The sequence below is a fragment of the Pseudomonas sp. NPDC089406 genome (assembly GCF_044900265.1).
Classification (GTDB): Bacteria; Pseudomonadota; Gammaproteobacteria; order Pseudomonadales; family Pseudomonadaceae; genus Aquipseudomonas; species Aquipseudomonas fakonensis.
This window is the reverse complement of sequence record NZ_JBJDNC010000019.1, coordinates 18021-66242: the sequence shown is the minus strand read 5'-3', so window position 1 is coordinate 66242 and position 48222 is coordinate 18021. Positions and strand designations below refer to the sequence as shown.

Sequence of the window (48222 nt, the reverse complement as noted above, 5' to 3'; positions counted from 1 at the left end):
TGCGGCGCCCCTGACCGCTCACACATATTAAAAACTTATTTTTCCTTGTCTTCTTTCCCGGGGGGGGGGGGGGGGGGGTGGGGGGGGGGGGGGGGGGGGCCCCCCCCCCCCCGGGGGCCCCCCCCCCCGCTCCCACGTTTATCCCTCTTCCAGGCATTCGGCGAACAAGAAAATGATAACCCCCAGCCACTTCTCCCCCGACCACCCGGTCCCCATTCATCACCGCCAGTTCGGCGCCCGTGACCTGTTCTCGTTGTGGTTCTCCCTCGGCATCGGCCTGATGGTGTTGCAGGTCGGCGGCTTGCTGGCACCGGGGCTGGGCCTGGCCGGGTCGCTCCTGGCGATCGTGCTGGGCACTGCGGTGGGCGTGTTGCTGCTGGCCTCGGCCGGGGTGATCGGCAGCGACACCGGGCTGTCGGCCATGGCTACCTTGCGCCTGACCCTGGGCAGCCACGGCGCGCGCCTGCCGGCGTTGCTCAACCTGCTGCAGCTGGTGGGCTGGGGCTCGTTCGAGATCATCGTCATGCGTGATGCCGCAAGCCTGTTGGGCGCGCGGGCCTTCGGCGAGGGCAGCGGCTGGAGCAGCCCGCTGCTGTGGACGCTGTGCTTCGGCGCGCTGGCCACCTTGCTGGCGGTCAGCGGGCCGCTGGCGTTCGTGCGCAAGGTGCTGCGCAAATGGGGTATCTGGCTGCTGCTGGGCGCCTGCGCCTGGCTGACCTGGAACCTGTTCGCCAAGGCCGACCTCGCCGACCTGTGGCGCCGCCCCGGGGATGGCTCGCTGTCGCTGGCGCTGGGTTTTGACATCGTCATTGCCATGCCGCTGTCGTGGTTGCCGCTGATCGCCGACTATTCGCGTTTCGGCCAGCGTGCCAGCCGGGTGTTCGGCGGCACGGCGCTGGGCTTCTTCATTGGCAACGCCTGGCTGATGAGCCTGGGCGTGGCCTACACCCTGGCCTTCGCCCCCAGCGGTGAGGTCAATGCGCTGCTGCTGGCGCTGGCCGGCGCCGGGCTGGGCATCCCGCTGCTGCTGATTCTGCTGGATGAATCGGAAAACGCGTTTGCCGACATTCACTCGGCGGCGGTGTCCACCGGGCTGCTGGTCAAGGCCAAGGTCGAGCACCTGGCCCTGGCCATCGGTGTGCTGTGCACTCTGATCGCACTGCTGGCGCCACTGGCCCAGTACCAGAACTTCCTGCTGCTGATCGGTTCGGTGTTCGCGCCGCTGTTCGGCGTGGTGCTGATGGACCACTTCGTGATCCGCCGTCGGCGCCTGCCGGCGCGGGTCGACGGGCTGCACTTGCAGGCGCTGCTGGCCTGGGCGGTGGGGGTGGCCACTTATCACCTGCTGGCGGCCGAGGCGCCGGAGCTTGGGGCGACCCTGCCGGCACTGCTGCTGGCAGGGGTGTTGCACGGGCTGCTATCGCTTAGCCGCGCCCGGGAAACAGCTCGGGCCTGAGCACACCGTTCAGGCGCGGGTAGGGGATTTTCAGCTCGACGTGGCCCATGGAGTAGGGCGCGATGGCATACACCTCGTACTTCACCACCACCGCGCCGTAGGTCAGGGCGATGTGTGGCGAGCGCTTGAACGGCCAGGTCTTGACGAACTCGGGGTCCTTGTCCACGCCGGTGCTGATCTGCCAGGCGCGGTGGGACTCCTCGACGGTCTTCCAGAAGGTTTCCTGCTGCCCGGGCAGCAGCATGTCGTCCAGGCTCAGCACCTTGTCCAGCTTGCGCGAATAGTTGATGAAGCCGCGCCCAGGCATGCCGTGGGCACCGCCGGTGTCGAGGTAGCTCGACAATTCGATGATCACCAGGCCGTCATGCTGTTCGCGTACCTTGGCTTGCAGGTAGCTGCTGTTGCGCTTGTCGGCGTTGGCCAGATACTGCTGTTCATAGGCCTGCAACGAGGCCGGCGGGGTACCGCGCTGGTTGTCTTCGGTCAGTTGCAACAGGCGTTTTTCGACGATGGCGTCGAGCTTGGGCAGGGCCGGGAAGTGCACGGTATCGATGTTCACCAGCGGGCAGTCGCTTTCGCTGCAGCCGGGCTTGATGTGCTCCCAGGCGTCGCGCTTGACCTCCAGCGGGGCCCGGTAGTTAGGGGTGAACAGGCTTTGGCAGGCGCCGAGGGCAAGCGCCAGTACAGCCACGGAAGTCAGTTTGACGAGGGTCATGTCGGCTCTTTGAAAGCGGTGATGATCGGCCTTGGACCGCCTGCGCGGCCTTCAGTTCGCCACTAAGCTATCAGAGAGCGCGGCGCCTGTCCCGGCTGCGCGAACGGTCGGCACAAGGGGGTGAAACCGGGCGGCACGCAGAGTAGGATTGCGCGATGCGGTAAACGAGGTAATGAGGAGTTTGCATGACGGACACGTTGAATTCGGCACCGACCCAGGTCGAGATCGCCAAGCGCGAGCTGCTGTTCAAGGGCTTTTACAAGCTCGACAAGCTGCACCTGCGCCATGAGCTGTTTGCCGGTGGCATGAGCCGCGAGTTCACCCGCGAGCTGTTCGTGCGCCACGACGCCGTGTGCGTGCTGCCCTACGACCCGCAGCGCGACGAGGTGGTGCTGATCGAACAGTTTCGCGTCGGCGCCATGGGCAAGGTGGCCAACCCCTGGCTGATCGAGATGGTCGCCGGGCTGATCGACAAGGACGAGCAACCCGAGGAAGTCGCCCACCGCGAAGCCGAGGAAGAAGCCGGCCTGACCTTCAGCGCGTTGTGGCCGATGACCAAGTACTTCCCGTCACCAGGCGGCAGCGACGAGTACGTGCACCTGTTCCTGGGCCGTTGCGTCAGCGAGGGTGCCGGCGGCCTGCACGGCCTGGAAGAGGAGAGCGAGGACATTCGCGTGCGGGTATGGTCGTTCGAGGACGCCCTGCAGGCGGTACGTGACGGGCGCATCTGCAACGCGGCGGCGATCATCGGCCTGCAATGGCTGGCGCTGAACCGTGACGAAGTCCGAGGTATGTGGAAGTGAACCTGCTGCGCGAGCGCTATCGGGTCGACCTGGTCGGGCTGCAATCAGCCTGCGAGGCCAACTACGCCCGGCTGATGCGCCTGCTGCCAGACATGCGCACCACGCAAAGCTCGCGGCGCATCGGTATGACCCAAGGCGACCAGATGCTTGGCGTGCTGGTGCTGGAAGTGGCGCTTGCCTGCCCGTACACCACGACATTGAAGGTGCGCCAGGAGCACAGCCTGCCGTGGCTGCCGGTGCCGGAACTGGAGGTGCAGGTGTACCACGACGCGCGCATGGCCGAGGTGGTCAGTGCCGAGCACACCCGTCGGCTGCGCAGCATCTACCCGTACCCCAACACCGCCATGCACCAGCCGGACGAAAAGGCCCAGCTCAACCTGTTCCTCGGTGAATGGCTGAGCCACTGCCTGGCCTGCGGCCATGAGCTGGAAGCGGTGCGTTAAAATGTGACGCGGGTCGGGTTGGAGTATTTGCTCCAGAACGATCCGCCGCCATAATCCGTGCTGAATCCGCCCGAGGAGACGGCCGTTGCCGCAACAACATTCCTTCCCGTCACCCGTCCATGTGGTGCAACTGACCGACGCTCACCTGTTCGCCGATCCGGCAGGCAGCCTGCTGGGCCTGAAAACCCGTGACAGCCTGGCCCACGTCATCGGGCAGGTACGCCGCGAGCAGCCGCGCATCGACCTGCTGCTGTGCACCGGCGACCTGTCCCAGGATGCCAGCGTGGCTTCCTATGAAGCCTTTCGCGATTTGACCGCTGTGTTCGATGCGCCGACGCGCTGGCTGCCGGGCAACCATGACGAGGCGCAGGTGATGGCTGCCGTGGCGCCGGAGCTGGTGCAGGCTGTGACCGATATCGGCGCCTGGCGCATCGTCATGCTCGACTCGGCGGTGCTCGGTTCGACCTTTGGCCTGCTGGCCGAGAGTCAGCTGCAAGTGCTGGACGAGGCCCTGGCCACGGCCGGCGAGCGCCACTGCCTGCTGTGCTGCCACCACCAGCCGGTGGATATCGGCTGCGCCTGGATGGCGCCGATCGGCTTGCGCAATGCCGACGCGCTGCTGGCGCGGGTAAACAGTTATCCACAGGTCAAGGCGGTGCTCTGGGGGCATGTGCACCAGCACTGGGACCAGTTGCGCGAGGGTGTGCGCTATCTGGCCACGCCGTCGACCTGCATCCAGTTCGCCCCCGGCAGCGAGGATTTCAAGGTCAGCCAAGAGCAGCCGGGCTACCGCTGGTTGCGCCTGCACGATGACGGGCGGTTGGACACCGGCGTGGAGCGGGCGCTGGATTATGTGGTGAGACTGGACTTCGACAGCCCGGGTTATTGAGCGCTCGCAGTCCCCTGTAGGAGCCGGCTTGCCGGCGATGGCGTCGGCAGCCACGGCGCAAGGCACGCCAGGCCTCATCGCCGGCAAGCCGGCTCCTACAGGATCGCGCGCAGCCTGGGCCCAGCGCGGTCCCTGTGGGAGCGGCTTTAGCCGCGAAGCAGGCGCCACGGTGGATGGCACCGGCTTTGCCGGTGATCGCCGGCAAGCCGGCTCCTACAGGATCGCGCGCAGCCTGGGCCCAGCGCGATCCCTGTGGGAGCTATAGCCGCGAAGCAGGCGCCGCGGTGTATGGCACCGGCTTTGCCGGTGATCGCCGGCAAGCCGGCTCCTACAGGATCGTGCGCAGCCTGGGCCCAGCGCGATCCCTGTGGGAGCGGCTTTAGCCGCGAAGCAGGCGCCACGGTGTATGGCACCGGCTTTGCCGGTGATCGCCGGCAAGCCGGCTCCTACAGGATCGTGCGCAGCCTGGGCCCAGCGCGGTCCCTGTGGGAGCGGCTTTAGCCGCGAAGCAGGCGCCACGGTGGATGGCACCGGCTTTGCCGGTGTTCGCGGCTGAAGCCGCTCCTACAGGGGCGGTGTACAACCAAAGGTGCTTTTTGAAGAATTTGTGTCGAAAATCGCGTCGGTGAACCAATGCCCCTCGAACAAGCTACACTGCGCGTCTTTGCGCGCGGGGGCAGCATGTCGGGTTCCATCCTCTATATCCATGGTTTCAACAGCTCGCCGCTGTCGACCAAGGCGCGCCAGCTCGAGGCGGTGATGGGCCAGCTTGGCCTGGCTGACCGGCTGCGCGTGCCGGCCCTGCACCACCACCCGCGCCAGGCCATGCAACAGCTCGAAGCGGCGATCGCCGAGCTGGGCGCGCCCTTGCTGGTCGGCAGCTCCCTGGGCGGCTACTATGCCACCCACCTGGCCGAGCGCCACGGCCTCAAGGCCCTGCTGGTCAACCCGGCAGTCGCCCCGCACCGGCTGTTCGACGGCTACCTCGGCACCCAGCGCAACCTCTACACCGACGAAGCCTGGGAGCTGACCCACGATCATGTTGATGCCCTGGCCGAGCTTGAGGTGCCGCCGCCGGTGGATGCCGCCCGCTATCAAGTGTGGTTGCAGACCGCCGATGAAACACTGGACTATCGCCAGGCCCAGCATTATTACCAGGCCTGTGCCCTGCGTATCCAGGCCGGTGGCGACCACAGCTACCAGGGCTTTGTCGCGCAACTGCCAGCACTGCTGGCCTTCGCCGGTATTGCCCGCGGGCAGTATGCGGCGCTGGATTTTTCTGTATTTTGAGCTTTTTCGCATTCACCAGACTGACGACGAGACCCCATGGCCAATCCCAGCGCTAGCGCCTATAACGCAGACGCCATCGAAGTCCTCTCGGGCCTTGACCCGGTCCGCAAGCGGCCGGGCATGTACACCGACACCAGCCGGCCCAACCACCTGGCCCAGGAAGTCATCGACAACAGCGTCGACGAAGCCCTGGCCGGCCACGCCCGCTCGGTGCAGGTGATCCTGCACGCCGACCACTCGCTGGAAGTGTGCGACGACGGCCGCGGCATGCCGGTGGACATCCACCCCGAAGAGGGCGTGTCGGGGGTCGAGCTGATCCTCACCAAGCTGCACGCCGGCGGCAAGTTCTCCAACAAGAACTACCAGTTCTCCGGCGGCCTGCACGGCGTGGGCATTTCGGTGGTCAACGCCCTGTCGACCCAGGTGCGCGTGCGCGTCAAGCGTGACGGCAACGAGTACCAGATGACCTTCGCCGACGGCTTCAAGGCCAGCGAGTTGGAGGTGGTGGGCACGGTGGGCAAGCGCAACACCGGTACCAGCGTGTACTTCAGCCCCGACCCCAAGTACTTCGATTCGCCGAAGTTCTCCATCAGCCGCCTCAAGCATGTACTCAAGGCCAAGGCCGTGCTGTGCCCGGGGCTGTCGATCAGCTTCGAAGACAAAGGCACCGGCGAGAAGATCGAGTGGCACTACGAGGACGGCCTGCGTTCGTACCTGGTCGACTCGGTCAGCGAGTTCCAGCGCCTGCCCGACGAGCCGTTCTGCGGCAGCCTTGCCGGTAACAAGGAGGCGGTCGACTGGGCCTTGCTGTGGCTGCCCGAGGGCGGCGACAGCATTCAGGAAAGCTACGTCAACCTGATCCCCACCGCCCAGGGCGGCACCCACGTCAACGGCCTGCGCCAGGGCCTGCTGGATGCCATGCGCGAGTTCTGCGAGTTCCGCAACCTGCTGCCGCGTGGCGTCAAGCTGGCCCCTGAGGATGTGTGGGAGCGCATCTGCTTCGTGCTGTCGATGAAGATGCAGGAGCCGCAGTTCTCGGGCCAGACCAAAGAGCGCCTGTCCTCCCGCGAGGCGGCGGCGTTCGTCTCGGGTGTGGTCAAGGACGCCTTCAGCCTGTGGCTCAACGCCCACCCCGAAGTAGGCATGCAACTGGCGGAGCTGGCCATCAGCAACGCCGGCCGGCGTCTGAAGGCCAGCAAGAAGGTCGAGCGCAAGCGCATTACCCAGGGCCCGGCACTGCCCGGCAAGCTGGCTGACTGCGCAGGCCAGGACCCGATGCGCGCCGAGCTGTTCCTGGTCGAGGGTGACTCGGCCGGTGGCTCGGCCAAGCAGGCGCGGGACAAGGAATTCCAGGCAATCCTGCCGCTGCGCGGCAAGATCCTCAACACCTGGGAAGTCGACGGCGGTGAAGTGCTGGCCAGCCAGGAAGTGCACAACATCGCCGTGGCCATTGGCGTCGACCCGGGCGCCACCGACCTGTCGCAGTTGCGCTATGGCAAGGTGTGCATCCTCGCCGACGCCGACTCCGACGGCCTGCACATCGCCACCTTGCTGTGCGCGCTGTTCGTCCAGCACTTCCGCCCGCTGGTGGAAGCTGGCCACGTGTATGTAGCCATGCCGCCGCTGTACCGCATCGACCTGGGCAAGGAAATCTACTACGCCCTGGACGAAGCCGAGCGTGACGGCATCCTCGACCGCCTGGTGGCCGAGAAGAAACGCGGCAAGCCGCAAGTCACCCGATTCAAGGGCCTGGGCGAAATGAACCCGCCGCAGCTGCGCGAAACCACCATGGACCCGAACACCCGTCGGCTGGTCCAGCTCACCCTGGATGACCTGCAGGGCACCACCGAGATCATGGACATGCTGCTGGCCAAAAAACGTGCGGGCGACCGCAAGAACTGGCTGGAGACCAAGGGCAACCTGGCTGAGGTTCTGGTTTGATTCGCCCGTTGCTGGCGGCCTGCCTGGCGCTGTGCGCTTTGCCGGCGCTGGCCGGCGACTGGCCGGAGCTCAAGCTCACCAGCGAGCATGTGGTGGACGGCATGCGCGGCGGCAACCTGTCGGGGCTGGCGCAGTGCCGTGGTGCGCTGTGGGCGGTGTCCGACCGTGACGACGACCGCATCTACCGGCTGGACCAGGGTGCAAGCGCCTGGCAGGCCGAGCCGCTGGCGTTCAGTGCACCGCCAGCGCCCGACAGCGGCCTGCCCTGGGGGGTGAAGATCCGCACCTGGGCGGCCTCGTTCGTGCGCGGTGGGGCGCTGGACTTCGAGGGCCTGGCCTGTGACCAGGCCGGCAACTTCTACGTGGTCAGCGAGGCGCAGACGGCGGTGCTGCAATTGCCGCTCGAGGGCGAGCCTGACTGGCTGAAAATCGACCAGGCCATGCTGCGCCAGGCCCGTGCCAGCGGCATGCTGCTGAATTTCAACGCCTTGTTCGAAGGCCTGGCGATCAGCCCGGCGGGTGACCGCCTGTGGCTGGCTGCCGAGCGCGAACGCCGCGGCTTGCTGGCGGTGCAACGCCAGCAGTCGGTATGGACCTGTGCTGCCAGCTGCGTGCTGCTCAGCGAGGCGGGCCTTGAAATGCAGCCGGCACAGTTCCCCGGCGCCCGCCCGGTGTCGCGGGATTTCGCCGACCTGGCCTGGTTCGAGCACAAGCTGTTCACCCTTGAACGCAACGCCTATCGCATCTGCCGGCGTGACGCCGACAGCGGCGTGGTGGAGCGCTGCTGGTCGTTCGCCGCCGATGCGCTGGTGGAGACGCGGCGTTACAGCCAGCCCTACGGCCTGGCCGAGGCGCTGGTGATCGACAAGGACGGCGCCTGGGTCGGGGTGGACAACAACGACCAGCCGCGCGCCGATGGCGAGGTACGCCCGGTCGTCTGGCGCTTCGCAGCGCCCGCCGGCGGCTGGAGCGCCAACCCTTGAGCCAGCCACCGGGCAAGCGTGCGGGCCGGGTACTGATGGTCGTCGCCTGGGCGGCGGCGATGTTCCTCGCCACGCGCTTTTTCGGCCAGTGGGAAGACCGCCAGCAGAACCCCAACAGCGTGGTGCAGAGCCAGCAGGGCGACGGCTTCATCGAGGTGCGCCTGCTGAGCAACGGCCAGGGCCACTTCGTCGCCGACGGTGCGATCAACGGCCAGGTGGTGCATTTCATGCTCGACACCGGTGCCACCGACGTGGCCATCCCCGAGTCGCTGGCCCGCGACCTTGACCTGGCGCGCGGTGCGCCGGTGGTGCTCAGTACTGCCAATGGCCGTACCGAGGGCTACCGCACCCGCCTGGACACCCTGCAGCTGGGCGATATCCAGCTGCGCGACGTGCGTGCTCTTGTAGTCCCCGGCCTTGATGGCCAGGCGGTGCTGCTGGGCATGAGCGCCCTGAAACAACTTGAATTCACCCAGCGCGGCGGCACCATGCTGCTGCGCCAGAACCTGAAATGACGAGGCCCGCATGAGCGACTCACTGGAACTCAGCCTTGACGGCGTAGAACGCCGCTCCCTGGCTGACTTCACCGAACAGGCCTACCTCAACTACTCCATGTACGTGATCATGGACCGCGCGCTGCCGCATATCGGTGACGGCCTCAAGCCGGTGCAGCGCCGCATCGTCTATGCCATGAGCGAGTTGGGCCTGGACGCCGACTCCAAGCACAAGAAGTCGGCGCGTACCGTCGGCGACGTGCTCGGCAAGTTCCACCCCCACGGCGACTCGGCCTGCTACGAGGCCATGGTGCTGATGGCCCAGCCATTCAGCTACCGCTACACGCTGGTGGACGGCCAGGGCAACTGGGGGGCGCCGGACGATCCGAAGTCGTTCGCCGCCATGCGTTACACCGAGGCGCGCCTGTCGCGCTACTCCGAGGTGCTGCTCAGCGAGCTGGGCCAGGGCACCGTGGACTGGGTGCCGAACTTTGACGGCACCCTGCAGGAGCCGGCAGTACTGCCGGCGCGCCTGCCGAACATCCTGCTCAACGGCACCACCGGTATTGCCGTGGGCATGGCCACCGACGTGCCGCCGCACAACCTGCGCGAAGTGGCCAGCGCCTGTGTGCGTCTGCTCGACGAGCCCAAGGCCACCCTCGAGCAGCTGTGCGAGCATATTCAGGGCCCGGACTACCCGACCGAGGCCGAGATCGTCACCCCGCGTGCCGATATCCTGAAAATTTACGAAACCGGCAAGGGCTCGATCCGCATGCGTGCGGTGTACCGTGTCGAGGACGGCGACATCGTCGTCACCGCGCTGCCGCACCAGGTGTCGGGGGCCAAGGTGCTGGAGCAGATCGCCGCACAGATGCAGGCCAAGAAGCTGCCGATGGTCGCCGACCTGCGTGACGAGTCGGACCACGAGAACCCGTGCCGCATCGTGATCATTCCGCGCTCCAACCGCGTGGACGCCGCCGAGCTGATGCAGCACCTGTTCGCCACCACCGACCTTGAAAGCACCTACCGGGTCAACGTCAACATCATCGGCCTGGACGGGCGCCCGCAGCTGAAAAACCTGCGCGCGCTGCTGCTGGAGTGGCTGGAGTACCGCATCGGTACCGTCCGTCGCCGCCTGCAGCACCGCCTGGACAAGGTCGAGCGGCGCCTGCACCTGTTGGACGGCTTGCTCACTGCGTTCCTCAACCTGGATGAAGTGATCCACATCATCCGCACCGAGGAACATCCCAAGCAGGCTCTGATCGCCCGTTTCGACCTGACCGAAATCCAGGCCGACTACATCCTCGAGACCCGCCTGCGCCAGTTGGCCCGCCTGGAAGAGATGAAAATCCGTGGCGAGCAGGACGAGCTGTTGAAAGAGCAGAAGCGCCTGACCACCCTGCTGGGCAGCGACGCCAAGCTGCGCAAGCTGGTGCGCAGCGAGCTGATCGAGGACGCCGAGACCTACGGCGACGACCGTCGCTCGCCGATCGTCGAGCGTGCCGAGGCCAAGGCCCTGTCGGAAAACGAGCTGATGCCGACCGAGCCGGTCACCGTGGTCCTGTCGGAGAAGGGCTGGGTGCGTTGCGCCAAGGGCCACGATATCGACGCCACAGGGCTTTCGTACAAGGCCGGTGACGGCTTCAAGGCCGCCGCAGCCGGGCGCTCCAACCAGTTTGCCGTGCTCATCGACTCCACCGGGCGCAGCTACTCGCTGGCCGCCCACAGCCTGCCGTCGGCCCGTGGCCAGGGCGAGCCGTTGACCGGCCGCCTGACCCCGCCGCCGGGCGCTACTTTCGAGTGCGTGCTGTTGCCTGAAGATGACGCGCTGTACGTGGTGGCTTCCGATGCCGGTTACGGCTTCGTGGTCAAGGGCGAGGACCTGCAGGCCAAGAACAAGGCCGGCAAGGGCCTGCTCAGTCTGCCCAACGGTGCCAAGGTGATGACCCCGCGCCCGGTGGCCAGCCGCGAGCAGGACTGGCTGGCGGCTGTTACCACCGAAGGGCGCCTGCTGGTGTTCAAGGTGGCCGACCTGCCGCAACTGGGCAAGGGCAAGGGCAACAAGATCATCGGCGTGCCGGGCGACCGTGTGGCCAGCCGTGAAGAATTCGTCACCGATCTTGCCGTGATCAGTGAGGGATCCACCCTTGTATTGCAGGCTGGCAAGCGTACCCTGTCTCTCAAGCCGGATGATCTTGAACACTACAAGGGTGAACGGGGTCGTCGTGGTAGCAAATTGCCGCGTGGTTTCCAGCGCGTGGACGCCCTGATGGTCGAGAACCCGGCTTAAGCGGGCGATTAGTCTGGATCGGCGCTTTCAGCGCCGTTTCGGGCGGAAATACTGGAGTCGGGCCGTCATTTCGCGGATGATAGGCCCCCTGCGGCGCCGGCGTGGCCGAGCGCCCGAATGAATCTACACGAGTATCACTGCGGTCAGTCTTGTGACGGCCGCCTGGATGGGATGAATGAAATTTCTGCGCCTTCCATTTGCGCTGCTGATGACCGGCCTGCTGGGCCTGAGCGGCTGCAGCATGCACCAGCCGGTCGCGCTGTATCAGCTCGACAGCGGTGATCCCGGCCAGCCTTCGCAGGCGTCGGGTATGGCGGTGGTGCTCGGCCCGGTATCGGTGGCCGACTACCTGCAACGCGAGACGTTTTTGCAGCGTCAAGCCGATGGCAGCCTGACTGCGGCGACCGACGGTCGCTGGGCTGGCAGCCTTTCGTCGGATATTGACCAGTTGCTGGTGCGCCAACTGGCTTGGCGCCTGGACAGCCAGCGCGTGGTATTGGCGCCGGCCAGTGCCGGTTTCAGCCCGGACGTTCAGGTGCTGTTGACCATCACCCGCCTGGATTCGGGCAAGAACCAACCGGCCATTCTGGATGCGCAGTGGCGCGTACTGGACCGCCGTGGCCAGGTGCGTGACAACCGCATCGTCCACCTTGAGCAGCCTCATGCAGGCAGCGAGTCGGCGCAGGTACAGGCCCAGGGGCAGTTGCTGCAAAAACTCGCCGAGCAGCTCAGCACCACGGTCAAGCCGCTGGCCAACCAGCCAGCCATTGCCGAAACCGCGCCACGCAAGCAGGCCGCGCCGGTGCAGGTGAAGAAAGAGCCCGAGAAGCCGAAGATCCCGATGGCTTCGCCGATCCGTACCGATATGGAAGTCTATCGGTTCTGATCTTGCAGACATGAAAAAGCCCGCAGCGATGCGGGCTTTTTTGTGGGGATTGCTTTTACCTTCAGTGCGCTCCCCCTGTAGGAGCCGGCTTGCCGGCGATGAGGCCGGAGCAGGCGACACATCGGCATGGCCTGGCACCCGCTGCGCGGGTGATCGCGGGCAAGCCCGCTCCCACAGGGACCGCGCTGAGCCAGTATGACGCCCTGTAGGAGCCGGCTTGCCGGCGATGAGGGCATTGAGCTGAATGGTTGGCCAGGCCATACCGGTTTGTAACCCTGCCGGTAGCTTTCAGGCATGAAAAAGCCCGCTGTGATGCGGGCTTATCGGGTCGCTGTGCGGGCCTCATCGCCGGCAAGCCGCTCCTACAGGAGGTGGGGCTGGTATCAGACCCTGCGTTCGTGCATCCGTGCCAGTTGGCGTTCGAGCATCGACGGGTAGGGCTCCATCAGCCGTTCCACACAGCAAGCGCCCTCGGGGCTGGCGATCGGGCGGATGCGTGCGCGCTGGCGGATCAGGGCATCGTCGCTGATGCGCCGCTCCACCAGCAGCAGGTTGCGGCTGTGCTGCGACAGCGCCAGGGCGTCCTGGGCCTGCTCGGTCATCAGCAGGTCGACCTGCTCCAACCCCTGCAGGTCGTCGGCCAGCACCAGGCCCAGCTGCAGTTGCAGGGTAATGCCGCTGTCCGCCACCTCGATCTGCAGGGCATGGCCCAGGGCGCGCAACAGCTCGCCGCAGCAGATGGCGTTGGTCAGGTAGTCCTCGCCACAGTCGCGGCTGTGGAACAGCAACAGTGTGCTGCCATCGTTCAGCGTGTGCACTTCGCCTTCGTACAGCGAGGCGGCTTGGTCGAGGCAGTCGCGGTAGCGTTCCAGCAACTCGGTCAGGCGGGTGCGTGGCAGGCGCCGCAGCTGTTCCTGTGAACCCAACTGCACGGCCAGTACGGCGCTGCTCTGCGGTTCGTCCGACTCGACAAGGGCCGGTTTCACCGGGGCGGTTTCGTCGTCCATCAGGCCGGCGAAGGCGTCGTCATCGTCGTCGTGCTCCTGGGCGACTACCTGGCTGCGCGGCGCAGGCTTGGCCGGTGCTGGCGCGTCGTCGTAGTCGTCCTCTTCGTACTCTTCTTCAGGTTCCGGCGGTGGCGGCGGGGCAAGGCGGGCGTGCAGCTGGCGGGCCAGGTCGCCGATCTCGTCCTGGCGGTCGATGGCCGGGGTGTAGGGGTGCGGGTCGCGCAGCCATACCCGCAGTTGCAGCAGCGGGGTGGAGATGAAACGCCCCAGGCGCAGGCTGAGGGTCAAGGCCAGGGCCAGCAGGATGGCGGCAAGGATGCCCATGCTCTGCAGGCTGATCAGCATCGGCTGCTGGAACTGGTTCATGTCCAGGCTGATGCGCAGTTGGCCGGCGGTCACGTCCTGGAAGGTGATCTTGGTCTGGTACAGGCCTTCGGCCTCGCCCAGCAGGCTATTGCGCGGGCGCTGGCCGGCCTCGGCGAGGATGCGGTTGTCGACGCTGTAGATGGCGGCATGGGCCACCAGCGGGTTCTTCACCAGGTTGCCGAGCAGCACGTTGAGGCTGAGGATGTCGTTGGACACCAGCAGTTCGGTGGCTGAGGTGGCAGTCTGCGTGGTCAGGCTCTGGCCCACGGCGTCGGCCTGCTCGTGCATGGCCTGCTTGAACTGCAAACCCATCACGCAGGCATAGATCACCAGGGCCAGGGCCACCAGGAAGATGTTATGGCTGGCAATGCGCAACGCCAGGGGGATACGGCGCTGGCTCAGGGCTCGATAGATCATCAGGAAGAAATTATCGGTTTTGACGGGCGTGGGCCGGTTCACAGAGCGCGGCTCTTTATGGCGAGTTAGGTGCTGCGCAGTATAGCGAGCGGAGTTTTGTCGGCAAAGTATCGTTGGTGCCCGATGGTCACGGAAAGTCGGTAGAATGCGCATTTTTCATCGAAGTCGGAGCCAGGTTGTGCGCGAAATCGTTCTGATCAACATCACCGGTGAGGACCGTCCAGGTCTTACCGCGGCCATCACCGGCGTCCTGCTCCAGGGCGGTGTGAACATTCTCGACATCGGCCTGGCAGTCATGCACGGCACCTTGTCGTTCGGCATCCTGGTCGACATCCCCGACAACGAAGTGGCCACCGCGCTGCTGCAAAGCGTGCAGTCCAAGGCCCACGAACTGAACCTGCAGGCCCGTTACACGCCGATTTCCGAGGCTGACTACCAGCATTGGGCCGACAGCCAGGGCGAGCCGCGCCAGATCATCACCTTGCTCAGCCGCAAGATCACCCCCGAGCAACTGCAGCGCGTCAGTGCGGTAATCAGCCAATACGGCCTGACCATCGAGCGCATCGAGCGCCTGTCGGCCCGCGTGGTGCTGGATGCCCAGCAGGACAAGGGCAAGGCGGCGCTGGAAATTTCCGTGCGCGGCGAGCCAAACGACGGCCAGGCGCTGCGCGCGGCGTTCTTTGCGCTGTCTGACGAGCTGAGCATCGACATCGCCTTCCAGAAAGACGACCTGTTCCGCCGCAACCGCCGCCTGGCAGTGTTCGACATGGACTCGACGCTGATCGAGGCCGAAGTCATCGATGAGCTGGCCAAGGCCGCCGGCGTGGGCGAGCAGGTGGCGGCAATCACCGAGCGGGCGATGCGTGGCGAGCTGGATTTCCGTGCCAGCTTCAAGGAGCGCATGGCGCTGCTCAAGGGCCTGGATGTGGGTGTGCTCGACCAGATCGGCGCTTCGCTGCGCCTGACCGAGGGCGCCGAGCACCTGTTCGCCGAGCTCAAGCGCCTGGGTTACAAGACAGCCATTCTGTCCGGCGGCTTCACCTACTTCGCCAAGCAGGTGCAGGCGCGCCTGGGCATCGACTATGTGTTCGCCAACGAACTGCAAGTGGTCGACGGCAAGGTCACCGGCGTTGCCGTGGAGCCGATTGTCGACGCCCAGCGCAAGGCTGACCTGCTGCAGCAACTGGCCAGCGAAGAAGGCCTGCAACTGGAGCAGACCATCGCCGTGGGCGATGGCGCCAACGACCTGCCGATGCTGTCGCTGGCCGGCCTGGGCGTGGCCTTCCGCGCCAAGCCGCTGGTGCGCCAGTCGGCCCGCCAGGCCATCTCGACCCTGGGGCTGGATGGCGTGCTGTACCTGCTGGGCGTACGCGACCGCGACGCGCGGGGCTGACAGGCAGGCCGCTTACCTGTAGGAGCCGGCTTGCCGGCGATGAGGCCCGATTGGGCGGCACAAGTGTGCGTTGGGTGGCACCGGCTTTGCCGGTGATCGCCGGCAAGCCGGCTCCTACAGGGGGCGGCGGTAAGGCAAAAAAAGGCCCTGCATGTGCAGGGCCTTTTTTGTTCGCGCGCCAATCAGGCCTGCGCTGGCACCGCCAGCAGCTCGCCCATACGCACCGCGGAACCGGCGCCCAGGCTTTGCGCCCACTTCACCTGCTCAGGGCCAAACAGCACGATGGCGGTGGAGCCCAGCTTGAAGCGCCCCAGTTCGGCGCCTTTTTCCAGGTGGATCGGCGCTCGGCTGGCTTCGTCGTAGCGGAAGGTCTTCAGTTCACGCTTGGGTGGGGTGACCAGGCCGGCCCAGACGGTCTCGATCGAGGCGACGATCATCGCACCCACCAGCACCACGGCCATCGGCCCGCGCTCGGTGTCGAACAGGCACACCACGCGCTCGTTGCGGGCGAACAGCTCCGGGACGTTCTCGGCGGTGGTCTGGTTGACCGAGAACAGCCGGCCAGGCACGTAAACCATCTCGCGCAGGGTACCGGCCAGCGGCATGTGCACGCGGTGGTAGTCCTTGGGCGACAGGTAGATGGTGGCGAACTCGCCGCCCATGAACGGCGCAGCCAGTGCCGGGTCGCCGCCCAGCAGCTCGAGGGCGCTGAAGCTGTGGCCCTTGGCCTGGAAGATGCGGCCGTGCTCGATCGGGCCGAGCTGGCTGACGGCGCCGTCGGCCGGGCACAGGATGGCCCCCGGGGTTTCGTCCAGCGGGCGTGCGCCAGGCTTGAGGGCGCGGGTGAAGAAGGCGTTGAAGTGCTCGTAGGCGCTGAGGTCTTCGACCAGTGCCTCGGCCATGTTCACCTGGTAGCGCTTGGCGAACCAGGCGGTGAAGGCGTTCTTGAACCAGCGCGCGCGGCACTCTGCGACGCAGCCGGCCAGGCGCGACAGCAGGTGGTGCGGCAGCAGGTACTGGCTGATGATGAACAGACGGGATTTCATGCAGGTTCCTTAGACTTCTACAGGCGTGTCCGGGTGGTTGCCCCATTCGCTCCACGAACCGGCGTAGGCCTTGATGCGTGGGTAGCCGAGGGCCTTGGCCACCAGGTAGGTGAAACCGGAGCGGCGGTGGGTCTGGCAGTGGGTGATCACTTCCTTGTCGGGGGTGATGCCCAGTTGCCGAAGAACGTCGGCGATGTCTGCGCGGATGCGCAGGTGGTCGTTGAGGTCCATGCCGGCGGTCCACTCGAAGTTGATCGCGCCGGGAATGTGCCCACCCTTGGCGGCCAAAACTTTCTCGCCGTTGAATTCCTGCGGGCCGCGGGCGTCCCAGATGACCAGGTCATCGGCGCCCAGGCGGCTTTGCAGGTACTCGCGGGTGGCGGTGGGTGCGCTGCTGAGTTGCAGGCGTACCGGGGTATTGCCGGGGGCAGGCACGTCAGTGGACAGTTTGTCTGCCGGCCAGGCCTGGATGCCGCCGTTGAGGTAGTGGTAGTGCCGGTGGCCGATGACGTCGAGCAGCCAGATGAAGCGCCCGGCCCAGCCGCCGCCTTCGTCGTCGTACACCACGTACACCGCGTCGTCGCGGTGGCCGAGCTCGCTGAACAGTTTTTCCAGGTCGGCCCGGGCCGGCAGCAGGCCGGGGGCTGGCGGCTGGCCGAGCTGGGTACGCTTGCCTTCGACGAAGCGCGCCCCGGGGATGTGCCCGCTGACATAGCGGTTGGCACTGCTCAGGTCGACCAGGATCAGCCGGGACGAGCCCAGGCGCGGCAACAGGTCGGCGGCTTCGATCACCAGGGGCAAGCCGGAAAAGTCAGTCATCCACGGTCTCCGGGGTGGAAAGAGGGGCGATTGTAGCGCAAGGCTCAGGCATTGCGACTGGCAAACAGGGTGAGGGCGCGCTCGATACATTGCGCGGTTTTGCCGAAGGCTTGCACGCTGACATCGGCCAGCGGCTTGCCACCCTGGTCGGCCACCGCCAGCATCAGCACTTGGCCGCCCACTGCCAGCGAGCGCAGCAGCAGGTGCTCGCCACGGAAGAACGCCCGCAGCGGCGCCGGCAGCAAGGCTGCGAGCTGGGCGTGGTTGTCTGGCGTCACCCGCAGTTGCCCGGCCTGGGCCATGAGTTTTTGCAGCAGTTTGTTCTGCTGCACCGGCAGGGCCATGGCGCCTGCTTCGGCGGGCAGGCCGGCGGTTTGTTGCACGCGCAGGTAATCGCTGGCCTTGTCCAGGCTCAGCAGCATGACCCGTTGCATGCCGCACGCCTGCAGGGCTTCACGGGCCTGGGCCGACAAATGCACGGCGTTGCTGAACGGGCTGGGCTGGGCCAGCAGCTCTTGGCAGGCCGAGCGCCAGTGGGCAAGGTCTTCGCTGCTGGGTGGCGGCGGGGTGAGCATGTCCGGGTGCGGACGGCGCTGGTCCCAGGGCCAGATCAACGCCTCGGCCGGGTGGAACAGGGCATGCCGGGCATGGTGGCGGGCGCTGGCGGCGGCCTGCTGGTGGACCTGCTGCTGCACATCGTCCAGCGAGGTTTGCAGGTACAGCGCGGTCAGCAGTTGCCAGCGCAGCAGGTGCGGGTTGTCCCAGCCCACCTGGGCGGCCAGGGCCAGGCCGTTGGCCAGCAGCACGGTATTGGGAGGCTGGTTGAACCAGCGGCGCAGTGTTGGTTCTTCGTCCAGGCGGTGCTGTTGCTCCAGCGGGTCGGGCTCGCGGGCGATGTTCAGCACCTGGGCCAGTTGCTCGCGCTCCTCGGTCAGCAGGCGGTAGCCCTGGGTGACCCAGCCCGGCAGGCGCCAGTGCTCGGCCACGGCCTGGCACAGCTGCATGATGCGCACGCCGAACAGCTGCTGTTCGACAACGCCTGCGTCCTCGCCCTTGTGAATGACCCGCAGCTCCCAGGCATCCAGCAGCTTGGGATAGGCCACGGCCATGGCCCACAGGGGCGAGAGGAACAGCAGGCTGCCCCAGTGGATCTCCTGCCACAGGCGCGCCAGGCGGCTGGCGAACAGGCCGTTGGCCTGCTGCGTGGCGTGCTGGCTGATCAGCAGGAACTGGCGCAGCACCGGCGGCAGGTCGTCGCTGGGCAGCGAGGGCAGGCGTGCCAGCAGCTGTGAAATGCGTTCAAGGCCCAGGCGGTTGAGGGCGATTTCCAGGCTTTCGGCGGGCTCGGCCTGGCTGGCGTTGGCCGAATGGTTGGCCTCGCGCATGACGCACAGCACCAGCGCAGGGCTGTCCTGCATCAGTTCGGCGATATCGCGCAGCGAGCGGCGGCTGTCGTTGATGGCCTGCACGACGCGGTCGTGGCTCTCTTTGGGTACGGGTATGCGTACACCGTCGAGCAGCTTGACCCAGGCGTCAAGACTTGACGGGGGCTGACTTGGCACCTTGGTTTCAATTGGCATATTGACATCAGTCCAAACTGGCTTTTCGCTTTGAGTGGCTATAGTCTGGCGCAGTTCTGCCGATAAGTAGAAGAAGAGTTTTAAGGCTCCCGTCCCCGACCCTGACCACGACAGCAAGTGCTCTGAACCTATGGCTAAAATTATCGGCATCATCGTCGTATTCGCGAGCGTGCTCGGCGGCTACGTACTTTCCCACGGCAAGATCGCGGCACTGATTCAGCCGTTCGAAGTGCTGATCATCGGTGGCGCGGCCTTCGGTGCGTTCCTTCAGGCGAACCCTGGTTACATGACCATGCATGTGATCAAGAAGTCGCTGAAGATGTTCGGCAGCCGTTTCACCCACACCTTCTACCTGGAAGTGCTGGGCCTGGTGTACGAGATCCTCAACAAGAGCCGTCGCGAAGGCATGATGGCCATCGAGGGTGACATCGAGGACGCCGCCGCCAGCCCGATCTTCGCCAAGTACCCTGCGGTACTGGGTGATGAGCGCATGACCGCTTACATCTGCGACTACCTGCGCATCATGTCCACCGGCAACATGGCTCCCCACGAGCTTGAAGGCCTGTTCGACATGGAACTGCTGAGCATGAAGGAAGAGCTCGAGCACCCCTCCCACGCGGTCAACGGCATCGCCGACGGCATGCCCGGCTTCGGTATCGTCGCGGCGGTACTGGGTATCGTGGTGACCATGGCCTCGCTGGGCGAGGGCGACCAGGCTTCCATCGGCCTGCACGTCGGTGCGGCGCTGGTCGGTACCTTCTTCGGTATTCTGGCGGCCTACGGCTTCTTCGGCCCGCTGGCCAAGTGCCTGGAGCACGACGCCAAGGAAGAGATCAACCTGTACGAATCGATCAAGGCTTCGCTGGTGGCCTCGGCCTCGGGCATGCCGCCTTCGCTGGCCGTGGAATTCGGGCGCAAGGTGCTGTATCCGAAGCACCGTCCGAGCTTCGCCGAGCTGGAACAAGCGGTTCGCGGTCGCTGAGTCATGGAGAACAATCAGCCGATAATCATCAAGCGCGTCAAGCGCTTCGGTGGCGGGCACCATGGCGGTGCCTGGAAAATCGCCTTTGCCGACTTCGCCACGGCGATGATGGCGTTCTTCCTCGTGTTGTGGCTGCTGTCCACCGCCACGCCCGAGCAGAAGATCGCCATCGCCGGCTACTTCAAGGACCCGATCGGCTTCTCCGAGAGCGGCACGCCCTACATCATCGACCTGGGTGGCTCGCCGCAGCTGGCGCCGGAAAAGACCATCAACCCGGAAACCAAGTCCGAACCTACCCCTGACACCAGCATCCAGCTGGACAAGGACCAGGTCGAGACCATGGCCGAGCAGGTCGAGCGCGAGCGCCTCGAGTTGCTGCTGCAGGAGCTGCAGAACAAGGTCGAGGAAAACCCCGAGCTGCAGAAGTTCAAGGACCAGATCCTGTTCGAGATCACCCAGGACGGCCTGCGCATCCAGATCATGGACGCCGAGAACCGGCCGATGTTCGACTTGGGCAGCGCGCGCTTGCAGCCGTATTTCGAAGACATCCTGCTGGCCATGGCCGACACCATCAAGGCGGTGCCGAACAAGATCAGCGTCAGCGGCCACACCGACGCCAAGCCTTATTCGGGCACCGGCGACTTCGGCAACTGGGAGCTTTCGGCCAACCGTGCCAACGCCGCACGCCGCGCGCTGGTTGCCGGTGGCTACCCGGACAGCCAGGTGGCGCGGGTGGTGGGCTATGCCTCATCGTCGCTGTTCGACCGCAAGAACCCGCTCAACCCGGTCAACCGCCGTATCGACATCATCGTGCTGACCAAGAAGGCTCAGCGTGACATCGAGGGCGAGCAGGGCGCACCTGACGCCCAGCCCGGGGCCACACCACCCGCGGGCGGTACGCCGGGCGCGGCCGTGCCGGCAGTGCCTCCGGCAGGCGGCGCGGCGCCCCAGGACCCGATGCAACCGCGGGAGCTGCGCCAGAAGCTGAACATCTTCGAGGATGGTGTGTTGAAGATGGACGAGCAGAAAAACCAGTGACCGAACCAGGGCCGGGCAAGCGTTAGGCCGGGCGGTTAGCAATTGGGGCTGCCTTGCAGCCCTTCGCGGGCAAGCCCGCTCCCACAGGTGCAGCGCCAGCTTGAGGGTTTGCGCGTTCCTGTGGGAGCGGGCTTGCCCGCGAAGGGCCGCTTTGCGGCCCCAATTTCGTTAAAGAACTGGCATTGCGCGCAAGCGGCCCTTTTTCTTTGTGCTCAGAACCCTTGACGGATCTTGGCCTTCAGGTCGGTGTGGAAAAAGTCGGCGTTGTCCCGGTCATAGGCGTGGTGCCCCTCGCGGGCCGGTGTCATGGCCCGGTCGAAGGTGCATTCTTCGTGGTAGGCACGCACGAACAGGTCGATGTGTTCGCGCTCGTGCAGCAGCGGCCAGCGCTCCAGGTAGCCCGGCAACGGCGCCGGCCCGCTGCGGTAGAGGCTGATGCGCCGGTTGCTGGCGGCGGCAGCACCCAGTTGCCAGGCCACCCACCAGTTCTCGGCGGCCTGCTGCGACAGCACGCAGACCAGGTGGGTGCTGTCGGCCAGGTACTGGCGCAGGCTCACGCAGATGTCGTCGAAGGTCTGGCAGGTGGCATCGTCGTAGCGGGCAAGCTGGGTGGGGATGCCTTCGAGCAGCAGGCGCTCGTTGAGGATGAACGCGTCAAGGCGCTGGTCGTGCTGGTAGCTGATAAAAACAGGCATCAGGCGCGCCCTCCCGTTGCGTGGGGGCGGTGTTGCGGGGCGGGTCTTGTCATTGTGTGTTCTTCCATGCCGCAGGCTGATGGGCCGCCAATGCAGGCGGCCCGTAGCCCGGACAATCCATGAAGGACAGGTCCTTCAACAACACCTGACGCAAAAATCAGAACGGTCCTACAGGCAAATGTAATTTACCCTACACGGTCGCCTCAGTAAGTGTCTTCCGGCAGGCTGGCGATGATCGAGCGGTAGCTGTTCATCCGCTGTTGCGACACACGCCCCTCGTCCAGCGCATTGAGCAGCGCACAGCCCGGCTCGCGGTCGTGCTTGCAGTCGCGGAAGCGGCAGTGGCCGATCAGTTCGCGGAACTCGATGAAACCGTCCTCGACGTCATCACGGCTGACATGGCCCAGGCCGAATTCGCGGATGCCCGGCGAGTCGATCAGGTCGCCGCCGTTGGGGAAGTGGTACAGGCGCGCGGTGGTGGTGGTGTGGGTGCCCTGGCCGGACCATTCTGACAGGTCGCCCACCCGTGTGCCGGCATCCGGCAACAGGCTGTTGACCAGCGACGACTTGCCCACGCCCGACTGGCCGACGAACACGCTGATATGGCCGTCCAGCGTCTGCTGCAGACGCTGCATGCCGTCGCCCTGGTGCGCGGACACCTCCAGCAGCGGGTAGCCCAGGGCGCGGTACACCTCGAGCATGGCGTGCAGGGTCGGGCCGTTTTCGTCGTTGATCAGGTCGGCCTTGTTCAGCAGTAGCAGCGGGCGGATGCCGGCGTGTTCGGCGGCCACCAGGTAGCGGTCGATCAGGTTGGGGTGCGGCTCGGGCGCCGGGGCGAAAACGATGACGATCAGGTCGACGTTGGCCGCCACCGGCTTGAGCTGGCCATGGTTGTTCGGCCGGCACAGCTCGGTGCTGCGCGGCATCTGCGCGACGATCACGCCGATGCCCTGGTTGCCGGCGCGCCACACTACCCGGTCGCCGGTGACCAGCGCGGGCAGGTTGGCCCGCAGGTGGCAGCGGAATACCTGGCCTGCGGCTTCGCCGTCCTGGGCCTCGACCTCCACCTGCACGCCGAAGTGGGCAATCACCAGGCCCAGTTGCTCCGGCCCCAGGTCGCCGCCTTCCAGCTCCTGCAGCGCGTGCTGCTCGCGTTTGGCGGCGCGGGCGGCGCGTTCACCCTGGATCTTTTCGATGCGCCAGTTCTGGCGGCGGTTGAGCTGGCGTTTGGCCATGAAGGTTCCGTGCAGGAGGGGAATGAAAACGGGCGGCAGTTTAGCACGCTGCGCCCATCGGCCGCCGCGCTAGGCTAATATGACGGGCTATTCGAGGAGCACACCCATGCAGAACCCACAGAACCTGATCTGGATCGATCTGGAAATGACCGGCCTGGATCCGGACAGCGACGTCATCATCGAGATGGCCACCATCGTCACCGACAGCGAGCTGAACACCCTGGCCGAAGGCCCGGTGATCGCCATCCACCACAGCGACGAAGTGCTGGCGCGCATGGACGAGTGGAACACCCGCACCCACGGCGGCTCGGGCCTGACCCAGCGCGTGCGCGAAAGCAAGGTGAGCATGGCCGAGGCCGAGGCGCAGACCATCGCCTTCCTCGAGCAGTGGGTGCCCAAGGGCAAATCGCCGATCTGCGGCAACAGCATCTGCCAGGACCGCCGTTTCCTGTACCGCCACATGCGCGGGCTGGAGAACTACTTCCACTACCGCAACCTCGATGTATCCACCTTGAAAGAGCTGGCTGCGCGCTGGGCGCCGGACGTGCGTGACAGCTTCAAGAAGGGCAGCACCCACCTGGCGCTGGACGACATTCGCGAGTCGATCGCCGAGCTGCGTCATTACCGCGAGCACTTCATCAAGTTCTGACTCTGCCGTGCGCCGACGATCGTTGGCGCGCCCCCTTTTGGTGCCTTGCGCGACTGGGTAGACTGCGCGCCTTTCCCGCACGGACCTGCACCATGTTGCTGATGCTCTACCTCATCGCCATCACCGCCGAAGCCATGACCGGGGCGCTGTCCGCCGGCCGCCGGGGCATGGACTGGTTCGGCGTGGTGCTGATCGCCTGCGTTACCGCGCTGGGTGGCGGCTCGGTGCGCGACGTGCTGCTGGGGCACTACCCGCTGACCTGGGTGAAGCACCCCGAGTACCTGGTGCTGACCAGTCTGGCCGCATTGCTGACCATCTTCATCGCCCCGCTGATGCGCCACCTGCGCTCGCTGTTTCTGGTGCTCGATGCCCTGGGGCTGGTGGCGTTCACCCTGATTGGCTGCATGACCGCGCTGGAAATGGGCCAGGGCATGTTGGTGGCGTCGATCAGCGGGGTGATCACCGGGGTGTTCGGCGGCATCCTGCGGGATATCTTCTGCAACGACATCCCGCTGGTGTTCCGCCGCGAGCTGTATGCCAGCGTGTCGTTTGCTGCGGCGTGGTTCTACCTGGGCTGCGTGTACTTCAAGGTGCCGGCGGAGCAGGCGATGCTGCTGACCTTGTTCGGTGGTTTTCTGGTGCGCTTGCTGGCGATTCGTTTCCACTGGGAAATGCCCAAGTTCCACTACAACGACCAGCAATAACCTGCAGCGAGCCTCTCTGTAGGAGCGGGCTTGCCCGCGATCACCCGCTCAGCGGGTGCCAGGCCATGCTGATGTGTTGCCTTGGCGGGCCTTATCGCCGGCAAGCCGGCTCCTACAGGGCGTTGTGCCGCTCCAGTGCCCACTCCACATGCTCGCGCACCAGCGCCGACGGGTCGTCCCTGCGGGCCTTCAGCGCTTCCAGCACCGGTATGGTGGTGGGCGCGTTGCCCAGCCCCACCGCCAGATTGCGCGAAAACCGCTCGTAACCGGCGCGCCGCAGCGGCGAGCCTTCGGTGCGGGCGAGGAAGCGCTTCTCATCCCACAGGAACAGTTCGGCCAGCTCGATGTTGTCCAGCCCGCGCCGGGGCATGAAATCGTCTTCGTTGGTGGTCTTGGCGAAGCGGTTCCACGGGCATACCAGTTGGCAGTCGTCACAGCCGAACACGCGATTGCCGATCAGCGGGCGCAGCTCCACCGGGATGGCATGGCGCAGCTCGATGGTCAGGTACGAGATGCAGCGCCGCGCATCCAGCTGGTAGGGGCCGACGAAGGCCTGGGTCGGGCAGATGTCCAGGCAGGCCTGGCAGCGGCCGCAGTGGTCGCTGCCCTGGATGCCGTCGATCGGTAGCGGCAGGTCGACGAACAGCTCGGCGAGGAAGAAATAACTGCCGGCCTTGCGGTTCAGCAGCAGGGTATTCTTGCCGATCCAGCCAAGGCCCGCCTCTTGCGCCAGGGCCTTTTCCAGTACCGGGGCGCTGTCGACGAAGGCGCGGTAGCCGAACGGGCCGATGGCCTCCTGAATACGGTCGGCGAAGTGCTGCACGCGCTTGCGCACCAGCTTGTGGTAGTCGCGGCCCAGGGCATAGCGGGCGATATAGGCTTTTTCCGGTTCGGCCAGGCGCTTGGCCATTTCGGTGTCGCCGGGCAAATAGTCCATGCGCAGCGAAATCACCCGGATGGTACCGGGGATCAACTGGTCGGGGTGCGAGCGCTTGCTGCCGTGCTCGCCCATGTATTCCATTTCGCCGTTGTAACCGGCGGCCAGCCAACGCTGCAGGTGCTGTTCGTGTTCGCCAAGGTCGACCCCGGCGATGCCGACGTGGGCAAAACCGAGTTCCTGGCCCCAGTCCTTGATGGATTGGGCCAGTGCGGCGATGTCTGGAGTGTTGACGGGCATGGAAGGGGCAAGCATTACAGGACTAGGTGCGTATAATTCTGCCAGACATCGGAGCCTTTGACCCCATGCCTCAGACCAAACACCCCAACAGCAGCCCGCAGATACTCGACCGCCAGGCCCTGGCAGGCCTGGCGCCACGCCCGCTCGACGCGCACAAGGCCGACTTCGGCCATGTGCTGGTGGTCGGTGGCGACCTGGGCACCGGCGGCGCGGTGCTGCTCAGTGCCGAGGCAGCGTTGCGCTGCGGTGCCGGGCTGGTCAGCGTGGCCACGCGCCCTGAGCACGTGGCGGCGGGGCTGGCGCGGTTGCCCGAAACCATGTGGCTCGGGGTGCATTCGGCCAACCAGCTGATGGGCGTGCTGCCGCGCGCCTCGGTACTGGTGGTGGGGCCGGGCCTGGGCCAGGCCGCCTGGGGGCGCAGCCTGTTGTCGGCGGTAACCCACGCGCGCCTGCCGCAGGTGTGGGACGCCGATGCGCTGAACCTGCTGGCCGGGGCGCCGCTGGCCCTGCCCAGCGGGAGTGTGCTCACCCCGCACCCGGGCGAAGCGGCGCGGTTGCTGGGTATATCCACCGAGGCGGTGCAGGCCGACCGCCCGGGGGCTGCGCGCAAGCTGGCGCGCCGCTATGCCAGCGTTTGTGTGCTCAAGGGCGCCGGCACACTGCTGGCCGACCCCGCTGGGCGGCTGGCGTTGTGCGAACGCGGCCACCCGGCCATGGCCGGTGCCGGCTTGGGCGATGTGCTCACCGGCGTGGTCGCGGCGCTGCTGGCCCAGGGCCTGGAGGCCTGGCCTGCGGCGTGCCTGGCGGTGTGGTTGCACGCCCGCGCCGGCGAGCGCCTGGGGCGGGGTGGAAGAGGGCTGGCGGCCAGTGATCTGGTGCCGGTCATAAGAGAGTTGTTGGAGGAGCATTGCCCGTGTTGAACCTGTTTCTGGCCGACGAGCCGGCCACCGTCGCCTTTGGCGCCAAGCTCGCCGAGGTGACCGGCGGCCATGGCGTGATTTTTCTGGAGGGCGACCTGGGCGCCGGCAAGACCACCCTGTCGCGCGGGCTGATCCGCGGCCTGGGCCATGCAGGGGCGGTGAAGAGCCCGACCTTCACCCTGGTGGAACCCTACGAGATCGGCGGCATTCGCGCCTATCACTTTGACCTGTACCGCCTGGCCGACCCGGAAGAACTCGAGTTCATGGGCATCCGCGATTATTTCGAGGATGACGCCCTGTGCCTGTTCGAGTGGCCGCAGAAAGGTGCGGGCGTTTTGCCAAAGCCCGACCTGACCATTACCATAAGCCCGCAAGCGGGCGGGCGTTCGCTGTGCCTTGCGCCACAGAGCGCGCGCGGCGAGGCCTGGTGCAAGAAACTGGGTTAAGAATTCATACAGTAAGTGGGGAAAGGTATGCGCATACGCGCACTGGTCGCTGTGGTTGGGCTGCTGCTGACAGCGGTGACCGTTGACGCTCTGGCCGTCACTCAAGTCAAGAGCGTGCGCCTGTGGCGCGCGCCGGACAACACGCGGCTGGTGTTCGACCTGTCCGGGCCGGTGCAGCACAGCGTCTTCACCCTGACCGCGCCAGATCGGCTGGTCATCGATATCAATGGCGCAACGCTAGGCGGGCCGTTGAATGTGGCCACCTCGAACACGCCGATCACCAGCGTGCGCTCGGCCCAACGCACCCCCACCGACCTGCGCGTGGTGGTCGACCTTAAAAAGTCGGTGACGCCCAAGAGCTTCACCCTGGCGCCCAACGCCCAGTACGGCAACCGTCTGGTGGTCGACCTGTACGACCAGGAAGCCGACGCCATCGCCGCCAGCAACCCGACCCCGCCACCGGCGCCGCAAGCGCCGGCCACTACCCCGGCAGTGCCGGTAAGCCCGGCGCAACCGGCGATCAAGCTGCCGCCAGCTCCGTCCGGCAAGCGCGACATCGTGGTGGCCATCGACGCCGGCCACGGCGGTGAAGACCCGGGTGCCTCCGGTTCGCGCGGCCAGCACGAAAAAGACATCGTGTTGCAGATCGCCAAGGAACTGCAGCGCCAGATCAACAGCGAGAAGGGCTACCGCGCCGAGCTGACCCGTACCGGCGACTACTTCATCCCGCTGCGCAAGCGCACCGAGATCGCCCGCAAGAAGGGCGCCGACCTGTTTGTTTCGATCCACGCCGACGCCGCGCCGTCCAAGGCCGCCTTCGGCGCCTCGGTGTTCGCCTTGTCCGACCGTGGCGCCACCTCCGAGACCGCGCGCTGGCTGGCCGACACGGAAAACCGCTCCGACCTGATCGGTGGTGCCGGCAACGTCAGCCTCGACGACAAGGACCGCATGCTGGCCGGTGTGCTGCTCGACCTGTCGATGACCGCCACACTCAGCTCCAGCCTGAACGTGGGGCAAAAGGTGCTGGGCAACATGGGCCGGGTCACGCCGCTGCACAAGCAGCGTGTCGAGCAGGCCGGGTTCATGGTGCTCAAGTCCCCGGATATCCCGTCGATCCTGGTGGAAACCGGGTTCATCTCCAACGCCAACGAGGCCGCCAAACTGGCCACCGCCAGCCACCAACAGGCCCTGGCGCGTTCCATTCACACCGGCGTGCGGCAGTTCTTCCAGCAGAACCCGCCGCCTGGCACCTACATCGCCTGGCTGCGCGACAGCGGCAAGATCGCCCAGGGCCCGCGTGACCACACCGTGCGCTCGGGCGAAACCCTGGCGATGATCGCCGTGCGCTACCAGGTCAGTGTTGCCAGCCTGCGCAGCACTAACAGCCTGAAAACCGACGAGCTGAAGATCGGCCAGCACCTGAACATTCCGGCCACCACCCTGGCGTCCCAGCAATGAGTGGTGGTTCGCGCATCCAGCTGCTCAGCCCGCGGCTGGCCAACCAGATCGCTGCCGGCGAGGTGGTCGAACGCCCCGCCTCGGTGGCCAAGGAACTGCTGGAAAACAGCCTGGACTCCGGCGCCCGGCGCATCGAGGTCGAGGTGGAGCAGGGCGGCGTGAAGCTACTGCGGGTGCGTGATAACGGCAGCGGCATCGCCCCGGACGACCTGCCGCTGGCCCTGGCCCGCCACGCCACCAGCAAGATTCGCGAGCTGGAAGACCTCGAAGGCGTGCTGAGCCTGGGGTTTCGTGGTGAGGCCCTGGCGTCGATCAGTTCGGTGGCCCGTCTCACCCTGACCTCGCGCACGCTGGACGCCAGCGAAGCCTGGCAGGTGGAAACCGAAGGCCGCGACATGCTGCCGCGGGTGCAGCCCGCCGCGCACCCGGTCGGCACCTCGGTGGAGGTGCGCGACCTGTTCTTCAACACCCCGGCCCGGCGCAAGTTCCTCAAGGCCGAGAAGACCGAATTCGACCACCTGCAAGAGGTCATCCGACGCCTGGCGCTGGCGCGTTTCGACGTGGGCTTTCACCTGCGCCACAACGGCAAGACCATCTTCAGCCTGCACGAGGCCGCCGACGATATGGCACGTGCGCGCCGGGTCGGCACCATTTGCGGGCCGGGCTTTCTCGAGCAGGCGCTGCCCATCGATGTAGAGCGCAATGGCCTGCGCCTGTGGGGCTGGGTCGGCCTGCCGACCTTCTCGCGCAGCCAGGCCGATTTGCAGTACTTCTTCGTCAATGGCCGCGCCGTGCGCGACAAGCTGGTGGCCCACGCGGTGCGCCAGGCCTACCGCGACGTGCTGTTCAACGGCCGCCACCCGACCTTCGTGCTGTTTCTGGAGTGCGACCCGACCGGGGTGGACGTCAACGTGCACCCGACCAAGCACGAAGTGCGCTTCCGTGAGGGGCGTACAGTCCACGACTTCCTCTATGGCACCCTGCACCGGGCACTTGCCGATGTGCGCCCGGAAGACCAGCTGGCCGCGCCGGCGGCAACCACCGAGATGCTCCGCCCAACCGGTCAGCAGGCCGGTGAGTTCGGCCCGCAAGGTGAGATGCGCCTGGCCTCGCCTGTGCTCGAGCAACCCCAGGGCGAGCAGCGCCCGGCGTTCAGCAACAATGGCGCCGGTGCCGGTTATCAGTACCAGTACACCCCGCGCCCGGCGCAACCGGTGAATGTGGGTGAAGCGCAAGCGGTGTACCGCGAGTTCTACGCCCCGCTGGACAACGCCCAGGCCGCAGCAGCGGGCGCGCTGCCGGAAAGCCAGGGCGACATTCCGCCGCTGGGCTACGCGCTGGCGCAGCTCAAGGGCATCTATATTCTCGCCGAGAACGCCGTTGGCCTGGTGCTGGTGGACATGCACGCCGCCCACGAGCGGATCATGTACGAGCGCCTGAAAGTGGCCATGGCCAGTGAAGGCCTGAGCGGCCAGCCGCTGCTGGTGCCCGAGTCACTGGCCCTGAGCCAGCGCGAGGCCGACTGCGCCGAGGAGCATGCCCAGTGGTTCCAGCGCCTGGGCTTCGAGCTGCAGCGCCTGGGCCCCGAAACCCTGGCGATCCGGCAGATCCCGGCGCTGCTCAAGCAGGCCGAGGCCAACCGCCTGGTGATGGACGTGCTGGCCGACTTGATGGAATACGGCACCAGCGACCGCATCCAGGCGCACCTGAACGAGCTGCTGGGCACCATGGCCTGCCACGGCGCGGTGCGCGCCAACCGGCGCCTGGCCATCCCCGAGATGAACGCGCTGCTGCGCGACATGGAAAACACCGAGCGCAGCGGCCAGTGCAACCACGGCCGCCCGACCTGGACCCAGATGGGCCTGGACGACCTCGACAAGCTGTTCCTGCGGGGGCGATGAAATGAGCGGCAAACCCCCGGCGATATTCCTCATGGGCCCGACTGCGGCCGGCAAGACCGACCTTGCCATCGAGCTGACCAAGGTCTTGCCCTGCGAGCTGATCAGCGTCGATTCGGCGCTGGTCTACCGCGGCATGGACATCGGCACCGCCAAGCCGTCGCAAGAGATTCTTGCGCAGTACCCGCACCGCCTGGTCGACATTCTCGACCCGGCCGAAAGCTATTCGGCCAAGCAGTTCTGCACCGATGCTCTGGCGGCCATGGCCGAGATCACCGCGCGCGGCAAGGTCCCGCTGCTGGTGGGCGGCACCATGCTCTACTACAAGGCGTTGATCGATGGGCTGGCCGACATGCCGCCGGCCGACGCCGAGGTGCGCGCGGCGCTCGAAGCCGAGGCCTGCGCGATGGGCCTGGCCGAGTTGCACCGGCAGTTGGCCGAGGTGGACCCGGAGTCGGCGGCGCGCATTCATCCGAATGATCCGCAGCGGTTGATCCGCGCGCTCGAGGTGTACCGCGTCAGTGGCCAGAGCATGACCGCCCACCGCCAGCGTCAATTGGCGCAAAGTAGCGGCGCAGACGCAGGCGCGGGCGGGCATTTGCCCTATACTGTCGCCAGCCTGGCCATCGCGCCTACGGATCGTCACATTTTGCATCAGCGAATTGCGCTACGATTTTCGCAGATGCTGGAACAGGGCTTCGTCGACGAGGTCCGATCGCTGCGAGCCAGAAGTGACTTGCACGTGGGGCTGCCGTCTATACGGGCAGTGGGGTATCGGCAGGTCTGGGACTACCTCGATGGCGCATTAAATGAGAATGAGATGCAAGAACGAGGTATCATTGCCACGCGTCAACTTGCCAAGCGCCAGTTCACCTGGTTGCGCAGTTGGTCCGACGTGCATTGGCTTGACAGCCTGGCCTGCGACAATCTGTCCCGCACCTTGAAATACCTTGGGACCGTCTCCATATTGAGCTGAGTCCCTGCTTATTGCCGTCTATTCTTGCGAAGGGCGGCATGAATTACCGAATTTATTGTTTTTTTACTATTGATCCTTACAGGAGTGCGGCATATGTCAAAAGGGCATTCGCTACAAGACCCTTACTTGAACACCTTGAGAAAAGAAAAAGTCCCGGTTTCGATCTATCTGGTCAACGGGATCAAGCTGCAGGGCCAGATCGAATCGTTCGACCAGTTCGTCGTACTGCTGAAGAACACTGTCAGTCAGATGGTCTACAAGCACGCGATCTCGACCGTCGTACCTGCCCGCCCAGTTCGTCTGCCAAGCCCGACCGACGGTGAGCACGGCGACAGCGAGCCAGGCAACGCTTGATTAAAGTAGGAGCCTGCATTGTTCTTTGAGCGCCACGGTGGTGGTGAGCGAGCGCTGCTCGTTCACTTGGAAGGTCAGAACCCTGAGGCGCGCGAAGACCCGCAGGAGTTTCAGGAGCTGGCGCTGTCGGCCGGAGCCGATATCGTTTCGCTGGTAACAGTGTCGCGGCATCAGCCCACCGCCAAGTTTCTGATCGGCAGCGGCAAGGTCGAGGAATTGCGCGACCTGGTCAAATCCGCCGAAGCCGACCTTGTGATTTTCAATCACACCCTCACGCCCAGCCAGGAACGCAACCTCGAGCGCGTCTTCGAGTGTCGCGTGCTGGACCGTACCGGGCTGATCCTCGATATCTTCGCCCAGCGGGCGCGTACTCACGAAGGCAAGCTGCAGGTCGAACTGGCCCAGCTCGAGCACATGAGCACGCGGCTGGTGCGCGGCTGGACCCACCTTGAGCGGCAAAAGGGCGGTATCGGCCTGCGCGGCCCGGGTGAAACCCAGCTGGAAACCGACCGTCGTCTGCTGCGGGTACGCCTGCGCCAGATCAAGGGCCGCCTGGAAAAGGTGCGCAGCCAGCGCGAGCAGGCCCGCCGCGGGCGCAAGCGCGCGGACATCCCGTCGGTATCGCTGGTGGGGTACACCAACGCCGGCAAGTCGACCCTGTTCAACGCCCTCACGCAATCGGACGTATACGCCGCCGATCAGCTGTTCGCCACCCTCGACCCCACGCTGCGCCGGCTGGAGCTGGCCGACCTGGGGCCGATCGTGCTGGCCGACACGGTGGGGTTCATTCGCCACCTGCCGCACAAGCTGGTCGAGGCATTTCGGGCTACGCTCGAGGAATCGAGCAACTCCGACCTGCTGCTGCACGTGATCGACGCCCATGAGCCTGAGCGCATGGAACAGATCGAGCAGGTGCTGGCGGTGCTGGGCGAGATCGGTGCCGAAGGCTTGCCGATCCTCGAGGTCTATAACAAACTCGACCTGCTCGAAGGTGTCGAGCCGCAGATTCAGCGCGATGCCGACGGCAAGCCGCAGCGGGTCTGGGTTTCGGCCCGTGACGGGCGAGGCCTGGAGCTGGTTGGCCAGGCGGTTGCCGAGTTGCTGGGGGATGATCTGTTTGTCGGTACCCTGTGTCTGGAGCAGCGTTTTGCCCGCTTGCGTGCGCAATTCTTTGCCCTGGGTGCCGTGCAGAGTGAAGAGCATGATGAAGAAGGGCGCAGCCTGTTGAGTGTGCGACTGCCCAGGACCGAGTTGAATCGCCTGGTCAGTCGTGAAGGCATGGAGCCGCAAGTGTTTGTCGAGCAACACACTTTGCAATAAATGCTCGTCGAGGTCGCCGGGCAGCCGTGACAGGCATTCTGTAGCATTGGACGGCGCGCCGTGGGCGCGTCTTTGCTTTATCAGATGGAGAGCGCTATGGCTTGGAATGAGCCGGGTGGCAACTCGAACAATCAGGACCCCTGGGGCGGTCGTCGCGGTGGCGGCGGCAGTGGCGGCGGTGGCGGTGGCGACAAAAAAGGCCCACCGGATCTGGACGAGGCCTTCCGCAAGCTGCAGGACAGCCTGAACGGCATGTTCGGCAGTGGCAAGAAACGTGGCGGCGGCGGTGACCGCAATATCGGCAAGGGTGGCGGCTATGGCCTGCTGGGCATCGGCCTGGCTGTGCTGGCGGCTATCTGGCTGTACAACGCCGTGTACGTGGTGGACGAGCAGGAGCAGGCCGTGGTGCTGCGCTTCGGCAAGTACTACGAAACGGTCGGCCCAGGCTTGAATATCTATTTCCCGCCGATCGATCGCAAGTTCATGGAAAACGTGACCCGCGAGCGGGCCTACACCAAGCAAGGCCAGATGCTCACCGAAGACGAGAATATCGTCGAGGTGCCGCTGACCGTGCAGTACCGCATCAGCAACCTGCAGGACTTCGTGCTTAACGTCGACCAGCCGGAAGTCAGCCTGCAGCACGCCACCGACAGCGCCTTGCGCCACGTGGTGGGCTCGACGTCGATGGACCAGGTGCTGACCGAAGGCCGTGAGCAGATGGCCGTGGATATCCGCGAACGCCTGCAGCGCTTCCTCGACACCTACCGTACTGGTATCACCGTCACCCAGGTGAACGTGCAGAGCGCGGCAGCCCCGCGTGAAGTGCAGGAAGCCTTCGACGACGTGATCCGTGCCCGTGAAGACGAGCAGCGTGCCCGCAACCAGGCCGAGTCCTACGCCAATGGCGTGGTGCCGGAGGCCCGTGGCCAGGCGCAGCGCATCATCGAGGACGCCAACGGCTACCGCGACGAAGTCATCGCCCGCGCCAAGGGTGAGGCCGACCGCTTCACCAAGCTGTACGGCGAGTACCGCAAGGCGCCGGACGTGACTCGTCAGCGTCTGTACCTCGAGACCATGCAGGAGGTTTACAGCAACTCCAGCAAAGTCATGGTGGCCACCAAGGACGGGCAGAACAACCTGCTCTACCTGCCGCTGGACAAGATGGTCGAAAGCAGCCGCAACAACCCTGCAGCCCCGGCCAGCAGCGTATCGCCGTCGGTCAATGACGCCGCCGCGCGTGCCGCCCAGGACCTGCAACAGCAACAACCGCCGCTGCGTTCCAGGGAGAGCCGCTGATGAGCAATAAATCGCTGTTCGCCCTGATCGGCGCCGTGGTGCTGGCGATCGTCGCCTGGAACTGCTTCTACATCGTTTCGCAAACCGAGCGCGCGGTATTGCTGCAGTTCGGTCGCGTGGTCAAGGCCGATGTCCAGCCTGGCCTGCATGTGAAGGTTCCGTACGTGAACCAGGTGCGCAAGTTCGACGCCCGCCTGATGACCCTCGACGCCCCGACCCAGCGCTTCCTTACGCTGGAGAAAAAGGCCGTGATGGTCGACGCCTACGCCAAGTGGCGGGTGAAGGACGCCGAGCGTTTCTACACCGCCACCTCCGGCATGAAGCAGATCGCCGACGAGCGTCTGTCGCGTCGTTTGGAAAGCGGCCTGCGTGACCAGTTCGGTAAACGTACCCTGCACGAAGTGGTATCGGGCGAGCGCGACGCGCTGATGGCCGACATCACCGCCTCGCTCAACCGCATGGCGAGCAAGGAGCTGGGTATCGAGGTTGTCGACGTTCGCGTCAAGGCCATCGACCTGCCGAAGGAAGTCAACCGCAGCGTATTCGACCGCATGAGCACCGAGCGTGAGCGTGAAGCCCGCGAGCACCGCGCCAAGGGTAACGAGCTGGCCGAAGGTATTCGTGCCGACGCCGACCGTCAGCGCCGTGTACTGCTGGCAGAGGCTTATCGCGAGGCGGAAGAAACCCGCGGTGATGGTGACGCCCAGGCGGCTGCCATCTACGCCAAGGCCTACACCCAGGACGCCGACTTCTATGCGTTCTACCGTAGCCTGCAGGCGTACCGCGAAAGCTTCTCCAGCAAGAGCGACGTACTGGTCCTGGACCCGAAGAACGAGTTCTTCCGTTACCTGGACAAGAGCAAGCCCTGATACTGCTCTCATGAAGGGCGCACCCCGCCCGGCAGCTTAAATGCCAGGCGGGGTGCATCCTGAATGAAAAGGGGTGTATGATGCGGCAGCCGGGAAATTTCCCGGCTTTTTTGCGTCTGCAAGGTTGATTGGCAAACGGCCAGTTGACGGTTTGGTCAGTTCGCAAGGCATTTGAGGGTATTGGCTACGGTGGCTGCGCTGGGATCAGTGCTGCCCGCTGTTGTGCGCCGATGCCTGCTTTACTCACGGCAGGCCGTAGGGCAAGCCGCCCAGACCAGAGGGGAAATGGCGTAATGGCAACGGTAGACCGCTGGCTCCTGCCAGATGGCATCGAGGAAGTTTTGCCGCCTGAGGCAGCGCGCATCGAGATCGCGCGCCGCCAGGTGTTGGACCTGTTCCAGAGTTGGGGTTACGAACTGGTCGTCACCCCGCATATCGAGTACCTGGAGTCGCTGCTCACCGGCGCCGGCCAGGACCTGGACCAGCGCACCTTCAAGGTGGTCGACCCGCAATCTGGCCGTTTGATGGGCTTTCGTGCCGACTTCACCCCGCAGGTAGCGCGCATCGACGCCCACACCCTGCGCCGTGAAGGCCCAAGCCGCCTGTGCTATGCCGGCAGCGTGCTGCATGCCCAGCCGCGCGCCCTGTCCACCTCGCGCAGCCCGATCCAGCTGGGCGCCGAGCTGTACGGCGACGCCAGCCCCACCAGCGATGTCGAAGTCATCAGCCTGATGCTGACCACGCTGCAACTGACCGACGTTGCCGATGTGCACATGGACCTCGGCCATGTTGGCATCTACCGCGGCCTGGCCCGTGCCGCAGGCCTTTCCGGTGCGGTCGAGCAGCAGCTGTTCGACGCCCTGCAGCGCAAGGCCGTCGATGAAGTGCAGGCGCTGACCGCCGACTTGCCGAAAGACCTGGGCAACATGCTGCGCGCCCTGTGCGAGCTGTGCGGTGGCCGCGAAGTGCTGGCCGAAGCCCGCGTGCGCCTGGGCCGTGCCCCGGCCAGCGTGCTGGCAGCGCTGGACGACCTGCTGGCGATCGCCGACCGCCTGGCTGCGCGTTACCCGGACCTGCCGCTGTACTTCGACCTGGGCGAGCTGCGCGGCTACCACTATCACACCGGCGTGGTGTTCGCCGTGTTCGTCCCGGGGGTCGGTTCATCGATCGCCCAGGGCGGGCGCTACGACGACATCGGCGCCGACTTTGGCCGGGCGCGCCCGGCCACTGGTTTTTCCACGGATTTGAAGACCCTGGTCACACTGGGGCGAGCGGAGGTCGTATTGCCTGCCGGCGGCATCTGGATGCCCGACAGCAGCGATGCGGCCCTCTGGCAGCAAGTCTGCCAGTTGCGCAACGAAGGCCAGCGTGTGGTCCAGGCCCTGCCTGGCCAGCCGTTGAGTGCTGCCTTCGAGGCGGATTGTGATCGTCAATTGATTCAGCAAGACGGGCGCTGGCAGGTTCTGCCGCTGGCCCAGTGAGTTTCTGCGTCGGCAACAGGCCGGCAACCAAGTTTGCGTGAATGAGGACCAATGTAATGGGTAAGAATGTCGTCGTCCTGGGCACCCAGTGGGGTGATGAGGGCAAAGGCAAGATCGTCGATCTGCTGACCGAACATGCTGCCGCCGTCGTGCGCTACCAAGGTGGCCACAACGCGGGCCACACCCTGGTGATCAACGGTGAGAAGACCGTTCTGCACCTGATTCCATCCGGCATCCTGCGTGAAGGCGTACAGTGCCTGATCGGCAACGGCGTGGTCGTTGCCCCGGATGCGCTGATGCGCGAAATCACCAAGCTGGAAGAGAAAGGCGTACCGGTGCGCGAGCGCCTGCGCATCAGCCCGGCTGCTCCGCTGATCCTGTCCTACCACGTGGCCCTCGACCAGGCCCGTGAAAAAGCCCGTGGCGAAGCCAAGATCGGCACCACTGGCCGCGGCATCGGCCCAGCCTACGAAGACAAGGTCGCGCGCCGCGGCCTGCGCGTGGGCGACCTGTTCCACCGCGAGCGTTTCGCCGCCAAGCTCGGTGAGCTGCTGGACTACCACAACTTCCAGCTGGTCAATTACTACAAAGAGCCGGCCATCGACTTCCAGCAGACCCTGGACGAGTGCATGGCCTACGCCGAGCAGCTCAAGCCGATGATGCTCGACGTCACCGCCGAGCTGCACAACCTGCGCCGCGCCGGCAAGGACATCATGTTCGAAGGCGCCCAGGGCTCGCTGCTGGACATCGACCACGGCACCTACCCGTACGTCACCAGCTCCAACACCACCGCCGGCGGCATCTCCACCGGTTCCGGCGTTGGCCCGATGTACCTGGACTACATCCTGGGTATCACCAAGGCCTACACCACCCGTGTTGGTTCCGGCCCGTTCCCGACCGAACTGTTCGATGAAACCGGTGCAACCCTGGCCAAGCGTGGCCACGAGTTCGGTTCGACCACCGGCCGTGCCCGCCGTTGCGGCTGGTTCGATGCCGTCATCCTGCGCCGCGCCATCGACGTCAACAGCATCTCGGGCATCTGCCTGACCAAGCTGGACGTGCTGGACGGCCTGGAAACCATCAACATCTGCGTGGGCTACAAGAACGAGAACGGCGCTGTCATCGACGCGCCTTCCGATGCCGACAGCTACATCGGCCTGGAGCCGGTGTACGAAGAGATGCCAGGCTGGAGCGAGTCGACCCTGGGCGTGAAAACCCTGGAAGAGCTGCCCCAGGCCGCACGCAACTACATCAAGCGCATCGAAGAGCTGGTAGGCGCGCCGATCGATATCATTTCGACCGGCCCGGACCGCAACGAGACCATCGTGCTGCGTCACCCGTTCGCCTGATCGGCGTTTCGCGCTGACCTGACGCCGTGGCCCTGAAAGGGGCCGCGGCGTTTTCATTTGTACTGCCCGCGGGTGGCGCCTATACGCAACCCCCTGTAGGAGCCGGCTTGCCGGCGATAGCGCCCGCCCAGGCAACCCGTTGCTAGCTATTGGCACATATGCCTGCTGTTTAAGGCACAACCCTTGCTGTAAGAAGTTTCTGTAGATGCCATCAAAGTAATGGCGCCAGAAACACGAGGGTTACAACGTGTCAGCCATCCTTTCACTGTTACGAAGCCGCCTGTTGCGGCCTGTGTTTGTTGCGCTTGGTATCGCTCTTCTGGTGCAGGTGCTGGTCGCGGTTGCCCTGACCCGGAGCACGGTCACGGCCCTGGAGGCCGACCTGGGCCAGCGCCTGGGCAACGACAGCCGGCAACTGGCCGCCGAACTGGAGCAGGCCGGGCAGGATGTGCGCTCCGGGCTCGACAGCCTTTCGGCCAGCACCCGCCAGCGCCTCAGCGCCGGTTTGTCCGCGCGCCTGCATGACGAGCAGCAGCAGTTGCGCACCACCTTGGAGCAGACCCTCAAGGACTCGGCCAACGACATGGCCGAGCTGCTGGCCTCGGTGGCGCCCCGGGCGATCTGGGACAACGACGTGCCGATGCTCTCGGACTTCGCCCGCCGCGCCCAGCGCAACCCCAACGTGTTGTTCGTGATCTACGACGACGCCCAGGGCCAGCACCTGACCCGCTACCTCAACCGGCAGAACCCGATCAACGAGGCGCTGCTGGCCAAGGGGCAGGGTGAGCGGGCCCTGGACAAGGTGCTCGATGCCGCCCGCAAGGACCCGTCGGTGTACTTCGTCGAAGCCCCGATCAGCCCCAATGGCGAGGTGATCGGCAAGGTGTTGATGGGCGTTTCCACTGCCAGTGTCGATCAGCAGCTCAAGGCTCTCGACCAACGCTTCGCGGCGCTGATCGCCAGTGGCGAGCAACTGGTGGGCGACAGCCTGGTGGCTGCCGCCGCCGATAGCGGCAAGGCCTTGCGCGCGCGCCTGGAAACCGCGCAGAACAGCGCCACGGCGATGCAAGCCAACACCGCGCAAACGGTGCGTGACGCTGCCGGCGAACTACGCTGGCGCATCGGCCTGGGCCTGGTGCTGGTGGGCCTGGGTGTACTGCTGGTGGTGGCCGTGGTGCTGGGCCGCCGGGTACTGAGCAAGCTGCGCCTGCTGATCACCGCGCTGGACGACCTGGCGGCCGGGGAGGGCGACCTGACCAAGCGGGTCAAGCTCGACAGCCGCGACGAGATCGGCGACATGGCCTCGGCGGTGAACCGCTTCGTCGACAAGCTGCAGCCCATCGTCCGCGAGGCTGGCGAAGTGGCACAGCGCACGGGCGTCGAGATCGGTTCCATGGCCCAGCGCAACGCCGGAGCCGATGCCGCTGCTGCCCTGCAGCGTGACGAAGTGGCCGCCAGCTTGCGCGACCTGTCGAGCATGGCGGATGAAGCCCAGACCGAAAGCCACGCCATGCAGGCGGCGTTGCAGCAGGTGGTGGACATCCGCCAGGCGACCGACGAGAACAGCCAAGCCACCACGCAGCTTGCGCGGCTGATCGAGAACCTGGCCGGCGAAGTGGAAACCGGCTCCCAGGTGATCGAGCGGCTGGCCAAGCAGAGCGAGCAGATCGAGGTGGTGCTGACGGTGATTCACGGCATCGCCGAGCAGACCAACCTGCTGGCGCTCAACGCCGCCATCGAGGCGGCCCGGGCCGGCGAGACCGGGCGTGGCTTTGCCGTGGTGGCGGACGAGGTGCGGGCGCTGGCGAGCAAGACGCAGAGCTCGACCGGGGATATCCAGTCGCACATCACCGCCTTGCAGCAGGGTGCCAAGGAGGCTGTGGCAACCATCAGCCAGGCCGGGCGGCAGGCCAGCGAAGGCTTGTTGGTGCTGCGCGACAACGAGCGTCGTCAGCAGTCGGTACAAGCCGCAGTCGAGCAGGTGCATTCGGCCATTGGCCTGGCCACTCGCGCGGCCGAGCAACAGGCCAGTGGCGCCCAGGCCGTGCGGGGGAGGGTGGAGAACATCCACGCCCAGGCCGAGCGCTCGGCGCAAGTTGTGGCGCAGACTACCGCCAGCAGCAAGGTGCTGGACGACTTGGCGGCGCAGTTGCGGGCAAGCCTGGGGCAGTTCAGGGCGTGACGGCCTCATCGCCGGCAAGCCGGCTCCTACAGGTACCGCGCCAGCTTCGGGCGTTACGCGGTCCTGTAGGAGCCGGCTTGCCGGCGATAGGGCCCTAAGCCTTGTTCAGATACATCCGCGTGGTCAGCAGATACACCGGCAACCCCGATACCACGATCAACAACGCCGCATAAGGCGCTGCCGCCGCGAACTCGACGTTGGCCGTGTGCGCCCACACCTCGGTGGCCAGGGTGGTCATGCCGGTCGGGCTGAGCAGCAGGGTGGCGGTCAGCTCTTTCATGGCATCCAGGAACACCAGGGCGAAGGCTGCGGCCATGGCCGGGAAGATGATCGGCAGCGTCACCCGGCAGAATGCCGCGAAGCTGCTCGCGCCCAGGGTGCGGGCGGCCTCTTCAAGCGTTGGCGAAGCCTTGTTCAGCGCCGTGCGCACCGGCGACTGGGCCAGCGGCAGGAACAGCAGCGCATAGGCCAGAATCAGCAGCGCGGTGGTCTGGTACAGCGCCGGCACGTAGTGCAGGGCGAAGAACACCAGGGTCAGGGCGATCACCAGGCCCGGCAGGGCATGCAGCAGGTACGGCAGGCGCTCGGCCCAGATCGCCAGGCGGCCCTTGTAGCGCACCACCAGGAAGCTGATCGGCAAAGCCAGCAGCACGCAGAACCCGGCGCCGCCCAGCGATACCGACAACGAAGTCAGCAAGGCCTTGCTGATCGCCGCCACCGGGAAGGCCGCCGACGAGCCGACGCTCAGCCAGTACCCCAGCATGGCCAGCGGGATGCCGCTGCCCAGAATCGCCAGGCCCAGGCAGAACAGCTGCGCCAACGGCGTCCAGCCGCGCAGGCGCACCGGCTGGGCGCGGCGTGCCACGCCCTGGCCGATGCGCACGTGGCGGGCCTTGCCGCGCACTTTCAGCTCCAGCCACAGCATCACCAGGCACAGCGCCAGCAGCACTGCCGAAAGCATGGCGGCATTGGCGTTGCTGAACTCCAGCTCGAACTGCTGGTAGATCGCCGTGGTAAAGGTCTGCAGGCCGAGGATCGACAGCGCGCCGAACTCCACCAGCATGTGCAGGGCAATCAACAGTGCACCGCCAAGCATCGACGGCCACAGCAGCGGCAGGGTGACCTTGGCGAATACGCCCCAGCGCCCGCACCCCAGGGTGCGCGCCGACTCCTCTAGCGAGGTATCGAGGTTGCGCAGGGTGGCGGCCACCGGCAGGAACACCAGCGGGTACTTGGACAGCGCCATCACCAGGATCGCCCCGCCCAGGCCTTCGAAGTCCGAGCTCAGCGACACCCAGGTGAAGCTGCTGACGAACGACGGCACCGCGAACGGCAGGCACAGCACCACGCCCCACAGTCGGCGGCCCGGCAGGTTGCTGCGCTCCAGCAACCAGGCCAGGGCCATGCCGACCACCATGCACACCAGCGTCACCCCGACCATCAACAGCATGGTGTTGCGCAGCAGGCCCCAGACGAACGGGCGCCACAGCAGGTGCAGGGCTTCGCGCCAGCCGGCCTCCCAGGCCTTGATGGCAACGTACAGCAGCGGCAGCAAGCTCATCGCCACCAGAAACAACACAGGCAGCACCACCCAGATGGACGGGCGCTTGCGCTTGGGCACGAAGCGCGCCAGGGCGGGCGTGGACAGGGCGGCGGTCATCAGAGCAGGCCAACCTCACGTTCGAGCTCGATGGCTTCCTCGGCATTGCCAAGGTCAGCCGGCGAGATCTTCGGCGGGCGCAGCTCTTCGAACGGCTTCAGGCCACGGTCGGAGACCATGCCCTTGTGCAGCGGGTATTCGGCGGTGGTCTGGGTGATCACGCGCTGGCCTTCTTCGCTGGCCATCCAGTTGAGCAGGGCCTGGGCTTCTTTCGGGTGCTTGCTGGCCTTCACGGCCGCAGCGCCGGAGATGGTCACCAGGTTGCCGGCATCGCCGTCGGCCAGGTAGTACAGCTTGGAGTCGAGCTTGCCGCGCTCGCGCTCCAGGGCGTACCAGTAGTAGTTGTTCACCAGCACGGCGGCCACTTCGCCTTTTTCCACGGCTTTGAGGGCGACCATGTTGTTGGTGTAGGTCTTGCCGAAGGCTTTCAGGCCGGTGAGCCATTCTTCGGTAGCTTCACGGCCATGCATCTTGAGGATGGCCACGGCCTGCTCCTGGAAGGCGCCGCTGGTGGGCACGTAACCGACACGGCCTTCCCATTCGGGGTCGGCGAAATCCATCACCGTGGTGGGCAGGTCTTTTTCGTCGATTTTCTTCGGGTTGAACACCACCACGCGGGTACGGGCGGTGACGCCCATCCAGGTGCCGTTGGCGGCCACGTATTCCTTGGGCAGCATGTTCAGGGTGGCGTCGTCGATCTTCGCCAGCAGGCCCAGTTCGCCCAGGTTGTTCAGCGGCGGGGATTCTTCGGTGTAGATGATGTCGGCCGGCGAGCGGTCGCCTTCCTCGATGATCTGGCTGGCCAGCTGGTTGCTGCTGCCCTTGCGGATATTGATGTGGATACCGGTCTTGGCCTCGTAGGCCTTGGCGATGGCTTCGCCGATTTCCTTGTGCTGGCCGTTGTACATGGTCAGGCTTTTGACCGGTTCGTCTGCCAGGGCGGCCGGAGCGCCGATCACCAGGCTCAGAACAGCGGCGGCCAGGGTGCGCATCAGCGGTTGCGGGCGGATCGTCATGCGGGTACTTCCTCGCTTACGGCTACATATTTGGAAACAATGGTAAACGAAATCGTTTCTCAAGTGGCCGGGTGACGGGAAATTCATGGATGGGCGATGGGCTTGGGTTTTCCTGTAACGGCCCTATCGCCGGCAAGCCGGCTCCTACAGAAGGGCGCGTCCCCCTGTAGGAGCCGGCTTGCCGGCGATAGGGCCCTGACAGGCTCATGCTTTCCTGGCAACCACCGCCGTCACCGGGGCCACCGGATAGGGCAGCCCATCCTGCTGCTCCACATCCACAAAACCAACCCCGCGCAGCTTCTGCGCCAGCTCCCCGGCCGGCAGAACATGTCGCCCCTGCATGCGCATGTGCAGGTAATAAGGCAGTACCCGCGCAGCGGCCTGCCTGTCGTCGGGCACTTCGGCATGGCAGCAAACCAGTACCCCGCCCGCTTTCAGTGCCCCGTGCAGGCGCTGCAACAGCCCGTCCAGGTCGCTGGCGAAGTGCAGCACCGATGAGCACCAGATCAGATCGTAGCCGCTACCGAAATCATCCAGGTCCAGGTCGCCGCCGATGATGCCGAGGCGTTGCTCAAGGCTGGCGCGCAGGATGTTCTCCTGGGCAACGGCCGCTGTTTCGGCGAAATCGAACACTGTGCCGTGCAGGTCGGGCAGCTTGCGCGCCAAGGCAATCGCTACCAGACCAGGGCCGCCCCCGAGGTCGAGCATGCGTTGCAGGCCGGGCGCCTCGGGCAGGCGCCCGATCAGTGCGCAGGCCACCTCGACCGTCACGGCCTGCTGCTCCTGGGCAATCTGCACCCGCGCCGCCTCGGCCCAGCGCCGGGCCATCTCTGCTGAAGGTGCGCCGGCGGCCGGCAAGCCGTTGCGCAAGGCCTGCTCCAGTGGCTGCCCAGCCTGGCGCAACACCTGATGACGGAACAGCAGGGCGTCGCCGCAATAGTCGTCGCTGTGGCGCATCAGATAGCGGCGGGCCGTTTCACCGTTGCGGTAGTGGCTGCCTTGTTCATCGCGCTCGAGCAGGCCCTGGGCCCAGAGCATCTCCAGCAGGTAGCCGGTGTTGAAGGGTTCGAGGTCGAGGGCCTTGGCCAGTTGGGCGGGGGCGATGTGCTGTTCGAGGTGTTCGAACAGCTCGATGCTCAGCGCCACGCGCAGGGCATCGGCGGCCAGGCCTGCGAGTTGCAGGTCCCAGCAGGCTTGCAGCGGGTGAGGGGTGGTCAGCTCCATGCTCATCGTTCGCTCGCTCCATGAGAGAAAGCCATCACGATAGATGAGAGTCATTCCTGATTGCAATGAGGCAGGCGGACGATGCAAAAATCGCAGGCAAGAAAAAACCCACTAGCAAGCTAGTGGGTTTTTGTATGGTGCCCAGGAGAAGACTCGAACTTCCACGACCGTTAAGTCACTGATACCTGAAACCAGCGCGTCTACCAATTCCGCCACCTGGGCAAAGCTTTGCATCATCTGCTGAAAGGGACATCGTCCGCTTTCACACAGTAGTAACAGATCCTTGGTCATCTGTTACTTGGAAAAACTTGGTGCCCAGGAGAAGACTCGAACTTCCACGACCGTTAAGTCACTGATACCTGAAACCAGCGCGTCTACCAATTCCGCCACCTGGGCACACATTCGAGATTACAAGATGCTTTACAGCGCCGTTCATCTCTACTACAACTTCGGGGTTGTCCGTCGTTGTGGTGCGCACTATACGGACGGCTCCGAGGGCTGTAAAGCCCCCGAGCGAAAAAAATTTCAAAAAATTCAACTTGTTGATTACATGGGCCTATTGCCGCTCGCCGGACCCTTCTATGGGGCTGTCCAAGGCTGACATTTCCGGTTTCAATACGCCTATGCCAGAATTCATATCTATATACCCCAAGGTGAACCCCTTCTGATGGCCGATTGGCAATCCCTCGATCCCGAGGCCGCTCGCGAAGCGGAAAAATACGATAATCCCATCCCCAGCCGTGAGCTGATCCTGCAGCGCCTCGCCGACCGTGGCGAGCCGGCAGCCCGCGAACAGCTGGCCGAAGAATTCGGTCTTTACGAAGAAGACCAGATCGAAGCCCTGCGCCGCCGCCTGCGCGCCATGGAGCGCGACGGTCAGCTTATCTATACCCGGCGCGGCACCTATGCCCCGGTAGACAAGCTCGACCTGATCTGCGGCCGTGTTTCCGGCCACCGTGACGGCTTCGGCTTCCTGATCCCGGACGACGGTAGCGAAGACCTGTTCTTGAGCCCCGCGCAGATGCGCCTGGTGTTCGACGGCGACCGCGGCCTGGCCCGGGTGTCCGGCGTCGACCGCCGTGGCCGGCGCGAAGGCGTGCTGGTCGAGGTCATCTCCCGCGCCCACGAAAGCGTGGTCGGCCGCTACTTCGAAGAAGGCGGCATCGGCTACGTGACCCCGGACAACCCGAAGATCCAGCAGGAAGTGCTGGTGACTGCCGGGCGTAACGGCGGCGCCAAGATCGGCCAGTTCGTCTCGATCAAGATCACCCACTGGCCGACCCCGCGCTTCCAGCCGCAGGGTGACGTCATCGAGGTGATCGGCAACTACATGGCGCCGGGCATGGAGATCGACATCGCCCTGCGCAGCTATGACATTCCGCACGTCTGGCCGAAGGACGTGATCAAGGAAGCGCGCAAGTTCCGTTCTGAAGTCGAGGAGAAGGACAAGGAGAAGCGCATCGACCTGCGCCACCTGCCGTTCGTCACCATCGACGGCGAGGACGCCCGCGACTTCGACGACGCCGTCTACTGCGAACCGCTGGGCAAGCTGCGCCTGTTCTCCGGCGGCTGGCGCCTGTACGTGGCCATCGCTGATGTGTCTAGCTACGTGCGCCTGGGCTCGGCCCTGGACGTCGAGGCTCAGCAGCGCGGCAACTCGGTGTACTTCCCCGAGCGCGTGGTGCCGATGCTCCCCGAGGAGCTGTCCAACGGCCTGTGCTCGCTGAACCCGCACGTCGATCGCCTGGCCATGGTCTGCGAGATGACCATCAACAAAGCCGGGCAGATGGTCGACTACCAGTTCTACGAAGGCCTGATCCACTCCCACGCGCGCCTGACCTACAACAAGGTCAGCAGCATGCTGGAGCACGCCCGTACCCGCGAAGGCAAGGCCCTGCGCGAGGAGTACAGCGAGGTGCTGCCGGACCTCAAGCACCTGTACGCCCTGTACAAGGCGCTGGTGGCGGCCCGTCACACCCGTGGCGCGATCGACTTCGAAACCCAGGAAACCCGGATCATCTTCGGTGAAGACCGCAAGATCGCCGAAATTCGCCCGACCGTGCGCAACGACGCCCACAAGCTGATCGAGGAATGCATGCTGGCGGCCAACGTCGCCACGGCCGAGTTCCTGCAAAAGCACAACGTGCCGTCGCTGTACCGCGTGCACGATGGCCCGCCGCCGGAGCGCCTGGAAAAACTGCGCGCCTTCCTCGGCGAGCTGGGCCTGACCCTGCACAAGGGCAAGGACCCGTCGCCGAAGGATTACCAGGCCCTGCTGGCGAGCATCGCCGGGCGCCCGGACTTCCACCTGATCCAGACCGTCATGCTGCGCTCGCTCAGCCAGGCGGTGTACAGCACCGAGAACAATGGCCACTTTGGCCTGAACTACGAGGCGTACACCCACTTCACCTCGCCGATCCGTCGCTACCCCGACCTGCTGGTGCACCGCGCCATCCGCAGCGTGATCCGTTCGAAGATGGACACCCCGCACGTCAAGCGTGCCGGCGCCCTGAGCATCCCCAAGGCGCGCATCTACCCGTACGACGAGAACAGCCTGGAGCAGATGGGCGAGCAGTGCTCGATGACCGAGCGGCGCGCCGACGAGGCCACCCGCGATGTGGTCAACTGGCTCAAGTGCGAATACATGCGTGACCGCGTGGGCGAAACCTTCCCCGGCGTGATCACCGCGGTGACCGGTTTTGGCCTGTTCATCGAGCTGACCGACATCTACGTCGAAGGCCTGGTGCACGTCAGTGCCCTGCCGGGCGACTACTACCACTTCGACCCGGTGCACCACCGCCTGTCGGGTGAGCGCAGCGGGCGTAGCTTCCGCCTGGGCGATACGGTCGAGGTCAAGGTCATGCGCGTCGACCTCGAGCAGCGCAAGATCGACTTCGAGATGTCCGAAGCCACCGTCAACGCCCCGGTTGGCCGCAAGCCGCGTGCTGCCGGTGCCACTGAGGCGGCGCCAGCGCCAGCTCAGGCTCCGGTGCAGGAGGCGAAAATTTCGCCCAAGCCGCGCAGCCGCAAGAGCGAAACCGCTGATGCGTACTTCCCGAAGGACGCCGTGCAGCGCAACGCCGAGGTGCGCAAGAGCCGCGAAATGAAAAAGGCGCTGATGGGTGAAGCGCGCTCCAGCCATGCCGGCAGCAAGGCGGACAAGGGCAGCAAGCCGTCCGGCAAGCCGACCAAGCATCGCAAGGGGCCGCCGAAGTCCGGTGCGCCACGTAAAGGCAAGAACAAGTCATGAGTCAGCTGGAAAAAATCTACGGCGTGCACGCGGTTCAGGCACTGCTGCAGCACCATCCCAAGCGGGTCAAGCAGATCTGGCTGTCGGAAGGGCGCAGCGAACCGCGTATTCAGGCGCTGCTGGAACTGGCTGCGCAGAACCGCGTACAGGTCGGCCAGGCCGAGCGCCGCGAGCTCGACGCCTGGGTCGAGGGTGTGCACCAGGGCGTAGTCGCCGAGGTGAGCCCGAGCCAGGTGTGGGGCGAGGCGATGCTCGACGAGCTGCTCGAACGTACTGAAACGCCGCCGCTGATCCTGGTACTCGATGGTGTCACCGACCCGCACAACCTCGGCGCCTGCCTGCGCACCGCCGATGCTGCCGGCGCCACTGCCGTGGTGATCCCCAAGGACAAGTCGGCCACCCTCACCGGTGTGGTGCGTAAAGTCGCTTGCGGCGCCGCCGAAGTGATGCCGTTGGTGGCTGTCACCAACCTGGCCCGCACCCTGGAAAAGCTCCAGCAGCGCGGGTTGTGGGTGGTCGGCACTGCCGGTGAAGCCGAGCAGGAGATCTACCAGCAGGACCTGACCGGCCCGCTGGTGATGATCATGGGCGCCGAAGGCAAGGGCATGCGCCGCCTGACCCGCGAGCACTGTGATTTTCTGGTGAAGCTGCCGATGGGCGGTAGCGTCAGCAGCCTGAACGTGTCGGTGGCCACCGGCGTTTGCCTGTTCGAGGCCGTGCGCCAGCGCCAGGCCAAGCGCTGACTCACCAAGCTTTTGTGGGTGGGGGGGGGGGGGGGGGGGGGGGGGGGGGGGGGGGGGGGGGGGGGGGCCCGCCCCCCCCCCCCCCCCCCCCGCTCCCACATTGCGTTTCTCTTGGCGCAATTGTTTCTGACTGTTCAAATATTCGCCAATCACCTTGCTTGTCCCCCCGGCCTTCTCTACAATTGCGCCCCTTGCCGAGCTGGCAGGCGCGCATGCGTCTCCCCTCAGGGCAAGACATACAGTGTCATTCACTCCTTGTCTGACCAGGTTGCTGGCAGACTACTAACCCGTAAGGAGCATTCATGCGTCATTACGAAATCATCTTCCTGGTTCACCCGGACCAGAGCGAGCAAGTCGGCGGCATGGTTGAGCGTTACACCAAGCTGATCGAAGAAGATGGTGGCAAGATCCACCGCCTGGAAGACTGGGGCCGTCGTCAACTGGCCTACGCAATCAACAATGTTCACAAGGCTCACTACGTG

At 65.5% G+C, this 48222-nt stretch carries 41 protein-coding genes, 2 tRNA genes and 1 pseudogene; 31 read left to right on the top strand and 13 right to left on the bottom strand.

From position 1 onward, the window contains the following. Positions 1-172 precede the first annotated feature (172 nt). Positions 173-1456, top strand: a complete 1284-nt coding sequence (gene cytX, locus ACI2KK_RS15140) for a putative hydroxymethylpyrimidine transporter CytX (RefSeq protein WP_404669497.1) — start codon at positions 173-175, stop codon at positions 1454-1456. Here the strand turns inward: cytX and ACI2KK_RS15135 are convergent. Beyond that, positions 1425-2171, bottom strand: a complete 747-nt coding sequence (locus ACI2KK_RS15135; RefSeq protein WP_404669496.1) for an RsiV family protein — start codon at positions 2169-2171, stop codon at positions 1425-1427. The genes cytX and ACI2KK_RS15135 overlap by 32 nt on opposite strands. Before the next feature lie 185 nt (positions 2172-2356). Here ACI2KK_RS15135 and ACI2KK_RS15130 point away from each other — a divergent pair, with 185 nt between their 5' ends. The 9 genes from ACI2KK_RS15130 (at position 2357) to ACI2KK_RS15090 (ending at position 12190) form a co-directional block, all read left to right on the top strand. Further along, complete coding sequence (locus tag ACI2KK_RS15130; protein ID WP_404669495.1) at positions 2357-2974, top strand: NUDIX domain-containing protein; 618 nt, start codon at positions 2357-2359, stop codon at positions 2972-2974. After that, the gene (locus ACI2KK_RS15125) at positions 2965-3417 is read left to right on the top strand and encodes a DUF1249 domain-containing protein (protein ID WP_217840586.1); all 453 of its coding nucleotides are present in this window, start codon (positions 2965-2967) and stop codon (positions 3415-3417) included. Before ACI2KK_RS15130 ends, ACI2KK_RS15125 begins: the two co-directional genes overlap by 10 nt. Before the next feature lie 85 nt (positions 3418-3502). After that, entirely contained in the window at positions 3503-4306 is an 804-nt protein-coding gene (gene cpdA, locus ACI2KK_RS15120; RefSeq protein ID WP_404669494.1) for a 3',5'-cyclic-AMP phosphodiesterase, read from the top strand. A 681-nt stretch (positions 4307-4987) separates the two neighbouring features. Continuing rightward, positions 4988-5596: a YqiA/YcfP family alpha/beta fold hydrolase gene (locus ACI2KK_RS15115; protein ID WP_404669493.1), complete on the top strand. Its 609-nt coding sequence runs from the start codon at positions 4988-4990 to the stop codon at positions 5594-5596. 36 nt (positions 5597-5632) lie between these two features. Beyond that, complete coding sequence (parE, locus tag ACI2KK_RS15110) at positions 5633-7537, top strand: DNA topoisomerase IV subunit B (protein WP_217887328.1); 1905 nt, start codon at positions 5633-5635, stop codon at positions 7535-7537. Beyond that, the gene (locus tag ACI2KK_RS15105; protein WP_404669492.1) at positions 7534-8520 is read left to right on the top strand and encodes an esterase-like activity of phytase family protein; all 987 of its coding nucleotides are present in this window, start codon (positions 7534-7536) and stop codon (positions 8518-8520) included. Before parE ends, ACI2KK_RS15105 begins: the two co-directional genes overlap by 4 nt. Further along, a complete protein-coding gene (locus ACI2KK_RS15100; RefSeq protein ID WP_404669491.1) occupies positions 8517-9035 on the top strand; it encodes a TIGR02281 family clan AA aspartic protease in 519 nt (172 codons plus the stop codon). The genes ACI2KK_RS15105 and ACI2KK_RS15100 overlap by 4 nt, the downstream gene beginning before the upstream one ends. A 10-nt stretch (positions 9036-9045) precedes the next feature. Beyond that, entirely contained in the window at positions 9046-11304 is a 2259-nt protein-coding gene (gene parC / locus ACI2KK_RS15095) for a DNA topoisomerase IV subunit A (protein ID WP_404669490.1), read from the top strand. 175 nt (positions 11305-11479) lie between these two features. Further along, positions 11480-12190, top strand: a complete 711-nt coding sequence (locus ACI2KK_RS15090) for a membrane integrity-associated transporter subunit PqiC (RefSeq protein ID WP_369988366.1) — start codon at positions 11480-11482, stop codon at positions 12188-12190. A 383-nt stretch (positions 12191-12573) separates the two neighbouring features. On the opposite strand, the gene ACI2KK_RS15085 is transcribed toward ACI2KK_RS15090, so the two are convergent. Beyond that, positions 12574-14022 (bottom strand): histidine kinase, encoded by a 1449-nt coding sequence (locus ACI2KK_RS15085; RefSeq protein WP_404669489.1) that lies wholly within the window; start codon positions 14020-14022, stop codon positions 12574-12576. A 136-nt stretch (positions 14023-14158) separates the two neighbouring features. Here ACI2KK_RS15085 and serB point away from each other — a divergent pair, with 136 nt between their 5' ends. Then, positions 14159-15373 (top strand): phosphoserine phosphatase SerB, encoded by a 1215-nt coding sequence (gene serB / locus ACI2KK_RS15080; protein WP_404669488.1) that lies wholly within the window; start codon positions 14159-14161, stop codon positions 15371-15373. A gap of 182 nt (positions 15374-15555) precedes the next feature. Here the strand turns inward: serB and asd are convergent, their stop codons facing one another. The 3 genes from asd to ACI2KK_RS15065 are packed head-to-tail and all read right to left on the bottom strand — an operon-like array spanning position 15556 to position 18818. After that, positions 15556-16419: an archaetidylserine decarboxylase gene (gene asd / locus ACI2KK_RS15075; RefSeq protein WP_404669487.1), complete on the bottom strand. Its 864-nt coding sequence runs from the start codon at positions 16417-16419 to the stop codon at positions 15556-15558. 9 nt (positions 16420-16428) lie between these two features. After that, positions 16429-17238 carry a rhodanese-like domain-containing protein gene (locus ACI2KK_RS15070; RefSeq protein ID WP_404669486.1) on the bottom strand — a complete coding sequence of 270 codons (810 nt, stop codon included), beginning with the start codon at positions 17236-17238 and terminating at the stop codon, positions 16429-16431. 44 nt (positions 17239-17282) lie between these two features. Next, positions 17283-18818: an HDOD domain-containing protein gene (locus ACI2KK_RS15065; RefSeq protein WP_404669485.1), complete on the bottom strand. Its 1536-nt coding sequence runs from the start codon at positions 18816-18818 to the stop codon at positions 17283-17285. A 130-nt stretch (positions 18819-18948) separates the two neighbouring features. Here ACI2KK_RS15065 and motA point away from each other — a divergent pair, with 130 nt between their 5' ends. Both motA and motB read left to right on the top strand, forming a co-directional pair. Next, on the top strand, positions 18949-19800 hold the full coding sequence (gene motA / locus ACI2KK_RS15060) for a flagellar motor stator protein MotA (protein ID WP_404669484.1): 852 nt from the start codon (positions 18949-18951) through the stop codon (positions 19798-19800). A gap of 3 nt (positions 19801-19803) precedes the next feature. Continuing rightward, positions 19804-20838 carry a flagellar motor protein MotB gene (gene motB / locus ACI2KK_RS15055; RefSeq protein WP_404669483.1) on the top strand — a complete coding sequence of 345 codons (1035 nt, stop codon included), beginning with the start codon at positions 19804-19806 and terminating at the stop codon, positions 20836-20838. A gap of 212 nt (positions 20839-21050) precedes the next feature. Here the strand turns inward: motB and ACI2KK_RS15050 are convergent, their stop codons facing one another. Both ACI2KK_RS15050 and rsgA read right to left on the bottom strand, forming a co-directional pair. Beyond that, positions 21051-21533, bottom strand: coding sequence for a TIR domain-containing protein (locus tag ACI2KK_RS15050; protein WP_404669482.1), 483 nt, complete (start codon positions 21531-21533; stop codon positions 21051-21053). A 203-nt stretch (positions 21534-21736) separates the two neighbouring features. Then, positions 21737-22768, bottom strand: coding sequence for a small ribosomal subunit biogenesis GTPase RsgA (gene rsgA / locus ACI2KK_RS15045; RefSeq protein WP_369988358.1), 1032 nt, complete (start codon positions 22766-22768; stop codon positions 21737-21739). A gap of 106 nt (positions 22769-22874) precedes the next feature. Here rsgA and orn point away from each other — a divergent pair, with 106 nt between their 5' ends. Further along, on the top strand, positions 22875-23417 hold the full coding sequence (gene orn, locus ACI2KK_RS15040) for an oligoribonuclease (protein WP_217840569.1): 543 nt from the start codon (positions 22875-22877) through the stop codon (positions 23415-23417). A gap of 92 nt (positions 23418-23509) precedes the next feature. After that, positions 23510-24121, top strand: a complete 612-nt coding sequence (locus ACI2KK_RS15035) for a trimeric intracellular cation channel family protein (protein ID WP_186520555.1) — start codon at positions 23510-23512, stop codon at positions 24119-24121. A gap of 112 nt (positions 24122-24233) precedes the next feature. On the opposite strand, the gene queG is transcribed toward ACI2KK_RS15035, so the two are convergent. Further along, entirely contained in the window at positions 24234-25313 is a 1080-nt protein-coding gene (gene queG, locus ACI2KK_RS15030) for a tRNA epoxyqueuosine(34) reductase QueG (RefSeq protein ID WP_404669481.1), read from the bottom strand. 50 nt (positions 25314-25363) lie between these two features. On the opposite strand from queG, the gene ACI2KK_RS15025 reads away from it, so the two are divergent. The 13 genes and pseudogenes from ACI2KK_RS15025 to ACI2KK_RS14965 all read left to right on the top strand — a co-directional run bounded on the left by ACI2KK_RS15025 (position 25364) and on the right by ACI2KK_RS14965 (position 39847). After that, positions 25364-26218: an NAD(P)H-hydrate dehydratase gene (locus tag ACI2KK_RS15025; protein WP_404669480.1), complete on the top strand. Its 855-nt coding sequence runs from the start codon at positions 25364-25366 to the stop codon at positions 26216-26218. Next, on the top strand, positions 26215-26664 hold the full coding sequence (tsaE, locus tag ACI2KK_RS15020) for a tRNA (adenosine(37)-N6)-threonylcarbamoyltransferase complex ATPase subunit type 1 TsaE (protein WP_404669536.1): 450 nt from the start codon (positions 26215-26217) through the stop codon (positions 26662-26664). The genes ACI2KK_RS15025 and tsaE overlap by 4 nt, the downstream gene beginning before the upstream one ends. A gap of 27 nt (positions 26665-26691) precedes the next feature. Next, entirely contained in the window at positions 26692-28122 is a 1431-nt protein-coding gene (locus ACI2KK_RS15015; protein WP_217840566.1) for an N-acetylmuramoyl-L-alanine amidase, read from the top strand. Next, a complete protein-coding gene (gene mutL, locus ACI2KK_RS15010; protein WP_404669479.1) occupies positions 28119-30023 on the top strand; it encodes a DNA mismatch repair endonuclease MutL in 1905 nt (634 codons plus the stop codon). The genes ACI2KK_RS15015 and mutL overlap by 4 nt, the downstream gene beginning before the upstream one ends. A 1-nt stretch (position 30024) precedes the next feature. Continuing rightward, a complete protein-coding gene (gene miaA / locus ACI2KK_RS15005; protein ID WP_404669478.1) occupies positions 30025-30996 on the top strand; it encodes a tRNA (adenosine(37)-N6)-dimethylallyltransferase MiaA in 972 nt (323 codons plus the stop codon). 93 nt (positions 30997-31089) lie between these two features. Beyond that, positions 31090-31350: an RNA chaperone Hfq gene (gene hfq / locus ACI2KK_RS15000; protein WP_023629894.1), complete on the top strand. Its 261-nt coding sequence runs from the start codon at positions 31090-31092 to the stop codon at positions 31348-31350. Positions 31351-31368: 18 nt separating this feature from the next. Next, complete coding sequence (gene hflX, locus ACI2KK_RS14995; protein ID WP_404669477.1) at positions 31369-32670, top strand: ribosome rescue GTPase HflX; 1302 nt, start codon at positions 31369-31371, stop codon at positions 32668-32670. Between the two features lie 96 nt (positions 32671-32766). Next, positions 32767-33966, top strand: coding sequence for an FtsH protease activity modulator HflK (gene hflK, locus ACI2KK_RS14990; RefSeq protein WP_404669476.1), 1200 nt, complete (start codon positions 32767-32769; stop codon positions 33964-33966). Further along, on the top strand, positions 33966-34835 hold the full coding sequence (gene hflC, locus ACI2KK_RS14985) for a protease modulator HflC (RefSeq protein ID WP_217840561.1): 870 nt from the start codon (positions 33966-33968) through the stop codon (positions 34833-34835). The genes hflK and hflC overlap by 1 nt, the downstream gene beginning before the upstream one ends. Positions 34836-35128: 293 nt before the next feature. Further along, positions 35129-36316 carry an ATP phosphoribosyltransferase regulatory subunit gene (locus ACI2KK_RS14980; RefSeq protein WP_217887349.1) on the top strand — a complete coding sequence of 396 codons (1188 nt, stop codon included), beginning with the start codon at positions 35129-35131 and terminating at the stop codon, positions 36314-36316. A gap of 56 nt (positions 36317-36372) precedes the next feature. Further along, positions 36373-37665: an adenylosuccinate synthase gene (locus ACI2KK_RS14975; RefSeq protein ID WP_028688256.1), complete on the top strand. Its 1293-nt coding sequence runs from the start codon at positions 36373-36375 to the stop codon at positions 37663-37665. Positions 37666-38248: 583 nt separating this feature from the next. Then, a pseudogene (locus tag ACI2KK_RS14970) lies at positions 38249-38941 on the top strand (methyl-accepting chemotaxis protein); the annotation flags it as partial. A 21-nt stretch (positions 38942-38962) separates the two neighbouring features. Next, the gene (locus ACI2KK_RS14965) at positions 38963-39847 is read left to right on the top strand and encodes a methyl-accepting chemotaxis protein (RefSeq protein WP_404669535.1); all 885 of its coding nucleotides are present in this window, start codon (positions 38963-38965) and stop codon (positions 39845-39847) included. 94 nt (positions 39848-39941) lie between these two features. On the opposite strand, the gene ACI2KK_RS14960 is transcribed toward ACI2KK_RS14965, so the two are convergent. The 5 genes from ACI2KK_RS14960 to ACI2KK_RS14940 form a co-directional block, all read right to left on the bottom strand. Continuing rightward, positions 39942-41507 (bottom strand): ABC transporter permease, encoded by a 1566-nt coding sequence (locus ACI2KK_RS14960; protein ID WP_404669475.1) that lies wholly within the window; start codon positions 41505-41507, stop codon positions 39942-39944. Next, the gene (locus tag ACI2KK_RS14955; RefSeq protein ID WP_404669474.1) at positions 41507-42523 is read right to left on the bottom strand and encodes an extracellular solute-binding protein; all 1017 of its coding nucleotides are present in this window, start codon (positions 42521-42523) and stop codon (positions 41507-41509) included. Before ACI2KK_RS14955 ends, ACI2KK_RS14960 begins: the two co-directional genes overlap by 1 nt. 204 nt (positions 42524-42727) lie before the next feature. Further along, a complete protein-coding gene (locus ACI2KK_RS14950; RefSeq protein WP_404669473.1) occupies positions 42728-43753 on the bottom strand; it encodes a methyltransferase in 1026 nt (341 codons plus the stop codon). Positions 43754-43882: 129 nt separating this feature from the next. Then, positions 43883-43969: transfer RNA gene (locus tag ACI2KK_RS14945), tRNA-Leu, on the bottom strand. Positions 43970-44056: 87 nt separating this feature from the next. Continuing rightward, positions 44057-44143: transfer RNA gene (locus tag ACI2KK_RS14940), tRNA-Leu, on the bottom strand. A 271-nt stretch (positions 44144-44414) separates the two neighbouring features. On the opposite strand from ACI2KK_RS14940, the gene rnr reads away from it, so the two are divergent. From rnr to rpsF, 3 genes are all read left to right on the top strand, one after another. After that, a complete protein-coding gene (gene rnr / locus ACI2KK_RS14935) occupies positions 44415-46997 on the top strand; it encodes a ribonuclease R (RefSeq protein ID WP_404669472.1) in 2583 nt (860 codons plus the stop codon). Then, entirely contained in the window at positions 46994-47740 is a 747-nt protein-coding gene (rlmB, locus tag ACI2KK_RS14930) for a 23S rRNA (guanosine(2251)-2'-O)-methyltransferase RlmB (protein ID WP_217840554.1), read from the top strand. The genes rnr and rlmB overlap by 4 nt, the downstream gene beginning before the upstream one ends. A gap of 302 nt (positions 47741-48042) precedes the next feature. Then, a partial coding sequence (rpsF, locus tag ACI2KK_RS14925) for a 30S ribosomal protein S6 (protein WP_126870709.1) occupies positions 48043-48222 on the top strand: 180 nt, incomplete at its 3' end.

Coding starts and splice junctions, on each gene's coding strand:
- cytX (WP_404669497.1), top strand. CDS start 173: ATGATAACCCCCAGCCACTTCTCCCCCGACCACCCGGTCCCCATTCAT.
- ACI2KK_RS15135 (WP_404669496.1), bottom strand. CDS start 2,171: ATGACCCTCGTCAAACTGACTTCCGTGGCTGTACTGGCGCTTGCCCTC.
- ACI2KK_RS15130 (WP_404669495.1), top strand. CDS start 2,357: ATGACGGACACGTTGAATTCGGCACCGACCCAGGTCGAGATCGCCAAG.
- ACI2KK_RS15115 (WP_404669493.1), top strand. CDS start 4,988: ATGTCGGGTTCCATCCTCTATATCCATGGTTTCAACAGCTCGCCGCTG.
- parE (WP_217887328.1), top strand. CDS start 5,633: ATGGCCAATCCCAGCGCTAGCGCCTATAACGCAGACGCCATCGAAGTC.
- parC (WP_404669490.1), top strand. CDS start 9,046: ATGAGCGACTCACTGGAACTCAGCCTTGACGGCGTAGAACGCCGCTCC.
- ACI2KK_RS15090 (WP_369988366.1), top strand. CDS start 11,480: ATGAAATTTCTGCGCCTTCCATTTGCGCTGCTGATGACCGGCCTGCTG.
- asd (WP_404669487.1), bottom strand. CDS start 16,419: ATGAAATCCCGTCTGTTCATCATCAGCCAGTACCTGCTGCCGCACCAC.
- ACI2KK_RS15070 (WP_404669486.1), bottom strand. CDS start 17,238: ATGACTGACTTTTCCGGCTTGCCCCTGGTGATCGAAGCCGCCGACCTG.
- ACI2KK_RS15065 (WP_404669485.1), bottom strand. CDS start 18,818: ATGCCAATTGAAACCAAGGTGCCAAGTCAGCCCCCGTCAAGTCTTGAC.
- motA (WP_404669484.1), top strand. CDS start 18,949: ATGGCTAAAATTATCGGCATCATCGTCGTATTCGCGAGCGTGCTCGGC.
- motB (WP_404669483.1), top strand. CDS start 19,804: ATGGAGAACAATCAGCCGATAATCATCAAGCGCGTCAAGCGCTTCGGT.
- ACI2KK_RS15050 (WP_404669482.1), bottom strand. CDS start 21,533: ATGCCTGTTTTTATCAGCTACCAGCACGACCAGCGCCTTGACGCGTTC.
- rsgA (WP_369988358.1), bottom strand. CDS start 22,768: ATGGCCAAACGCCAGCTCAACCGCCGCCAGAACTGGCGCATCGAAAAG.
- orn (WP_217840569.1), top strand. CDS start 22,875: ATGCAGAACCCACAGAACCTGATCTGGATCGATCTGGAAATGACCGGC.
- ACI2KK_RS15035 (WP_186520555.1), top strand. CDS start 23,510: ATGTTGCTGATGCTCTACCTCATCGCCATCACCGCCGAAGCCATGACC.
- queG (WP_404669481.1), bottom strand. CDS start 25,313: ATGCTTGCCCCTTCCATGCCCGTCAACACTCCAGACATCGCCGCACTG.
- ACI2KK_RS15025 (WP_404669480.1), top strand. CDS start 25,364: ATGCCTCAGACCAAACACCCCAACAGCAGCCCGCAGATACTCGACCGC.
- ACI2KK_RS15015 (WP_217840566.1), top strand. CDS start 26,692: ATGCGCATACGCGCACTGGTCGCTGTGGTTGGGCTGCTGCTGACAGCG.
- mutL (WP_404669479.1), top strand. CDS start 28,119: ATGAGTGGTGGTTCGCGCATCCAGCTGCTCAGCCCGCGGCTGGCCAAC.
- miaA (WP_404669478.1), top strand. CDS start 30,025: ATGAGCGGCAAACCCCCGGCGATATTCCTCATGGGCCCGACTGCGGCC.
- hfq (WP_023629894.1), top strand. CDS start 31,090: ATGTCAAAAGGGCATTCGCTACAAGACCCTTACTTGAACACCTTGAGA.
- hflK (WP_404669476.1), top strand. CDS start 32,767: ATGGCTTGGAATGAGCCGGGTGGCAACTCGAACAATCAGGACCCCTGG.
- hflC (WP_217840561.1), top strand. CDS start 33,966: ATGAGCAATAAATCGCTGTTCGCCCTGATCGGCGCCGTGGTGCTGGCG.
- ACI2KK_RS14980 (WP_217887349.1), top strand. CDS start 35,129: ATGGCAACGGTAGACCGCTGGCTCCTGCCAGATGGCATCGAGGAAGTT.
- ACI2KK_RS14975 (WP_028688256.1), top strand. CDS start 36,373: ATGGGTAAGAATGTCGTCGTCCTGGGCACCCAGTGGGGTGATGAGGGC.
- ACI2KK_RS14965 (WP_404669535.1), top strand. CDS start 38,963: ATGGCCTCGGCGGTGAACCGCTTCGTCGACAAGCTGCAGCCCATCGTC.
- ACI2KK_RS14960 (WP_404669475.1), bottom strand. CDS start 41,507: ATGACCGCCGCCCTGTCCACGCCCGCCCTGGCGCGCTTCGTGCCCAAG.
- ACI2KK_RS14955 (WP_404669474.1), bottom strand. CDS start 42,523: ATGACGATCCGCCCGCAACCGCTGATGCGCACCCTGGCCGCCGCTGTT.
- ACI2KK_RS14950 (WP_404669473.1), bottom strand. CDS start 43,753: ATGAGCATGGAGCTGACCACCCCTCACCCGCTGCAAGCCTGCTGGGAC.
- rnr (WP_404669472.1), top strand. CDS start 44,415: ATGGCCGATTGGCAATCCCTCGATCCCGAGGCCGCTCGCGAAGCGGAA.
- rlmB (WP_217840554.1), top strand. CDS start 46,994: ATGAGTCAGCTGGAAAAAATCTACGGCGTGCACGCGGTTCAGGCACTG.